Annotated in this window: 54 protein-coding genes, 1 tRNA gene and 1 pseudogene (1 of these 56 only partly in view); 37 read left to right on the top strand and 19 right to left on the bottom strand. The window is 71.3% G+C overall.

All coding sequences use genetic code 11. The features are described from left to right. The 4 genes from AB0A94_RS17215 to AB0A94_RS17200 all read right to left on the bottom strand — a co-directional run. Positions 1-1,407: the 5' portion of a penicillin-binding transpeptidase domain-containing protein gene (locus AB0A94_RS17215; protein WP_361745082.1), read on the bottom strand. 51 nt of this gene lie to the left of the window's left edge; the window shows 1,407 of its 1,458 coding nt (coding positions 1-1,407); the start codon lies at positions 1,405-1,407; its stop codon lies off the left edge, out of view. Further along, complete coding sequence (locus tag AB0A94_RS17210) at positions 1,404-2,765, bottom strand: FtsW/RodA/SpoVE family cell cycle protein (RefSeq protein WP_361745080.1); 1,362 nt, start codon at positions 2,763-2,765, stop codon at positions 1,404-1,406. The genes AB0A94_RS17215 and AB0A94_RS17210 overlap by 4 nt, the downstream gene beginning before the upstream one ends. Positions 2,766-2,808: 43 nt before the next feature. Next, the gene (locus AB0A94_RS17205) at positions 2,809-3,651 is read right to left on the bottom strand and encodes an SH3 domain-containing protein (protein ID WP_361745078.1); all 843 of its coding nucleotides are present in this window, start codon (positions 3,649-3,651) and stop codon (positions 2,809-2,811) included. Positions 3,652-3,767: 116 nt separating this feature from the next. Beyond that, on the bottom strand, positions 3,768-4,274 hold the full coding sequence (locus AB0A94_RS17200) for a protein phosphatase (protein ID WP_361745076.1): 507 nt from the start codon (positions 4,272-4,274) through the stop codon (positions 3,768-3,770). A 100-nt stretch (positions 4,275-4,374) separates the two neighbouring features. Between AB0A94_RS17200 and AB0A94_RS17195 the strand changes: the two genes are divergently transcribed. After that, positions 4,375-5,178: a nuclease-related domain-containing protein gene (locus AB0A94_RS17195; RefSeq protein ID WP_361745074.1), complete on the top strand. Its 804-nt coding sequence runs from the start codon at positions 4,375-4,377 to the stop codon at positions 5,176-5,178. 201 nt (positions 5,179-5,379) lie between these two features. Beyond that, positions 5,380-6,432 (top strand): Ku protein, encoded by a 1,053-nt coding sequence (locus AB0A94_RS17190; protein WP_361745072.1) that lies wholly within the window; start codon positions 5,380-5,382, stop codon positions 6,430-6,432. A 139-nt stretch (positions 6,433-6,571) separates the two neighbouring features. On the opposite strand, the gene AB0A94_RS17185 is transcribed toward AB0A94_RS17190, so the two are convergent. The 3 genes from AB0A94_RS17185 to AB0A94_RS17175 all read right to left on the bottom strand — a co-directional run bounded on the left by AB0A94_RS17185 (position 6,572) and on the right by AB0A94_RS17175 (position 11,324). Then, complete coding sequence (locus AB0A94_RS17185) at positions 6,572-8,341, bottom strand: beta-ketoacyl-[acyl-carrier-protein] synthase family protein (RefSeq protein ID WP_361745071.1); 1,770 nt, start codon at positions 8,339-8,341, stop codon at positions 6,572-6,574. A gap of 200 nt (positions 8,342-8,541) precedes the next feature. Then, positions 8,542-10,239: a transglycosylase domain-containing protein gene (locus AB0A94_RS17180; protein ID WP_361745069.1), complete on the bottom strand. Its 1,698-nt coding sequence runs from the start codon at positions 10,237-10,239 to the stop codon at positions 8,542-8,544. Next, positions 10,236-11,324 (bottom strand): sigma factor-like helix-turn-helix DNA-binding protein, encoded by a 1,089-nt coding sequence (locus AB0A94_RS17175; RefSeq protein WP_361745067.1) that lies wholly within the window; start codon positions 11,322-11,324, stop codon positions 10,236-10,238. Before AB0A94_RS17175 ends, AB0A94_RS17180 begins: the two co-directional genes overlap by 4 nt. Positions 11,325-11,470: 146 nt before the next feature. Here AB0A94_RS17175 and AB0A94_RS17170 point away from each other — a divergent pair, with 146 nt between their 5' ends. The 3 genes from AB0A94_RS17170 (at position 11,471) to AB0A94_RS17160 (ending at position 13,848) form a co-directional block, all read left to right on the top strand. After that, the gene (locus AB0A94_RS17170) at positions 11,471-11,986 is read left to right on the top strand and encodes a SigE family RNA polymerase sigma factor (RefSeq protein WP_361745065.1); all 516 of its coding nucleotides are present in this window, start codon (positions 11,471-11,473) and stop codon (positions 11,984-11,986) included. Beyond that, entirely contained in the window at positions 11,976-12,770 is a 795-nt protein-coding gene (locus AB0A94_RS17165) for a hypothetical protein (RefSeq protein ID WP_361745063.1), read from the top strand. Before AB0A94_RS17170 ends, AB0A94_RS17165 begins: the two co-directional genes overlap by 11 nt. A 226-nt stretch (positions 12,771-12,996) precedes the next feature. After that, entirely contained in the window at positions 12,997-13,848 is an 852-nt protein-coding gene (locus tag AB0A94_RS17160) for a class I SAM-dependent methyltransferase (RefSeq protein ID WP_361745061.1), read from the top strand. 150 nt (positions 13,849-13,998) lie between these two features. Here the strand turns inward: AB0A94_RS17160 and AB0A94_RS17155 are convergent, their stop codons facing one another. Next, the gene (locus tag AB0A94_RS17155) at positions 13,999-14,220 is read right to left on the bottom strand and encodes a hypothetical protein (RefSeq protein WP_361745059.1); all 222 of its coding nucleotides are present in this window, start codon (positions 14,218-14,220) and stop codon (positions 13,999-14,001) included. 232 nt (positions 14,221-14,452) lie between these two features. Between AB0A94_RS17155 and AB0A94_RS17150 the strand changes: the two genes are divergently transcribed. After that, positions 14,453-14,989 carry a DNA starvation/stationary phase protection protein gene (locus AB0A94_RS17150; protein ID WP_361745057.1) on the top strand — a complete coding sequence of 179 codons (537 nt, stop codon included), beginning with the start codon at positions 14,453-14,455 and terminating at the stop codon, positions 14,987-14,989. Positions 14,990-15,039: 50 nt separating this feature from the next. Here AB0A94_RS17150 and AB0A94_RS17145 read toward each other — a convergent pair whose 3' ends face one another. The 3 genes from AB0A94_RS17145 to AB0A94_RS17135 all read right to left on the bottom strand — a co-directional run bounded on the left by AB0A94_RS17145 (position 15,040) and on the right by AB0A94_RS17135 (position 17,008). Beyond that, positions 15,040-15,495, bottom strand: a complete 456-nt coding sequence (locus AB0A94_RS17145; protein ID WP_361745055.1) for a hypothetical protein — start codon at positions 15,493-15,495, stop codon at positions 15,040-15,042. 60 nt (positions 15,496-15,555) lie between these two features. Further along, positions 15,556-16,296, bottom strand: a complete 741-nt coding sequence (locus tag AB0A94_RS17140) for a DUF4397 domain-containing protein (RefSeq protein ID WP_361745054.1) — start codon at positions 16,294-16,296, stop codon at positions 15,556-15,558. Between the two features lie 103 nt (positions 16,297-16,399). Then, positions 16,400-17,008 (bottom strand): sigma-70 family RNA polymerase sigma factor, encoded by a 609-nt coding sequence (locus AB0A94_RS17135; protein WP_361745052.1) that lies wholly within the window; start codon positions 17,006-17,008, stop codon positions 16,400-16,402. 170 nt (positions 17,009-17,178) lie between these two features. Here AB0A94_RS17135 and AB0A94_RS17130 point away from each other — a divergent pair, with 170 nt between their 5' ends. After that, a complete protein-coding gene (locus AB0A94_RS17130) occupies positions 17,179-18,195 on the top strand; it encodes a MerR family transcriptional regulator (protein WP_361745286.1) in 1,017 nt (338 codons plus the stop codon). A 357-nt stretch (positions 18,196-18,552) separates the two neighbouring features. On the opposite strand, the gene AB0A94_RS17125 is transcribed toward AB0A94_RS17130, so the two are convergent. Further along, on the bottom strand, positions 18,553-20,154 hold the full coding sequence (locus AB0A94_RS17125) for an SDR family oxidoreductase (protein WP_361745050.1): 1,602 nt from the start codon (positions 20,152-20,154) through the stop codon (positions 18,553-18,555). A 245-nt stretch (positions 20,155-20,399) separates the two neighbouring features. Beyond that, on the bottom strand, positions 20,400-20,735 hold the full coding sequence (locus tag AB0A94_RS17120) for a YnfA family protein (protein ID WP_361745048.1): 336 nt from the start codon (positions 20,733-20,735) through the stop codon (positions 20,400-20,402). 115 nt (positions 20,736-20,850) lie between these two features. On the opposite strand from AB0A94_RS17120, the gene AB0A94_RS17115 reads away from it, so the two are divergent. Together AB0A94_RS17115 and AB0A94_RS17110 are read left to right on the top strand one after the other, a co-directional pair. Then, positions 20,851-21,825: a GNAT family N-acetyltransferase gene (locus tag AB0A94_RS17115; protein WP_361745047.1), complete on the top strand. Its 975-nt coding sequence runs from the start codon at positions 20,851-20,853 to the stop codon at positions 21,823-21,825. Positions 21,826-21,898: 73 nt separating this feature from the next. After that, a complete protein-coding gene (locus AB0A94_RS17110; protein ID WP_361745046.1) occupies positions 21,899-23,131 on the top strand; it encodes an HNH endonuclease in 1,233 nt (410 codons plus the stop codon). 36 nt (positions 23,132-23,167) lie between these two features. Here the strand turns inward: AB0A94_RS17110 and AB0A94_RS17105 are convergent, their stop codons facing one another. Further along, entirely contained in the window at positions 23,168-23,359 is a 192-nt protein-coding gene (locus tag AB0A94_RS17105; RefSeq protein ID WP_361745044.1) for a hypothetical protein, read from the bottom strand. Between the two features lie 11 nt (positions 23,360-23,370). Continuing rightward, positions 23,371-24,222, bottom strand: a complete 852-nt coding sequence (locus AB0A94_RS17100; RefSeq protein ID WP_361745042.1) for a helix-turn-helix transcriptional regulator — start codon at positions 24,220-24,222, stop codon at positions 23,371-23,373. 253 nt (positions 24,223-24,475) lie between these two features. Here AB0A94_RS17100 and AB0A94_RS17095 point away from each other — a divergent pair, with 253 nt between their 5' ends. Both AB0A94_RS17095 and AB0A94_RS17090 read left to right on the top strand, forming a co-directional pair. Further along, on the top strand, positions 24,476-24,889 hold the full coding sequence (locus tag AB0A94_RS17095; RefSeq protein WP_361745040.1) for an ATP-binding protein: 414 nt from the start codon (positions 24,476-24,478) through the stop codon (positions 24,887-24,889). Between the two features lie 912 nt (positions 24,890-25,801). Beyond that, a pseudogene (locus AB0A94_RS17090) lies at positions 25,802-26,014 on the top strand (site-specific integrase); the annotation flags it as partial. Positions 26,015-26,119: 105 nt separating this feature from the next. Here the strand turns inward: AB0A94_RS17090 and AB0A94_RS17085 are convergent. Together AB0A94_RS17085 and AB0A94_RS17080 are read right to left on the bottom strand one after the other, a co-directional pair. Beyond that, positions 26,120-26,521 carry a hypothetical protein gene (locus tag AB0A94_RS17085; RefSeq protein ID WP_361745038.1) on the bottom strand — a complete coding sequence of 134 codons (402 nt, stop codon included), beginning with the start codon at positions 26,519-26,521 and terminating at the stop codon, positions 26,120-26,122. A gap of 541 nt (positions 26,522-27,062) precedes the next feature. Continuing rightward, positions 27,063-27,134 (bottom strand) — tRNA-Arg (locus AB0A94_RS17080). A gap of 176 nt (positions 27,135-27,310) precedes the next feature. Between AB0A94_RS17080 and AB0A94_RS17075 the strand changes: the two genes are divergently transcribed. The 25 genes from AB0A94_RS17075 to AB0A94_RS16955 all read left to right on the top strand — a co-directional run bounded on the left by AB0A94_RS17075 (position 27,311) and on the right by AB0A94_RS16955 (position 53,241). Beyond that, positions 27,311-27,745 (top strand): response regulator, encoded by a 435-nt coding sequence (locus tag AB0A94_RS17075; RefSeq protein WP_361745036.1) that lies wholly within the window; start codon positions 27,311-27,313, stop codon positions 27,743-27,745. Positions 27,746-27,822: 77 nt separating this feature from the next. After that, positions 27,823-28,794, top strand: a complete 972-nt coding sequence (gene nrtL, locus AB0A94_RS17070) for an ArgS-related anticodon-binding protein NrtL (RefSeq protein ID WP_361745034.1) — start codon at positions 27,823-27,825, stop codon at positions 28,792-28,794. Between the two features lie 15 nt (positions 28,795-28,809). Further along, on the top strand, positions 28,810-30,201 hold the full coding sequence (gene lysA / locus AB0A94_RS17065; protein ID WP_361745032.1) for a diaminopimelate decarboxylase: 1,392 nt from the start codon (positions 28,810-28,812) through the stop codon (positions 30,199-30,201). 155 nt (positions 30,202-30,356) lie between these two features. Continuing rightward, on the top strand, positions 30,357-31,649 hold the full coding sequence (locus tag AB0A94_RS17060) for a homoserine dehydrogenase (protein ID WP_361745030.1): 1,293 nt from the start codon (positions 30,357-30,359) through the stop codon (positions 31,647-31,649). Between the two features lie 6 nt (positions 31,650-31,655). Continuing rightward, positions 31,656-32,714, top strand: coding sequence for a threonine synthase (gene thrC, locus AB0A94_RS17055; RefSeq protein WP_142193146.1), 1,059 nt, complete (start codon positions 31,656-31,658; stop codon positions 32,712-32,714). 352 nt (positions 32,715-33,066) lie between these two features. After that, entirely contained in the window at positions 33,067-33,984 is a 918-nt protein-coding gene (gene thrB, locus AB0A94_RS17050; protein WP_361745028.1) for a homoserine kinase, read from the top strand. Positions 33,985-34,386: 402 nt separating this feature from the next. Beyond that, complete coding sequence (rho, locus tag AB0A94_RS17045) at positions 34,387-36,456, top strand: transcription termination factor Rho (protein WP_361745026.1); 2,070 nt, start codon at positions 34,387-34,389, stop codon at positions 36,454-36,456. Between the two features lie 326 nt (positions 36,457-36,782). Further along, entirely contained in the window at positions 36,783-37,883 is a 1,101-nt protein-coding gene (locus tag AB0A94_RS17040) for an LCP family protein (protein ID WP_361745024.1), read from the top strand. Between the two features lie 139 nt (positions 37,884-38,022). Next, entirely contained in the window at positions 38,023-38,244 is a 222-nt protein-coding gene (rpmE, locus tag AB0A94_RS17035; protein WP_361745022.1) for a 50S ribosomal protein L31, read from the top strand. Positions 38,245-38,350: 106 nt separating this feature from the next. Next, complete coding sequence (gene prfA, locus AB0A94_RS17030) at positions 38,351-39,427, top strand: peptide chain release factor 1 (RefSeq protein WP_361745020.1); 1,077 nt, start codon at positions 38,351-38,353, stop codon at positions 39,425-39,427. 27 nt (positions 39,428-39,454) lie between these two features. Then, positions 39,455-40,300: a peptide chain release factor N(5)-glutamine methyltransferase gene (gene prmC / locus AB0A94_RS17025; RefSeq protein ID WP_361745018.1), complete on the top strand. Its 846-nt coding sequence runs from the start codon at positions 39,455-39,457 to the stop codon at positions 40,298-40,300. 53 nt (positions 40,301-40,353) lie between these two features. Beyond that, positions 40,354-41,001, top strand: a complete 648-nt coding sequence (locus AB0A94_RS17020) for an L-threonylcarbamoyladenylate synthase (protein WP_361745016.1) — start codon at positions 40,354-40,356, stop codon at positions 40,999-41,001. Beyond that, entirely contained in the window at positions 40,998-41,675 is a 678-nt protein-coding gene (locus tag AB0A94_RS17015) for a protein-tyrosine-phosphatase (protein WP_217131091.1), read from the top strand. The genes AB0A94_RS17020 and AB0A94_RS17015 overlap by 4 nt, the downstream gene beginning before the upstream one ends. Before the next feature lie 186 nt (positions 41,676-41,861). Further along, a complete protein-coding gene (gene glyA, locus AB0A94_RS17010; protein ID WP_361745013.1) occupies positions 41,862-43,100 on the top strand; it encodes a serine hydroxymethyltransferase in 1,239 nt (412 codons plus the stop codon). Positions 43,101-43,239: 139 nt separating this feature from the next. Next, positions 43,240-44,562 carry an MraY family glycosyltransferase gene (locus AB0A94_RS17005; protein WP_361745011.1) on the top strand — a complete coding sequence of 441 codons (1,323 nt, stop codon included), beginning with the start codon at positions 43,240-43,242 and terminating at the stop codon, positions 44,560-44,562. A 312-nt stretch (positions 44,563-44,874) separates the two neighbouring features. After that, positions 44,875-45,312, top strand: coding sequence for a hypothetical protein (locus tag AB0A94_RS17000; RefSeq protein WP_217131088.1), 438 nt, complete (start codon positions 44,875-44,877; stop codon positions 45,310-45,312). Positions 45,313-45,585: 273 nt separating this feature from the next. Beyond that, positions 45,586-46,356, top strand: coding sequence for a F0F1 ATP synthase subunit A (gene atpB / locus AB0A94_RS16995; RefSeq protein WP_361745284.1), 771 nt, complete (start codon positions 45,586-45,588; stop codon positions 46,354-46,356). Positions 46,357-46,431: 75 nt separating this feature from the next. Beyond that, on the top strand, positions 46,432-46,665 hold the full coding sequence (atpE, locus tag AB0A94_RS16990) for an ATP synthase F0 subunit C (RefSeq protein WP_031485821.1): 234 nt from the start codon (positions 46,432-46,434) through the stop codon (positions 46,663-46,665). 41 nt (positions 46,666-46,706) lie between these two features. After that, the gene (locus AB0A94_RS16985) at positions 46,707-47,255 is read left to right on the top strand and encodes a F0F1 ATP synthase subunit B (protein ID WP_361745009.1); all 549 of its coding nucleotides are present in this window, start codon (positions 46,707-46,709) and stop codon (positions 47,253-47,255) included. Beyond that, entirely contained in the window at positions 47,252-48,067 is an 816-nt protein-coding gene (locus AB0A94_RS16980; protein WP_361745008.1) for a F0F1 ATP synthase subunit delta, read from the top strand. The genes AB0A94_RS16985 and AB0A94_RS16980 overlap by 4 nt, the downstream gene beginning before the upstream one ends. A 126-nt stretch (positions 48,068-48,193) precedes the next feature. Next, complete coding sequence (atpA, locus tag AB0A94_RS16975) at positions 48,194-49,783, top strand: F0F1 ATP synthase subunit alpha (protein ID WP_361745006.1); 1,590 nt, start codon at positions 48,194-48,196, stop codon at positions 49,781-49,783. Between the two features lie 21 nt (positions 49,784-49,804). Then, entirely contained in the window at positions 49,805-50,722 is a 918-nt protein-coding gene (locus AB0A94_RS16970; protein WP_361745004.1) for a F0F1 ATP synthase subunit gamma, read from the top strand. After that, positions 50,722-52,158 carry a F0F1 ATP synthase subunit beta gene (atpD, locus tag AB0A94_RS16965; protein ID WP_361745002.1) on the top strand — a complete coding sequence of 479 codons (1,437 nt, stop codon included), beginning with the start codon at positions 50,722-50,724 and terminating at the stop codon, positions 52,156-52,158. Before AB0A94_RS16970 ends, atpD begins: the two co-directional genes overlap by 1 nt. A gap of 130 nt (positions 52,159-52,288) precedes the next feature. Beyond that, positions 52,289-52,666 (top strand): F0F1 ATP synthase subunit epsilon, encoded by a 378-nt coding sequence (locus AB0A94_RS16960; protein WP_217131081.1) that lies wholly within the window; start codon positions 52,289-52,291, stop codon positions 52,664-52,666. A 128-nt stretch (positions 52,667-52,794) separates the two neighbouring features. After that, positions 52,795-53,241, top strand: a complete 447-nt coding sequence (locus AB0A94_RS16955) for a DUF2550 domain-containing protein (protein WP_361745000.1) — start codon at positions 52,795-52,797, stop codon at positions 53,239-53,241. A 20-nt stretch (positions 53,242-53,261) separates the two neighbouring features. Here the strand turns inward: AB0A94_RS16955 and AB0A94_RS16950 are convergent, their stop codons facing one another. Next, positions 53,262-55,085: a glycoside hydrolase family 18 chitinase gene (locus AB0A94_RS16950; RefSeq protein WP_361744999.1), complete on the bottom strand. Its 1,824-nt coding sequence runs from the start codon at positions 55,083-55,085 to the stop codon at positions 53,262-53,264. Between the two features lie 137 nt (positions 55,086-55,222). Further along, positions 55,223-55,864 (bottom strand): response regulator transcription factor, encoded by a 642-nt coding sequence (locus AB0A94_RS16945; RefSeq protein WP_361744997.1) that lies wholly within the window; start codon positions 55,862-55,864, stop codon positions 55,223-55,225. Positions 55,865-56,046: 182 nt separating this feature from the next. Here AB0A94_RS16945 and AB0A94_RS16940 point away from each other — a divergent pair. Next, positions 56,047-56,271: helix-turn-helix domain-containing protein (locus AB0A94_RS16940; protein ID WP_361744995.1), on the top strand; the 225-nt coding region annotated here is incomplete at its 3' end.

Below are 56,271 nucleotides of genomic sequence, written 5' to 3'. Positions count from 1 at the left end.
CCCGCCGCCGCTGATCTCCCGCCGGTTCGCCGCCGCCTCCTCGACCACCACCGCGACCGCCACCTTCGCCTCCATGTCCGCCCCGCCCTGCGCCCAGGAGATGAACCAGGCGTACGGCGTACCGGAGTTGCCCAGTCCGTGCTGGGCGGTGCCGGTCTTGCCGCCCACGATCGCGCCGGGGATCGCCGCCTTCGTGCCGGTGCCGTCCTCCACCACCCCCCGCATCAGCTCCCGCATCCGCATCGCCGTCGCCGGATGCATGGCCCGCCGCACCGGACGGGAGCCGGCCGTCGACACCGTGCCGCCGCCCGCCCGCGTGGTGCGCTCCACCAGGTAGGGCTCCCGCACCTGCCCGCCGCCCGCGACGGCCGCCGCGACCATCGCCATCTGCAGGGGTGTCGCCCGGGTGTTGTACTGCCCGATCGACGACAGCGCGAGCTGCGCCCGGTCCACCGTGGTGTCGAAGGTGCTGCGCGCCACCCGGAACGGAACGCGTACGTCGGAGTCGTTGAAACCGAAGTTCTCGGCCGTCGTCCTCATCTCCGCCACGCCCGTGGTCACCCCCAGCTTGGCGAACACCGTGTTGCAGGACCAGACGAACGCCTTCCGCACCGAGGCGTTCTCGCAGCCCCCGGACCCGTTGGTCAGCCGGGTCCTCGTCCCCGGCAGGGTGTACGGGTCGGGGGAGCGGGTCGGCGCGTCCAGGTCCTCGACCACGCCCGCGTCCAGTGCCGCCGCCGCGGTGACCACCTTGAACGTCGAACCCGGCGGATACGTCCGCTGCACCGCCCGGTTCAGCATCGGCCGGTCCGGATCGGCGTTCAGCCGCGCCCAGGCGTCCCGCGCCGCCCTGCCGTTCCCGGACAGCAGCGCGGGGTCGTACGACGGGACCGACACCAGCGCCAGGATCCGCCCGGTCGACGGCTCCACCGCCGCCACCGCGCCCTTCCGCGAGCGCAGCCCCTCGTACGCCGCCCGCTGCGCCGCCGGATCGATCGTCGTCGCCACGTCGCCGCCCGCGTTGCGGGAGCGCGTGAACTCGTTCCACAGCGGCAGCGGCGCGAGGACCGGGGCGGCCCCGGACAGCAGCTCGTCCTCCGTGTGCTCCAGCAGGGTCGTCCCGTACTCCTGCGAGGCGAAGCCGGTCACCGGGGCGTACAACGGCCCGTCGCGGTACGTCCGTTCGTAGCGCAGGTGCTCCCCGGTGTCCCGGGAGCCGGTGACCGGCCGCCCGTCGACCAGGATGTCGCCGCGCGGCTGCTGGTAGCGGGCGATGGCGTCCCGGCGGTTGGCCGGGTTGTCGTCGTAGGCGTCGGCCCGCAGGACCTGGACGCGGGCGGCGTTCACCAGCAGCGCCACCAGCAGCAGGGCGCAGAACAGCGCGGCGTGCCGGATGTGCCGGGTCATCGGGGCGCACCCCCGCCGCCCTGCCGCCGCGCGGAGTCGCTCAGCCGGACCAGCAGCGCCACGATCGCCCAGTTGGTCACCACCGACGAGCCGCCCTGCGCCAGGAACGGCATCGCCATCCCGGTCAGCGGGATCAGCCCGGTCACCCCGCCCGCGATCACGAACACCTGGAGCGCCACGAGCGAGGCGAGCCCCACCGCGAGCAGCTGTCCGAAGGGGTCGCGCAGGGCCAGCCCCGCCCGGTAGCCGCGCTCCACCAGCAGTCCGTAGAGCAGGAAGATCGCGGACAGTCCGGCCAGGCCCAGCTCCTCACCGGCCGTCGCCAGGATGAAGTCGGACTTGACCGCGAAGCCGATGAGCACCGAGTGTCCGAGCCCGAGCCCGGTGCCGAGCGTCCCGCCCTCCGCGAAGGCGAACAGGGACTGGGCGATCTGGTTCGGGCCCTCACCCGCCTCGATGGAGCCGAACGGGTGCAGCCAGGTCTCGATCCTGTGGTGCACGTGCGGTTCCAGCCGGCCCACCGCCACCGCCCCCAGCGAGGCCAGCAGCAGCCCCACCCCGATCCATCCCGTGCGGCCGGTGGCGACGTACAGCAGGACCACGAACAGACCGAAGAACAGCAGTGAGGTGCCGAGGTCCCGCTCCAGCACCAGCACGCCCACGCTGACCAGCCAGACCGCGACGATCGGCCCGAGCACCCGCCCGGTGGGCAGTTGCAGGCGCCAGACCCGGCGGCCGGCGTAGGTGAGGGCGCCCCGGTTCGCGGCGAGGTACGCGGCGAAGAAGACCGCCAGCAGCACCTTCGCGAACTCGCCGGGCTGGATGGAGAACCCGGCGACCCTGATCCAGATCCGGGCCCCGTTCACCGCCGGGAAGAGGATCGGGACCGTCAGCAGGACCAGCGCGGTGGTGACGCAGACGTAGATGTAGTTCTGCAGCACCCGGTGGTCGCGCAGCACCAGGACGACCATGATGAACAGCGTCACACCCAGCGTCGACCAGACCAGCTGGGTCGGGGCCGCCGGATCGCCCGGCGTCTCCAGGTCGAGCCGGTAGATCAGCACCAGGCCGAGGCCGTTGAGCAGCACCCCGATGGGGAGCAGCACCGGATCGGCGCGCGGGGCGCGCCGGCGCACCGCCAGATGGGCGACCAGCGCGAGCGCGCCGAGCCCGGCGCCGTAACCGGCGGCGCCGGGCGGGACGGTGCCGTTCCTGGCGAGGCCGACGGCGCAGTAGCCGTACACCGACAGCAGGACGGCCAGGACGATCAGGGCGAGTTCGACGCCGCGGCGCCCGGTGAGGCGGACGGCGGGCACGGGCGGATCCGCCGTCGCCAGGGTGGTACCGGCCTTGCTCATGTCCGGAACTTAACCGAATGGGGCGCCTTGCGTGCTTCGCTCGTCAGCACCAGCGTGGCGCGGGGCCGATGTTGTCGATGTGGGCGGCCGGGCCCCACGCCCAGGTGCCGTCCGTGAGGAGGTACCAGAGCGGGTTGCCCTCCACCTTGTCGCCCGGGACCTTGCAGAAGATCGAGACGACGTCGCCCTTGTGGGCGTACCGGATGATCTGCGAACCCCGGTTCGGGGCGCTGCGCAGGGGCAGGGACCCCGCCGTGACGACACCCCTGTACTCGCCCTGGTTGCCGTGGTCGCGGCCGGCCAGGTTGTTGAAGTTGCCGTTGCCGCCCTGCTGGTTGCCGTTGCCACCCTGCTGGTGGTTGTTGCCGCCGGCCTGTTGGTTGAGGTTGCCGTTGCCGCCGGCCTGGTTGTTGAAGTTGCCGTTGCCGCCCTGCTGGTTCGCGTTGCCGGCTTGCTGGTAGCCGTTACCGCCTTGCGGGTAGCCGTTGCCACCTTGCTGGTTGCCGCCGGCCTGGTTGTTGCCGTTGCCGCCTTGCGGGTAGCCGTTGCCGCCGGCCTGGTTGTTGAAGTTGCCGTTGCCGCCCTGCTGGTTCGCGTTGCCGGCTTGCTGGTAGCCGTTACCGCCTTGCGGGTAGCCGTTGCCACCTTGCTGGTTGCCGCCGGCCTGGTTGTTGCCGTTGCCGCCTTGCGGGTAGCCGTTGCCGCCGGCCTGGTTGTTGAAGTTGCCGTTGCCGCCCTGCTGGTTCCAGTTCCCCTGGCCGCCGCCCTGGTTCGGGTCGTCGGCGGCGACGGCGGGGGCGACGGCGGTCGCGACCGCGAGGGCCCCGGCGGCGAGAGCTATGGGCAGACGGCGGGTGAGCGGGGGGCGCGGGGGGCGCAGGGACATGACAGTACCTCCACATGCGGTGAAACGGGTCGAAGGAGACTTATCGCCACACTAGGAGCGACCCTCCGCGCCCGCCCGCCCTGCTGCGCCATCGGAGACGGCGCCACCCGCCCCGCCTACTCCGTCAGCTCCTCCAGCAGCCGCGCCGTGGGCAGCCCGGCGCGGAGATAGTCGACGAACAGGTCGTTGTGCAGGGCCCAGGGCGAGCGGCGGGAACGGATCAGCCGGATCGCCGCCTCGGCGGTCCTGCCCTGCCGCACCAGCGCGTGCGCGGCCACCAGGCCCGACCGGTTGTACCCGTGGTAACAGCGCACGAGGACCGTACGGCCGCCGTCCAGTGCCTCGCACGCCGCCTCGGCCAGCCGGATCACGCCCGCGAGCTGTGTCCCGTCCAGCGGCCCGTCGGGGATCGGCCACACATGGTGTTCGACCCCGGGATCCGGGCCGTGTCCGGGCAGTCGCAACAGCGTCTGCACAAGATCGAACTGCCGGTTCACCACGGCGAACTCCAGCCGGCCGGAAAGGCCCCGGAACTCGTGCCCGCCCATCCACAGACCGGGCACGATCTCGTTCCACGGGCTGTCCGGAGCCGGTACGTCGGGTTGCCTCCTGCGGGTACGCAACGGCGCCTCCCCACCCTCACCGCCCAACTCCTCTCAAAGGTAACCGGCTTCTTGCCCCTGGAGCACCCCGCCTGTTCCCATGGACATGGGGTGATGGTGCATGGAGCGACTGCGCGTCATACCGACCTGGCGGTACGGCCGCGAAAGGCTGTACGTCTGCCTCCCGGACGGCAGGAACGTCGCCTGGTACGACCGTGAGACGGCCAGGGTGAACCTGCTCGGCGAGGACCACGAGGAGGACGTGCTCACCGCGCTGGGTCCCTTCCTCACCGGCCCGGTCTCGGTCGGCCCGCCCCCGGTCCCCACCCCCGCCGAGCTGGCACGTCTGTCCCTGCACCCCGACGACGACCTCGCGCCGAACCGCCCCGGTGAGGCCCTGCTGATCGATCTCGACCGCGACCCCGGCCCGGCCCACCGCCTCCGCCCCGACCCGCGCCGCAGGGCGCTCACGGCGGAGCGGACGGTGGGCGAGGCCCTGGACCGCATGGACGGCGCCGGCTGGCACGCCCTGCACTCGGTTCCGCTCCCCGGCGGTGACCGCATCCACCACCTGCTGATCGGTCCCGGCGGTCTGTACGCCGTCCACGCCCTGTACGCCCACCGGCAGCGGGTGACGGTCGCCGACCCCCGGGTCGGCCTGGGCCGCCACGAACCGCGCCCCCTGCTGCGCCGGGTCCGGGCCGACGCCGACCGTGCCTCCTACGCCCTGACGGCCGAGGTCCGTCCGGTGCTCGTCCTGGTCGGCGCGTCGGCCGTGACGGTCCCGGCCCCGCCCCGCGAGGTGCGCGTCCTGACGGACGCCGACGTGGGGGCCCTGACCCGCACGGGCGGAGTCCTGAAACCGGCCGACGTGGAGGCCCTGCACGCGATGGCCCGGGACCGGAACACCTGGGCCCGACTGTGACCGGCCGGGGCCGTGGGGGCGGCTTCTCGCGGTGTCACGGAGTGACCGGGGCCGCGGACTCCGGGCCGGCCGGTGCGGCACCTTCTCCGGATCGCCGGGCGTGAGCCGTCGCCCTCCGTCCCGGTGATGGGCATCATGGGAGGGAAATCTCGCGCAAAACGCGACAAATGCCCCGACTGTGATCGGCGGGCGACCGGAGAGGTGCCGCACATGAGGTCCATCTGGAACGGCGTGATCTCGTTCGGCCTGGTCAGAATCCCGATCAAGCTCGTGAACGCCACCGAGAGCCACGCGGTCCCCTTCCGCGAGATCCACACGGAGGACGGCGGCCGGATCCGGCACCGCAAGTTCTGCGAGCTGGAGGACCGCGAGGTCACCGCCCAGGAGATCAGCAGGGGCTACGAGGAGGCGGACGGCACGATCATCCCGATCACCGACGAGGACCTGGCCCACCTGCCGATCCCCACCGCCAGGACGATCGAGATCGTCACCTTCGTCCCCGAGGACCGGATCGATCCGCTCCAGCTGGGCGCCGCGTACTACCTGGCGGCGGGCAGGGCGCCGGCCGCCAGGCCGTACACGCTCCTGCGGGAGGCCCTGAAGCGCGGCAACAGGGTGGCCATCGCGAAGTTCGCGCTGCGGGGCAGGGAGCGCCTGGGCATGCTCCGCGTGGTCGGCGAGGCGATCGCCCTGCACGGCCTGCTCTGGCCGGACGAGGTCCGGGCCCCCGAAGGGATCGCCCCCGCCGCGGACGTCACCCTCCACGACAAGGAGCTGAACCTCGCGGACGCCCTGGTGGACGCCCTCAGCGAGGTCGGCCTGGAGGACCTGCGCGACGAGTACCGCGAGGCGGTGGAGGAGGTCGTCGCCGCCAAGATCTCGGGTGAGGCCCTGCCCGAGGTGCCCGAACCGGAGCGCGGCGTCGAGATCCTGGACCTGACGACGGCCCTGGAGCGGAGCGTCCGCGCGGTCCGCGGTGAGCCGGAGGAGGCCGGGGCCGGGCGGTCGCCGCGGCGCGGGACGTCCCGCTCGTCCCCCGAGGAGACCGGCGGCAGGAAGTCCACGTCGACGGCGGAGAAGAAGACGGCGTCCTCGGCACGGAAGTCGACGTCGAGGACGAGCCGGGCCGAACAGAGGACGACGGCGAGGAGCACGGCGAGGAACACGGCCAAGAGCACGGCCGGGAAGGCGCCCGCGGAGGAGACCCCGGCGAAGGCGAAGAAGACGGCTGCGTCCCGCAGGCGCTCGGCCTGACCCGCCGCAGGGACCATCCGCACGCCGCACGCCGCACGCCGCACGCCGCGCGTGGCGCCGGCGCGCGGGCCACCGTCCCCCCGCCTGCGCCACTCGCCGCCGTCCCCCCCGGCCTAGGCCACCCGCCACCGTTCCCCGCCTACGCCACCCGCCTCAGCGCCAGCACCGCGTTGTGCCCCCCGAACCCGAACGAGTTGCTCAGCACCAGGTCACCGGCGTCCGGCAGCATCCGCGGTTCCCCCCGCACCACGTCCAGGCCGATCGCGCCGTCGACCTCCCCGCAGCCCACCGTCGGCGGCACCACCCCGTGGTGCAGCGTGAGCACCGCGGCGACCGCCTCCACCCCGCCCGCGGCCCCCTGGAGGTGCCCCAGGTGCCCCTTCAGGGCCGTGACCGGCACCTCCCGCCGCCCGAGCACGCTCCGCAGCGCCCGGGCCTCCGCGAGATCGCCGTCGACCGTCGCGGTGGCGTGCGCGTTGACGTGGACCACGTCCGCCACCCGGCCCCCCGCGTCCCGCACGGCCCGCCGCAGCGCGAGCGCGATGCCGTCGCCGGACGGGTCCGGCGCCGCGACGTGGTGGGCGTCGGCGGACAGCCCCCATCCGGCGGCCTCGCAGTAGACACGGGCCCCGCGGGCACGCGCGTGCTCCTCGGCCTCCAGGACGAGCACCCCCGCCCCCTCCCCGTTGACGAACCCGTCACGGTCCTCGGCGAACGGGCGTGACGGCGAGCCCCCGGACGGGTCCCCCTCGGCCAGCGCCCGCATCGCGGCGAAGGACGCCATGATCGCCGGCGTCACGACCGCCTCGGCACCGCCCGCGAGGGCGACGTCGACCCGCCCGTACCGGATGCGGTCGACGGCCTGCCCGATCGCCTCGGTCCCGGAGGCGCACGCACTGGTCACGGTGCGCGCCTCACCGGTGATGTGCAGGTCGAGGGAGACCTGCGAGGCCGCCTGCGAGGGCACCGTCATGGGCGTGGTCAGCGGTGGGACACCGCGCGGCCCTTTCTCCCGCAGCCTGCGGTCCCCGCCGACCAGCACCGACGCGTCCCCGAGGATGGCGCCGAGGCTCACCCCAACCCGTTCCGGGTCGAGCCCGCTCTCGCGCGTGCCGCCCTGTGCGTACCCCGCGTCGGCCCACGCCTCCCGCGCCGCCAGCACGGCGAACTGCGCGGCCCGGTTCATCCGCCGCGCCGCCTGCCGGGGCAGCAGTCCGGCCGGGTCCACCGGCACGGTCCCGGCGATCCGCACCGGCAGCCCGTCGAACTCCTCGCCCGTCAACTCCCGTATGCCGTGCCGCCCGTCGAGCAGCCCCTGCCACAGCTCGCCCGCACCGACGCCCAGCGGGGTGACGGCACCGAGCCCGGTGACGACGACCCGCCGCGCTCCCGCCGCCTCCGCCGCCCGCACGGGGCGCGGTTCGTGCCGTACGAGGTGTCCCTCCCGGTCGGCCACGGCGGCCCACCGGCGCACCTCGGCGTCGGACACCGGCCCGGCCGGGCCCTCGCCGTCGGCGTGCCAGCCGCCCCAGCGGCGGACGTACGTCACCTCCTCGGCCCGCGGGTCGACGGCGCGCAGGGTGCGCACCCGGTCCCCGTCCCGGAACTCCACGCCGTCGAGGGCCGGCGAGCTCACCCGCGGGACCGCGGCCACGTCCATCCGCCGACCGGCGACGGTCACCCGCTGGTCGCGGCGGAGCACCTCCTCGTGGTCCACCCCGCCGAGTGGCGGCCGCAGCGTGACCCGGATCACCTCTGGGCCCTCGGGCAGTGTGTGCGTCACCACGTGCCACCGGTGCCGCAGCGCATCCTCGTGGGACAGGGCGAACAGGTCACCGGGAACCACCTCGGCGGCGGTGACCGCGTACGGGCGTATGGGCACTTCAGGCGTTTCGGGGGAGTGGGTCATGGCCGCGCATGCTCTCTTCGGTCCGAACTGTCGTACTGAGGGCGGTTACGAGTGTTCTGTACGACGTGCGAACGGGCCATGGCCGAACCCGGAGCATGTCCGATTTGCCATGTTCTACCAGGCGGGTGACGGGAGACACACCCGGCAATCCGCGCGCGGATCCGATGAGTTGCCCGGCCGTGGGCCGTGTGTGCAAAACGTCACGAACCGCCCGCCAGTCGCCATATCTCCCCCGTCAGTTCCTCCGCGTACCCCGTCGGGGACGGATCGTTCGGCAACCGCGCGGGCACGGTGGTGTTCTTCTTCGCACCCGGCCGGTCGGCGAACAGCGCCACGGCCAGGGTGAGCCGGGAGTCGTACCCGACGGACCAGACGGTGCGCCGGGCGATCCCACCCCCCGCCCCGGCGGTGAGGAACGTGCCGTTCTCCTCCTTCCCGCCGGCCCGGGCGGCGGGGAGGAGGGGAACGGTCTGCCCGCCGAAGCCCTGCCGCGCCCGGGCCGTCACCGCGAACGTGCCCTTCCCGTCCAGCACCCGCCGGGTCTCCGGGCGCGCGGTGTGCACGGTCCGCCCCTCACGGGTGATCCGGTCCACCGTGCGGGGCTTCGCGTACACGCCGTCCGCCGCCACGGCCGCGTACGCCGAGGCCAGCCGCAGCGGCGTCGGCGCCGTGGACCCGTGCAGCCCGCGCAGCGGGCCGCCGAGCCGTACGCCGCCGAACGGATCGAGCACCGAGCCCGCCTCCACCGCCCCGCTCACCGCGTCGTTGAACGGCTGCCGGGCGTAGTCCGCCCCGCCGTAGAGCACCCGCACCGCCCCGTCGCCCGGTTCGATCCCCACCACCGCCGTGTGCACCCGGACGCCGCCGCCGTCGTCGCCGGAGTCCTCCGCCCGGTCCTTCACCGATTCGGCGGTGGCGTCCTGCAGCGTCAGGTCGAAGGTGGTGTGCACGGTGTAACCGCCGCGCGCCAGTTGGTCCACGGTGATCCCGAGCCGGCCGGCGGCCTCCTGCGCGGCCACGTCGATCAGATACTGCCGCTGCCCCTCCGTCCCACCCGGCGGATAGAACCGGAACGCCGGGAAACGGGCGGCCGCCCGCTGCCCGCCCGTGATGTCGCCGGCGGCCTCCATCGCGTCGAGCACCCACTCCCACCGGTCCCGGAGCCGCGCCGTCACCTTCGGGTCGGAACCCGCCTTCTCGTAGTACGAGGGGATGTTGACGATCGCCGCCAGCGCCGCGCCCTGGGAGACGGTGAGGTCCTCCGGCGCCACGTCGAAGTAGTTCCGGGCGGCGGCCCGGACACCGGCGGCGCCCCGGCCGAAGTACACGGTGTTGAGATAGCCCTCCAGGATCTCGTCCTTGTCGCGCGTACGGTCGAGCTTGACGGCGATCAACGCCTCACGCGCCTTGCGCGTCAGCGACCGCTCCGGGGTGAGCAGCGCGTTCTTCACGTACTGCTGCGTGATCGTGGAACCGCCCTGCGGGGCGCCGCCGGACACTGTGGCCCACACCGCGCGGGCGACGGCGCGCGGCGACACCCCGGTGTCCGTGCGGAACGACCGGTTCTCGGCCGCGATCACCGCGTCCTGGACGTGCCGGGGCACCTGGGACAGCGGCACCTCCTGCCGGTCGACCGGACCGCGCCGGCCCAGATAGGAGCCGCCGGCGTCGACGAAGACCGTGCTCTGCACGACGGTCTCGGGATGCGGCTCGGGGATGACGGTCAGCTTGTACGCGACCACGGCCCCGCCGCAGACGAGGACGACGAGCGTGAGGCAGGTGACGAGCAGCCGCCGCAGCAGGCGTCCGCGGTTGCGGCGGAGGCGGGTGCGGAAGGGCACGCGGGGGCGGCCCGGGGCCCTGCGCGGGAGCCGGCCGGCGAGCGGGGGCAGCCTCATGAGCGCCACGCCCCGACGGGCACCGGCTGGGCCTCCGAGGGCCCGAGGTCCGACCGCATCAGGACGTCACCGGACGCGTCGTACACGGTGACGGTCCGGCCACCGCCGGCCGCGGTGTCCTCCGGCGGCGTCCTCGCGTACCACACCCCCCACCCCGGACCGCCCGCCAGCGTCAGGACGTTCGCGGTGACCGTCCTGCCGCCGACGCGGATCTCGACGCGGGCGGGATCGGCGTCCAGGCCGTGGTAGACGCCGGACCGGAAGTACGTCCCGTCGTCCAGCCTCTCGCCCTGGACGGAGACGTCCGCCACGGTGCGGTCGAGGTTTCCGTCGCTCACCGGGCGGAACCGGTTGCGCACCCCCGGGGACGACCAGTGCTGCCCGTCCGGGGTCAGCCAGACGTCCACACCGGGGGCGGCGGCCACCCGCTCACCGGGAGCGACGACCCGCACCGGCCCGGGTTCGAAGCGGTCGGGCACCTCCGAGGCCCCGCCGGCGTCGCCCTCCCCGAGGGGACCGGCGGCGAGGACGGCCGGCGGGGCGAGCAGCAGGGCGCACCCGGCGGCGACCACCCCCGCCCGCCGTCGGCGCCGCAGCGCGCCGTCCTGCCGGATGCCGTCGAGCGGCACGGCCGGCGGCACGAAACCGGCGAGCACCGCGGCGAACTCCGTCCGCCGGCCCTCGGCCGGGACACGCTTCCCCTCGCGCCGCAGCACCGCGCGCACGGCCCCCACCGAACACCCCAGCACCTGCGCGATCTCGGCCTCGCCCAGCCCCTCCCAGTACCGCAACACCAGCACCACCCGGCGCCGGCCGCCCGTACGGCGTGCCCGTCCGCGCAGATGCGCCCGGACCAGGGACCGCCGTACATGGAAGTCGACGTCGTTCCGCGGAATCCGCCGCCACCGCGCGCACACCCGCACCAGCGCGCGCCGCGCCAACTCCCCGGCGTCCCGCGCGTCTTCGGTGAGCAGCCGCGCGGTGACGACCAGCCGCGGCCAGCGGTCGTGCGCGTACCCGGCGAAGTCGCCGTCCCCGGGCCGCACTCGGGGCGGGCGCGCCGGGCGGAGAGGGGAGTACGCCACGTCCGTGACGGCGGGTCGATGGATCCCGGAACCCGTGTTCAACGTCTTCCTCCAGGGTTGTGCTTCGATGTGCGCGACCTGCGAAACCTGTACGCATGGCGGGGACGGCCGGGTTGCACGGGAAATCCGAGACACCGGTGGAGGGCATGACCGAGGAAGAGTTCGACGCTTTCTACGCGGCCGCGTTCCCCCGTCTCACCGGGCAGTTGTACGCCTTCACCGGGGACCTCGGCGAGGCCCAGGACGTGGTGCAGGAGGCGTTCGTACGGGCCTGGGACCGGCGTCAGAAGCTGCTCGCCGACGAGGCGCCCGAGGCGTGGATACGCACCGTCGCCATGCGCCTCGCGGTGAGCCGCTGGCGCCGCGCGAGACGCTGGCTGGAACTGGTGCGGCGCACCCCGCCGCAGGAGACGACCCCCGGCCCGGGCCCCGACCGCACCGCCCTGGTCACCGCGCTGCGCCAACTGCCGGAGCAGCAGCGCATGGCGATCGTCCTGCACCACCTGTGCGACCTCAGCGTCGAGCAGGTAGCCTCCGAGACCGGTGCGCCCGTGGGCACGGTCAAGGCCAGGCTGTCCCGCGGACGGGCGGCACTGGCCAGACACCTGGTGGTGGAGGAGGCCGAGGAGCCGGCCTGGAGGGAGGGCGGCCGTGTCGGATGAACTCGCCGACGCCTTGCGCGAGTTGGCCGCACAGCACGAGGTCCCGCCGAGCGTCGGCGCCGCGGAGGTCCGCGACCGTGCCCGGCGCCGCTCCCTCCGCCGCAGGGCGGGCGCCGCGCTGGGCACGGCGGCCGCGGCGGTCTGCGTGCTGACGGCCGTCGCGTTCACCCTGCACACCGGGGACCCCGGCCGGAACGGCCGGACCCCGGCCGCGGCACCGGAGGCGTCCACCCCGGCCCCGAGCGCGGCGAGCCCGGCTCCCGCCCCCGTCGGCGTCCTGGACCTGGGCCGGCACACCCTCACGGTCGGCAAGCGCGTCGTGCGCGTCGACCCGCACGCCTTTCCCCGGTTCCCGTCCGGCAGCCGCATGACGGTGGTCGCCAAGGACGCCACCAGGACGCTGCGGCTCGAGAGCGGCATCGAGTCCGGCGCCGAGATCAAGGTCCCGTACCTGGTGGAACTGCGCGCCCCCGGCCGGCAACCGGTCTACGCGGGCGCCCTCGCCTTCGACACCAAGGCGCTCGCCGTGCTCTCCGCCGGGACGGGCTGGCTGGGCATGAGCCACACGGACGCGGAGTGGTTCTACACCTGGGCACGGGAGGGCGACCGCATCGAGATCACGTCGACGGTCCCCTTGAGCCCTGCGGCGACGCCCACCGCACCGGCACGGGTGGAGACACCCACCGCGCCCACCGCGTCGACGCGGGCGGAGACGACGGCCGGTGCCCCGGTGGTCGCGGACCGCGCCGGGACGCCCGGTGCGGTGGGTGGCACGGACGACTGACCTCCGGCCGAACGACCGCTGCTGCACCAGGAAGGCGCCCACCGTCCGTACGGACGAGACGACCGGACTCCACGCGCGGACTCCATGTACGGACTCCACGCGCGGACTCTCCCGCACACCCGGACTGCGAGAGGGGAGTCGCACACATGGACGACGGCGGGTGGATCGGCCGCGCGAACGGGCCGACGGGGCCCGCAGGACGCTCCCGCGCGGCACCATGGGCCGTATGGCCGAGAACCGGATCGTGAACACCCACCAGTCCGAGGCGTGGAACGGCTACGAGGGCCGGCACTGGGCCGACCACCAGTCGCGCTACGACGACCTCAACGACCCCGTCAACGCCCCGCTCCTGTCCGCCGCCGGCATCCGGGAGACGGACGGCGTCCTGGACATCGGCTGCGGCAACGGACGCCTGACCCGGCTGGCCGCCCGCACCGCGGCCCGTGCCGTCGGGGTCGACCTGTCCGCGCCCATGCTGGAGCGCGCCCGCGCGAGCGCCGCCGCGGAACACCTCGCCAACGTCTCCCACATCCAGGCCGACGCCCAGGTGCACCCGTTCGAGGAGGCCGCCTTCGACGTCGCGCTGAGCCGCTTCGGGATCATGTTCTTCGCCGATCCGGTCGCCGCCTTCGCCAACATCGGACGCGCCCTGCGGCCGGGCGGACGCCTGGCCTTCGTCTGCCCGCAGTCCATCGGCAGGATGGACCAGTCGGTGATCTTCGCGGCCGTCGCCGAGCACGTGTCCCTGCCCGACCTGTCCCAGAAGGCGGAGACGGGCCCCGCCGCCTTCGCGGACCCGGAACGCACCACACGCGTCCTGGGCGACGCCGGCTTCGACGCGGTCACCGTCACCCCGCTCGAGGTGCCGCAGGCATGGGGCACGGACGCGGCGGACGCCGCCGGCTTCCTCTTCGGCTGGGGCCCGATGCGCCACTGGCTGCGCGACGCCGCCCCCGAGGACGTCGACCGCGCCCGCCTGGCCGCCGCCGACGCCTTCCGCGCGTACGAGACGGAGGACGGCGTACGCCTCACGGCCCGCCACTGGCTGGTGACGGCGACCTGGCCGGGACCCGCGTGACCCGCGAAGCCGCGGAACCGCCGAGCGCGGGCCCGACGTCCCTCCCCGAGGGTGACGAGCCGAGCGGGCGCCTCGGCAGGCCGTGGCCGCCTCCGATGAGGAGGAGGCCGCTGAGTGCGGCACGGCGTGCCGTCACCGGGTACAGCGGTTCTAGAGCTTGGTCATCTTGGCGTACGGGCTCGGGATGCGCTGTTGCGCCGAGCCGAAGTCCACGACCGCGGCGATTCCCTCCTCGATGCCGATGACCCGGCCGAGGCCGTACATGTCGTGTGTGACCTGGTCGCCCACGGCGAACTGCTTGGGAGGCAGCGTGGCCGGGGCCTTGAAGGGACTGGTGGGCAGATGGCGCTTCGGAGCGGCAGGCTTTGTCATTGCCCCCAGTATGCGCCTTCCGGGGAGGCCGCGGCCGGAGATGCGCCGGAATCCGTGCGGACCCGCGTCCTCGTGCCGGTCGTGCTGCTGCGAACCGGTGAGAAGGCGACGGCAGGGACGTGGCGTCCGGCGCGTTCGCGCGAAGCGGTGATTATCTGCATTTTCAGCATCCAATCGGACAAGGAGTGCCGTGGTGCCGTCAGATGCGGACATCTCATACACCATCCCGGGGATGAGCACCCAGGACAGCCGGAACATCATCGAGTTGCTGCAGATGCGTCTGCACTCCCTCAACGACCTCCACCTGACGCTCAAGCACGTCCACTGGAACGTCGTCGGGCCGCACTTCATCGCCGTGCACGAGATGATCGACCCGCAGGTCGACAAGGTGCGCGCCATGACCGACGACCTCGCCGAGCGGATCTCCACACTCGGCGGCGAGCCCAACGGAACCCCCGGGGCGCTGGTGGAGCGGCGCACCTGGGACGACTACTCGATCGGACGCGCCGAAGCCATCGAGCACCTCGGGGCGCTCGACCTCGTGTACACCTCGGTGATCGAGGACCACCGCGAGGCCATGCGGGCCACCGAGACCTCCGACCCGGTCACCCAGGACATCCTCATCGAGCAGCTGCGGGGACTGGAACTCTTCCAGTGGTTCGTCCGCGCGCACCTGGAGTCCAGCGGCGGCGGGCTCAGCACCCGTGGCGCCACCACGGAGACGGGTGCCGCCGGCCAGGCGGCCGACCAGGCACGCAACCAGCCGTGACGGCGACCGGCCGATCGCTCCGACCGGCCGTACGGCGTGCCCGGTGCACGTCACCCAGGACGGGCGGGCCGTCGGCAGTCGGACGCGGGACGCCGTCCTGAACGGTTCCGGCTCCACCACCTCCGGCCCCACCACACGACCGAGACGCCGGTGAGGAGGGCGAGGACGAGGGCGGGACGGGCGGTGCGGCAGCGGTCGGCCAGAGGCACGGCGGAGAGCGGCGCGGTCGCCGCGTCCACGCCCTCCTCCGCGTCCACGCCCGCTTCCACGTCCGCTTCGGCTTCGGTGAGCTCTTGTGCGATGCGCCGCCACACCCGCTCCGGGGGTGCGGCCGGGAGGTCCGACTCCCCGACCCCGCGAGCGGCGGTGACGACACGGGCCATCAGGCCCAGCTCCTCCCGGCACCGCCCGCACCCGGTGATGTGCCGCAGGGCATCGGCGTCGTCGTCCGAGACGCCGTTTCCCAGCGCCAGCTCCACCAGGTGCGCGGGGTCCACGTGCGCCACCGTCACCTCCTGTTCCTGTGCTCGGTCGCCGGTTCGGCCGGTCAGGGCCGCCCGGGCCGGTTACCGGCCGGAGGAGCCCGGGGCGACGGCGTTCGGCGCGGATTCCATGCCGCTGAGCGTCTGCGTCGCCAGGGCCAGGTTCTTGTCGTCCGCGCTGCCCCAGGCGTAGACGACGGTGCTCGTGCCTTCCTCGAGGTTCAGCTCGGCCGGGCCGATCGCCACGGTGTCGGTGCCGGCGAGCACCACGTCGGCCGAGACGGTACCCGCGTCGACCGTCGTGGTGTCCTCCTTGGGGTTCTCCAGTCCCTTGAAGACCGGCTGCCCGCCGGCCCGGACGTCCACGGCCGGCGCGGCGGCCACGTGGCGTACGGTCAGCCCGGCCTTGCCGGCGCCGACTTCGGAGGTGTCGTTGACGAAGGCGGTCAGCCGGGGTTCGCCGTCGGCGGAGAGGTGCGCGGCGATCGTCGCGTTCGCTCCTGCCGGCACCTTGATCTCCTTCTCGACGGCCGGGGTGCCCTCGGGACCCTCGCCGGCTTCGAAGACCTGGATGTCGTAGGTGCCGGCGTCGAGGGACTGCGGGTCGGTCACGGTTCCGGGCTCGAAGTCGCCGAGGAGCTCCTCGCCGTTGGCGTAGACGTCGGCGGTCAGTCCCGGGACGCCGTGGAAGACGGACACCATGGCCGTGTCGTCACCGTCCGCGGCGGGGGCGGCCGCGGCGGCGACGGCGGGCGCGGTGACGGCGAGCGCGAGCGCGCAGGCTCCGGCCGACGCGCGGAGGAGGAGGGGGATTCGGGAGTTCATGGGGGTCGTCCCTTCGTCGAGGTCGCGCCGGTTGCGCGGTCTCGTCAGTGGTTCGAGCGCGGGTGCCGCCGCGGATGCGGGTGTCAGGGCGTTTCTGCGGCGGCTACGCGGCGTCGACGCCGGCCCGGCCCCGCTCGATCCCCTCCCTCAGCCGGTGGAGGCCGCGCCGGGTGTGGCTCTTCACGGTGCCCAGGGGCATGCCGGTGCGCTCGGCGATCTGGACCTGGGTCAGGTCCTCGTAGAAGGCCAGGCACAGCACCTCGCGCTGGCTCCGCGGCAGCCGGGACAGCACGTCGACGAGGAGCACCCGGTCCAGGACCTCGTCCGGTTCCCCTGCGCCGTGCCGCCGCTCGTCGGGGTCGTGGGCCACGGTGTCGATCAGGGTGAGGCGCCTCGTCCTGGCCGCCAGCGCGTCGACGATCTTGCGTCGGGTGATGCCGACGAGCCAGCTGCCGAGCGGTCCCTTCTCCGGGCGGTAGCCCTCCCTTCCGCGCCAGGCGCCGAGGAACACCTGCTGGGTCACGTCCTCGGCCTCGTACGTGTCGCCGAGCGAGCGGGTGGCCAGCGTGTGGACGAGCGAGCCCCAGTGCCGGTAGACGGCCGCGAACGCGTTCTCGTCGGCGGCGAGCAGTCCACGGGCGAGCTCGTCCTCGTACCGGGCCTCCGGCGTGACCGGTGAGCGGACGTCCGTGTGTCGTGTGTTCGAGGTCATGACCTGTTCCTCCTGCCGTCCGCGCCGCGTGGGGGAAGGCCGCCCGCGGAGCGGGTCGTGACGGCGTCCGGGCCGCTGTCACCTTTTCGTCCTCGTCTTTTCGAGTGTCGTGAGAGAGGACGACGGACACAACATGCGTCGTTTGTGCGTCGTATGGTGGAGGGGTGGGCATGTGCAAGAACGGCGGCGACGGGGACGGCGACGACACCGACGACGACGTGGACGGGCGGCGCGGTGGCGGGCTGACCACCGGCGAGGTGGCGAGGCGTCTGGGCGTGGCCCCGACGACGGTCCGTTCCTGGGACCGCCGCTACGGACTCGGACCCGCCGCCCGTGCCGACGGCCGGCACCGGCGCTGGACCGCCCGTGACCTGGCCCGGCTGGAGCGGATGTGCGCCCTGACGGTGACCGGCCTGCCACCCGCCGAGGCCGCCCGGCTGGCCCTCGACGAACAGGCGACGGGCACACCGTCCCGGCAGGAGGGCGCCGCCGTGACCCCCCGGCCCCCGGCCCGCGGACGCGGCCGGGCCGGAACGGGCCTACGTCTCGGCGACGTGCGCCAGGAGTGCAAGGGGATCGCCCGTGCGGCCCTGCGCCTCGACGCCGCCGCCCTCGACGGCCTGCTGAAGGACGCGATCGGGGAACACGGCCTGGTCACGGCCTGGACGGAGGTGATCGTGCCGACGCTGCAGGCGGTCGGCCGCAAGTGGGAGAGATCGGGGGAGCGGTACGTCGAGGTCGAGCACTTCCTCTCCTGGCACGTCTCCGGTGCGCTGCGCCGCCACGCGCCGCCCGTGCCGGCCGATCGCCCGGGCGCCGCCACCGTGCTCGCCTGCGTGCCCGCGGAGAACCACACGCTGCCCTTGGAGGTACTGGCCGCCGCACTGGCGGAACGGAACCTTCCGGTGCGGATGTTCGGCGGCGCGCTGCCCCTCGAGTCCCTCGTGGCCGCCGTACGCAGGACCGGGCCGGCCGCGGTGGGACTGTGGGCCCAGTCGCGGACCACGGCCAGCCGGCCGCTGGCCCAGCACGTCGCGGGCATCGAGTGGGGGGTGCGCGGCGCACGCAGGAAGCCGGTCGTGCTGACGCTCGGCCCCGGCTGGGCGGGACAGGCCGCACCCGGGCTGCCGCATCCCCCCGGGCTGGCGGAGGCCGTCGCCGCGGTGGAGTCCGCCGTACGCGGCTGAGACGGTGCCGCCTGCCGGGCGGTTCCCGGGCGGCTGCTCTCCGACCCTCCTGCTCGACGCGTACGGCCCCGGGTCCCGGGCCCCGAGCACCGGGTCTCGGTCCCCGCGCCCGGGCCCAAGCCCGCGCCGTGCACGGCGCGTCCCGCTCAGTCGCGACCGCGGGCGTGCTTGAAGCGTGCCGGCCCGGCGGCGAGGTCGATCAGCGGCCCGGACAGCCGAGGCGGCACTGCGGGAACCGGGCCCGGCCGGTCGGTCAGTCGGTCAGTCAGTCGGTCGGCCGGCCGGCCGGACCGGGACACGGGGAGCCGACAACCGTCCGCCGACGCCGCGCCCGCGGCAGGATCCGGACGACGTCCTCTAGTGACGGAAGCCCCTGGCGGAGCCGGTGCGCCCGGTGGGGCCGGTCCGCGATGCCCGCCCGTGCACGTCCACGCCCATGTCCTTGGCGGCGGCCCGCGCGATGTTGCGGGCCATGCCGCCGAAGACGACGGCGTGGAACGGCGAGACCCCCCACCAGTAGGCGTGGCCCAGGAGACCGCGCGGATGGAACAGGGCGCGCTGGCGGTAGCGCGTGCGGCCGCCGGGGTCCGTCTCGGCGTACATCTCCAGCCAGGCGAGTCCGGGCAGCCGCATCTCGGCACGCAGCCGCAGCAGGTGCCCCGGCTCGATCTCCTCCACCCGCCAGAAGTCCAGGGAGTCACCGGCCCGCAGGCGCTCGGCGTCACGCCGCCCGCGGCGCAGGCCGACGCCGCCGACGAACCGGTCCAGCCAGCCCCGGGCCGCCCAGGCGAGGGGGAAGGAGTACCAGCCGTTGTCGCCCCCGATGCCCTCGATGACCTTCCACAGCAAGGCGCGGGACGCGTCGACCGGCATCTGCCGTTCGTCCCGGTAGAGGCTGCCGCCGGCCCAGCCCGGGTCGGTGGGCAGCGGATCGCTGGGGGCGCCGGGCACGGCGGCGGACGACCAGCGGGTGGCCACCTGGGCGTCCCGGACCTTGCGCAGCGCGAGGGCCAGCGCCTCGTCGAAGGGCAACGGCAGGCCGGGCGGGTCGGGCACGTACCGGGCGATGTCGTGCTCGTGGCAGACGACCTCGTGGCGCAGGGACTCGGTCAGCGGCCGGGCGATGGAGGCGGGCACCGGGGTGACGAGACCCACCCAGTGGCTCGACAGCCCCGGCGTGAGGACCGGCACCGGCAGGACGATCCGCCGCCGCAGCCCGGCGACGACGGCGTAACGGCTCATCATCTCCCGGTAGGTCAGGACGTCCGGCCCGCCGATGTCGAAGGCCCGGTCGACGTCGGACGGCATGGTGGCCGAGCCGACGAGGTAGCGCAGTACGTCGCGGACCCCGATCGGCTGGATCCGCGTGTGCACCCAGCTGGGGGTCACCATCACGGGCAGGCGCTCGGTCAGGTAGCGCAGCATCTCGAACGAGGCCGACCCCGACCCGATGACGACCGCCGCCCGCAGCACCGTCGCCGGCACCGGGGCGTCGAGGAAGATGCGCCCGACCTCGGCCCTGGAACGCAGATGGGGGGAGAGGGTCCCCTCGGGCACGCCCTTCGGGGTGAGTCCGCCGAGGTAGACGATCCGCCGCACTCCGGCGGCGTGCGCCTGCTCGGCGAAGACGCGGGCGGCGCGACGGTCCGTGTCCTCGAAACCGGAGCCGGTTCCGAGGGCGTGCACCAGGTAGTAGGCGACGTCGACCCCGCGCATCGCCCCGGCGACGGAGGCGGCCTCCGTGACATCGCCCCGGACGGTCTCGACGTCCCCGGCCCAGGGGTGGTCGCGGAGCTTCCCGGGGGAGCGGGCCAGGCACCGGACCCGGTGACCGGCCTCCAGCAGCTCCGGCACCAGCCGCCCACCGATGTAACCGGAGGCCCCGGTGACCAGACACCGCAGCCGCTCGCCCGCTCGCTGCCCGTCCTCGTCCACCACGAGTGCTCCTCTCCCGCGCATGTACGCGGTCCGACCCTCTCCTGTGTCCGATCATGAGCGCGGCGGCGCGACCGTGCCTGTCGTACCGCCCCGGCCGACGACCGCGACGAGGAGACGGAAACCGCCCGGCCACGACCGACGGGCGGCCTCCCACGACGACCGTCCACATCAGGCCCTTCACCCACCACCGGACCCACGGATGCACACCGCCCCGAGGAAACTCCCGAGGCGGAGCAGGCCAGGAGGGGCGGGCCAGTCGGAGCAGGTCAATGACCGCGCGGCGCGTACATGATCACAGCCATGCCCGCCAGGCACACCAGAGCGCCGATGACGTCGAAGCGGTCCGGCCGGTACCCGTCGGCGACCATGCCCCAGGCGATCGAGCCCGCGACGAAGATCCCGCCGTACGCGGCGAGGATGCGCCCGAAGTCGTCGTCGGACTGGAAGGTGGCCACCACCCCGTACAGACCGAGAGCGATGACGCCGGCGCCGATCCAGATCCACCCCTTGTGCTCGCGGATGCCCTGCCAGACCAGCCAGGCGCCGCCGATCTCGAACAGGGCGGCGACGGCGAACAGGGCGACGGAACGGGCGACAACCATGCCGGCGACCCTACCGTCGGCCCACGCCGACCTTGAGGCACCGCCCTACCTGCCGCTTCGCCCGCGGCGCACGTCCGTGGTCCGATGGAACCAGGGGGCGGAAAGGAGAGCGATCATGCCCGCAACGAAGCGAACGAGTGCCGCCGCCCCGGTGTCGGTCCGCCCGCTGGCCGAGCCGGACCTGGACCGGGCCGACGAGATCTTCAGGATCGCCTTCGGGACCTTCCTCGGCATCCCCGAGCCGCGGACGTTCTTCGGGACCGCCGACTACGTCCGCACCCGCTGGGCGACGGATCCCCACGCGGCCTTCGCCGCGACCCTCGAGGGCGAGGTCGTCGGATCGAACTTCGCCACCGACTGGGGCAGCGTCGGATACTTCGGCCCGCTGACCGTACGCCCGGACCTGTGGGACCAGGGCATCGGCAGGCGCCTCATGGAACCGGTCATGGCCTGCTTCGACACCTGGGAGAACCGCCACCTCGGCCTGTTCACCTTCTCGCACAGCCCCAAGCACCTCGAGCTCTACCGCCGGTACGGCTTCTGGCCCCGATTCCTCACCTCCATCATGAAGAAGCAGGTCACCGTCAGCGCCGCGGTCCCCGGCCGAGTGCTGTACGGCGAGCTGACCGCCGCCGAGCGGCCCGAGGCACTGAGCCTCAGCCGCGCACTGACGGGGGCCGTGTACGAGGGCCTGAGCCTGGAGCGCGAGATCACGGCCACCCAGACGCAGGGGCTCGGTGACACCATCCTCCTCGAGGGCACCGACTCCGACCTCGACGGTCTGGCCGTCTGCCACTGCGGAGCGGGGTCGGAGGCCGGTGAGGACGTGTGCTTCGTCAAGTTCGGCGCCGTACGCCCCGGCCCGGGCGCCGCGGACCGGTTCGAACGACTGCTGAAGGCGTGCGAGCAACTGGCCACCGAGAAGGGACTGGGCCAACTGGACGCCGGAACCAACCTGGCCCGCCAGGACGCCTACCGCCACATGGCCGACCACGGTTTCCGCACCTGGCTGCAAGGCGTGACCATGCACAAGCCCAACGAACCCGGCTACAGCCACCCGGACGCCTACGTGATCGACGACTGGCGCTGAGCCCACCGCGATTCCCGGCGGGGCGGTTCGCATGCCGCATGGATTGTCATACTGTCCGACTAGCCTTCGTCATATGGGGCTTGGCGACATCAGGTACGAAGACGTCATCGCGGCGGCCGAGGAGTTCCGCAGTCTGGGCCGGGACAACTTCCTTCAGACGTACGGCTTCAGGCGAGCCAGATCGTACGAGCTGGTCCTGGACGGTCTTCGCTACGACTCGAAGGCCATCGCCGGTGTCGCCCATGGGTATGCCACGGGTGACTTCCTGACCTGGAGGGATTTCAGCGGCGGCGCGGCCACAGTGGCGCGACGCCTGGGCGAACTCGGCTTCGTGGTGGAAACCGGGGAGACACCCCGCGACCCTGCCACCCTGCTGGAACGTCTCCGCAAACTCAAGGTCTCCCGCAGCCCCGGTAACCCGGCACCCAGCCGTCACCAGCCGTTGAGCCTCCTGTGGGCGATATCCCGCGCAGCCGACGAGCGGCCCCGTCTGACCCCGTGGCCACAGTTCCGGGACGAGGTCGGCCCGCTTCTGGTCGAGTTCGGCCTTCCCAACGCGAAGGCCACGCCGGAGTACCCGTTCTGGCATCTCCGGGGCAGCGGACTGTGGGAGGTCCAGGGCATACCGGCCGAGTCGGCCGAGAAGATGCCGAAGACGAGCATCCTCGATGCGCACCACCCGCAGGCCGGCTTCACGGAGGAGACCGCCGGTCTCCTCCAGGACCCGGTGACCCGCCTCGACGCCATCGCCACGATCTGCGAGACGTATCTCGAGGACGTCGACCGCCAGGCCCTTTTCGAGCGAACAGGCCTGGACGGATACACCACAGCCGGCAGCCTGCCGAGCCCGTCGGAGGACGAGAGCGGCGGTGCCGACACGGACGACGAGCACGGACGGGCGACCGGCCCCGCCCCGCGCCGTGCCGCGACCCGCTCCGTCATCGTCCGCGACGAAGCCCTGGCCAGGAAGGTCAAGGAGCTCGAGGGCGACCGATGCCAGATCTGCGACACGGCGCTCCGCTACCTGAACCGCCCGTACAGTCAGGCCGCGCACATAAGAGGCCTGGGCAGACCCCACCACGGCCCCGACGAACTGCAGAACCTCCTGTGCCTGTGCGCCAACTGCCACGTCCTCTTCGACGGCTTGGAGATCTACGTCGACTCCGACGGCCTGGTCAGAGGGACGAGGGACGGCAGAGAACCCCGCCCCCTCCGCCGCGACCCCGGACATCCGGTGGACGAGGCGCACCTCGGCTATCACCGCGATCTGTGCAACCTCAACGCCCGTAAGCCCGCCGCCGACTGACCCGACCCAGGGCCGTGAACCGTGCCACTGCGGGCCCTACAGCAGGTGGTCGGCCTTACCGGCCTTGATGTCGGTGATGAGGATGCGCAGGGCTTCGAGGGAGTCGGTGAGAGGGCTCTCCTCCTGACCGGCGACAGCTATGTACCCGTTGCCGTCGGCATCGGTACCGAGACGGAAGCAGGAGCTGCCTTCGCCGCAGAACGGGGCTTCCCAGGTGATGACAGCCATGTGGCCACTCCTCATAGTTGGTGAGCGACCTCGCGGATGAAGTCGCGGGACCGCTCCGGGGACAGTGCCAGACCTTCCAACAAGTCGAGTTGGGCGCGGTATTTCGCGAGTTGGCCGTCGCTGTGGAGGAAGTCCGGGCCATGGGAGTTGTCGATCTGCACGGTGTCGAGCTGCCGCACAGGCCCCTCGGCGTAGACGACCGTCTGTCCCGCTCCTGGGAAGGCGCCGTGGTCGAAGGGAAGCACAAGCACGGTGACGTTGTCCCACTCGGAGACTTCCAGCAGGTACTTCAACTGCCCCCGGGCGACGTCCCGTCCTCCGAACTGCATCCGAAGCGCCGCTTCGTGGATCACGGCCACATACGGAACCGGATCGTCGCGGGTGATCACACTCTGGCGCTCTGAACGGTGGGCCAGACGGAGAGCGACCTCATGCTCGGGAAGTTGCGGGACGACGGCGCGGAAGATGGCCATGGCGTGCTCCGACGTCTGGAGCAGCCCCGGCACGTGCACGGTGTTCGCGCCCCGCAGACGTACCGCATAGGCCTCGGTTTCGGAGATGTCCAGTAAACCCTGGGGCAAGCTGCCCCGGTAGCGCTCCCACCATCCTGCCTGGCTCGGCTCCGCCATCTCGGCGAGGGCATCGACGTACGTCTCGTCGGTGCAGTCACAGTTGCAGGCCAGCGTGCGCAGCCGTTCGGCGCTGATGCCGCGCAGCCCGGACTCCATGTTGGAAATCCGGCTCCGGTCGACGCCGAGAAGCCCTGCGGCGTACTCCGCGGACATGCCGGCTGTGTTGCGCATCCTGCGCAATTCACTACCCAGGCGCTTCTGACGTTGAGTGAGGATCGTCCTCGGGGGCATGACGTTCCTTCCGTACGGTGCGGTGTCCGGATCAGTCCTATAAGCACAAGTTCACCGCATCGAGGCCATTACTTCGGACCACATGGCAAATATGGCCCCTCCTGCTCTACTGTCAGTATCGCGCAAGTTACACAAAGCGATGCCGGAAGTGCACCGCGCGAGCATGCCCGCCTGCCCTGGGCCGGGTGTGCCCGCGACCAGGGCGGTAGGCCACCGGCGACCTCAAACCCCTGACCCATCAGTGGAGTTCGTCATGCCCGAAATCCCCCTGGTCCCCGTCCACTGGCACTTCCCCGCCCACCCCGCCTCCGTACGGAGGGCCCGCCACGCCGTCGCCGAATCGCTGCCGCACGCCCTCCGCCCGTACCTAGGCGACGACCTGGGCCTGCTGACCTCCGAGCTGGTCACCAACGCCATCCGCCACGGGGCCTGCCGGGAGGACGAGGACCTCATCGAACTCGTGCTGTGGCCGGCCGACGGCCACTACTGGCTCGCCGTCTCCGACCCCGGCACCGGCAAGCCCGCACTGGCCCACCCGGACCCGACCTCCGAAACCGGCCGGGGCCTGCTCCTCGTCGACCACCTCGCCACCGCCTGGACCGTCCGCCCCCGCCCCACACGCGGCACATCCGTGGTCGCGGGCCTCTCTCTCCGCCAAGACGGCTGACCCGGCGGAGCGGTCGGCAGGACCGGTCGGACAGCACGCCCCTGCCCGTGCTGCCCGACCGGACACCGCCTCGGCCCTACCTTCCGGGCGCTGCGGAACTGGGGGCGGAGACCTCGACACAAGACGGCGGAACTAAGAGCAGCCGTGCGGCAAGCCCTCTTCACTGACCGGCCGACCGGCCGTCTCACCTGCGGCAACGCTTCAAGATCCCATCCACATACCCCGACATGCAACCGCTCCGAGCGGCACACACCTGCACATACATGAAGACTCCGCACGAGGCCGTGCAGGGCGGTCACGCACCTTCACCCACAGGATGCTGAAAACTTTTCCAAAACCTATTGACTCGGCACATAACCTGCTTAACCTGATTAATAAGCCATAACACCGAAAGAGTCGCAAAGTCGATCAGGACGTCTAGTCGGCGGAGTGACTTGGACAGGATGTGGTCTAGGCCCCCGGCAAGCCGGCGCGATACCGGAGTGACAGTGACGACTGAAGCTCCAGGACACGTGCAGCACTACCGGGGACTGTTTTTGCCCTCACAGCCTTCGCACGGTGAGTCGCGGTGCGAAGGCTGCGCCATGATCGCGAAGCCGCCCGTCTGATTCCCCTGCTACGGGCGGCTCGTGCCGTAGACGGGCAGAGATCGAGGTCGGTGGCGGCACACTGCAGGCGTCCTGGGGTGCCGGGTGTGACCACCACGTCACCATGCGTGCGCCCTTTTCAGGGTGTCCCGAGTATCAGGCCATCAGCTGTCCAGAGACCTTCCTGTTTCCTGGGGCTCACCTGCGGCGATGCCTCAAAATCCCGTCCACGGACCCCGGCCCGGCGGCTGCTGAGACGGTGCGGCGTAAGCGGGCCGTCCTCTTCAGCGCCCTGGCGTACGCGGTCGAGCTCCTTGGGGCTGTGCCGTACGACCTACGGCACGCCGCGCTCTCCTCATGGCTCAACGCCGGCGTGGACCCCGCCGAGGTTGCGGAGCGCGCGGGCAACAGTGTCGAGGTGCTGCTGACCCGGTATGCGAAGTGCCTCGACGGTCGCCAGGACGTCGCCAACCGCAGGATCGCCGAACTCCTCGGCGATGACGACGGCCAGGAGGACGGACACCCGGACGAGACATGATCTCGACCTATCTGGGCTGCACTCACAGGCATGATGGCCCCCGGCCCCCGGTCCGGGGGTCTTCGGTTTCGTAGACGGCAGCTGTGGATGAGTTGCTCGCGCCCATCACCTGTGGGTGCGGCGCCTGTAGTAGTGCACGGTTACCGCGCCGAGCAGCGGCCCCCAGGCCGCCATGGGCAGATAGCAGGCGGTCAGGAGCCAGTTGCCCCACGGCGTGATGTCCATTTCGGCGTGCAGGGTCGTCCAGACGAGAAGCACGCCGTAGACGCTGCAGGCGACTGCGCCGAATGCGGCCGGCACAACCGCGGCGAGGACCGGGACCGGACGGCCTCCGAGGTACGGCAGCCAACGCGGCCACACCTCACCCCACGGACGTACCAGCCCGAGTGTCAGCCAGGCCAAGCCCTCCTGGGCCAGCGACAGCAGGGGCAGCACCAGCAGGCCCCAGCCGGGTATGAGCATCGCGTCGTACTCGGACTGTCCCAGGCCGAGCGGTATACCCAGCACTGCGGCGAGACGCCACAGCGCCGACGGCAGAGATACCCAAACAACTGCTGCGGCCGCGCGTCTCGCCCAGCCCGGGACGCCGGGGACCGTCCGGCCTAGAGCGCGGCCGGGTAAGTGACCCTTGTTCGCGGGGCCGTTGGCGGAGAGGGAAGCAACGGTGGGCATGCGGCACGCTCCTCGATCAGCGATGTAGTGCGGCGCCCTTGATGCTTCCGCGGTGCCCTACCGCTTTCGTCCGGCCAGGGGATGCACTGCCTCCGTCGCAGGACGTAACCGCAGCGTTGCCGTATCAGCCTCGAGGCGTATACGTGGGCGCCGTCGCCCACTGCCGCGCGGACCCGCGTTGCCCACTCCCACCTACGTAGCCGTACCTCGGCGCTCTCTCGGTTCGACCGGCGGTTTCCTGCTCCGTGGCCAGTCCACGCATAGTCCACAGCGCCCGACATACGGCCGCTCCGAGCGGCATACGGCTGCACATACGCGAAGACCCCGGCCTCAGCGTTTCCGCTGGTGACGGGGTCTTGGACACACTTACACAGTGTGCCCCCGGCAGGATTCGAACCTGCGCACACGGCTCCGGAGGCCGTTGCTCTATCCCCTGAGCTACGGGGGCGTGTCACTCGCGCGGTGATCGCGGCGACGAGTAGAACACTACCAGTTCCCCGGGGGTGGTCATGAACCCGTTTACGGGGTCGGCCGGGGTCGGTCCGGAGTGCGGGGTGTCGCTCGTGCGGGGTGGAAGTGGGGAAACGCCGGACGCGGTGGCCGGGGGCGACCTACTCTCGAGTTGTGCCAGGCGCCTCGGGCCGGGTTCTTGTTGTGGACGACAACAAGGTCATCCGGCAGCTGATCAGGGTCAACCTCGAGCTGGAGGGCATCGAGGTCGTGACCGCGGCCGATGGTGCCGAGTGTCTGGAAGTCGTCCATCAGGTGCGGCCCGACCTCGTCACCCTCGACGTCGTCATGCCGCGGCTCGACGGGCTCCGGACGGCCGCCCGGTTGCGTACGGATCCTCGGACCAGTCACCTTCCGCTCGTCATCGTCAGTGCCTGCACCCAGTACGAGATCGAGAGCGGGCTCGACGTCGGGGTGGACGCGTTCCTCGCCAAGCCCTTCGAGCCCGAGGAGCTGGTCCGGATCGTTCGGCGGCTGATCCTGGGGCCACTCGGGCGCGTCCGTGAGGCAGGGGACGCCGAGCCCGCCGCCGGGCACGCGGGAGGGTGAGCCGGGGCCGTCCACATCTCGGGACCGCGGCCCAATGCATTCGTCCACCCACCCCCCTCCTCCCCTACGCTTGTCCCGTGACCCCCGTCGAGCTCTCCCGCACCGTGCTGCACGCGGTGCGCCGTGCCGTCGACGAGGGGGAGCTGAGGGTGGTGGCTCTGCCTGAGCGGGTTCGGGTCGCGCCTCCAGGACCCGGGGGGTGCGGGGACTACGCGACCAACGTCGCCCTCCAGCTCGCGCGGCCGGCCGGGCAGCCGGCCCAGCGTGTCGCCGAGATCCTCCGGCCCCGTCTTCTGAAGGCCCCTGGCATCAGCGAGGTCGTCGTCACCGGGCCCGGGTTCCTCAACATCAGCCTCGCCGGCGCCGGGACCGTCGGGCTCGTCCGCGAGATCCTGCGGCGCGGTTCCCGGTACGGGCACGGTGACGCCCTGAGCGGTCACACCGTCCGGCTGCGGCCGGCCCGTGAGGTGCGTGCCGTCGTCCAGGCCGAGGCCCTCGCCCGTGTGCTCCGGTCGCAGGGTGCCGTGGTGCACATCGACGACCACGACGGCATCGTCGTCCGGCCCGTCCCCGCGCCCGTCGATCCCTTCGTCCTCGGCCCCGATGCCGCCCGCTGGGCCCTGCTGTACCCGGCCCCGCACGACCGGCCCCGGATCGACGGTGAGCATCTGGTGCAGCGGGAGGGCAATCCGCTGTTCCGGATTCGGTACGCCCATGCCCGTACGCGAGCGCTTCTCCGTAACGCCGCCGATCTCCAATACCGCCCCGAGCCCGGTCCCGTGGCGGAGGTCCCGGCGCTGTTCCAGGCCCTCGCCGACCACCCCCGTGTCCTCGCGGCCGCCGCCACCCACCGTGCGCCCGACCGGCTCGCCCGGCATCTGGTCACCGTCGCCGATGCCGCGTCGCCCCTGCTTCCGGCCGTGCTGCCCCTCGGCGACGAGAAACCCTCGGCCGCCCACCGTGCCCGGCTCGCGCTCGCCGAAGCCGCCGGGGCGGTGCTGGCCGGCGGCCTGGCCCTGCTCGGCATCGACGCACCCGACCACCTCTGAGAGAGCACGCGAAAAATGAGCCGTTCCGCACACCCCGCCGGGCCCCGTCACGCCGACGTCCTCCCCGAGGGGCACTACTCCGCACCGCCCACCGACCTCAACGCCCTCGAGTCCAAGGTGTGGGCCGAGACCGTCACGCGTGACACGGACGGTGTGCTCACCGTCGGCGGGATCGACGTCAAGCGGCTCGCCGAGGAGTTCGGCACCCCCGCCTACTTCCTCGACGAGCGGGACTTCCGGGCCCGGGCGCGGGCCTGGCGCACCGCCTTCGGCGGCGACGCCGATGTGTTCTACGCCGGCAAGGCGTTCCTCTCCCGGGCCGTCGTGCGGTGGCTGGACGAAGAGGGACTGAATCTCGACGTGTGTTCCGGGGGTGAACTCGCCACCGCGCTCTCCGCCGGGATGCCCGCCGAGCGGATCGCCTTCCACGGCAACAACAAGTCCGTGGCGGAGATCCGGCGGGCCGTCGAGGCCGGGGTCGGGCGGATCGTGCTGGACTCGTTCCAGGAGATCGTCCGGGTCGCGCACATCGCGCAGGAGCTCGGCAGGCGGCAGCGGGTGCAGATCCGCGTCACCGTCGGTGTCGAGGCGCACACGCACGAGTTCATCGCCACCGCCCACGAGGACCAGAAGTTCGGGATCCCGCTGGCCGGCGGGCAGGCGGCGGAGGCCGTGCGGCGGGCCCTGAAGCTCGACGGGATCGAGCTCATCGGGATCCACTCGCACATCGGGTCGCAGATCTTCGACATGTCCGGGTTCGAGGTGGCCGCGCACCGGGTGGTCGGGCTGCTCAAGGACATCCGTGACGAGCACGGGGTGGAGCTGCCGGAGATCGACCTCGGGGGCGGGCTCGGCATCGCGTACACCGGTGACGACGACCCGCGTGAGCCGCACGAGATCGCCAAGGCGCTGACCGAGATCGTCACCCGGGAGTGCGAGGCCGCCCGGCTCGCCACGCCGCGCATCTCCGTGGAGCCGGGGCGCGCCGTCGTCGGGCCCACCGCCTTCACGCTCTACGAGGTCGGCACCATCAAGCCGCTCGACGGGCTGCGGACGTACGTCTCCGTGGACGGCGGGATGTCGGACAACATCCGGACCGCGCTGTACGACGCCGAGTACAGCGTCGTCCTGGCCTCCCGGGTGTCCGACGCCGAGCCGATGCTGTGCCGGGTCGTCGGCAAGCACTGCGAGAGCGGGGACATCGTGGTGAAGGACGCCTTCCTGCCGGGGGACCTGGCACCCGGTGACCTCATTGCCGTACCGGCGACGGGGGCGTACTGCCGGTCCATGGCCAGCAACTACAACCACGTGCTGCGTCCGCCCGTCGTCGCCGTCAGGGACGGCGAGGCGCGGGTGATCGTGCGGCGGGAGACGGAGGAGGACCTCCTCCGTCTCGACGTCGGATGAGTGACGACGAAGACCCTGATCGAATGACGGAAGATCTTCTGTCTTTTCGGTCATGAAAATGAAATAGATGTCTCACGATCCGGACCAAGGGAAGAAAGCCCCGTCCGGTGAGTGAGACTGGTGCAACCGAGACGGTAATCAGGAATCGAGGTCGGATGATGCGTACGCGTCCGCTGAAGGTGGCGCTGCTGGGCTGTGGAGTGGTCGGCTCAGAGGTGGCGCGCATCATGACGACGCACGCCGACGACCTCGCCGCCCGCATCGGGGCCCCGGTGGAGCTCGCCGGGGTCGCCGTGCGGCGGCCCGACAGGGTGCGCGAGGGCATCGACCCGGCCCTGGTCACCACCGACGCCACCGCGCTCGTCAAACGCGGCGACATCGACATCGTCGTGGAGGTCATCGGCGGGATCGAGCCCGCCCGCACGCTGATCACCACCGCCTTCGAGCACGGCGCGTCCGTCGTCTCCGCGAACAAGGCGCTGCTCGCCCAGGACGGCGCCGCGCTGCACGCCGCCGCCGAGGAGCACGGCAGGGACCTCTACTACGAGGCCGCCGTCGCCGGCGCCATCCCGCTGATCCGGCCGCTGCGCGAGTCCCTCGCCGGTGACAAGGTCAACCGGGTGCTCGGCATCGTCAACGGCACGACCAACTTCATCCTCGACAAGATGGACACCACCGGCGCGGGATACCAGGAGGCCCTCGACGAGGCCACCGCGCTCGGGTACGCCGAGGCCGACCCCACCGCCGACGTCGAGGGGTTCGACGCCGCCGCCAAGGCCGCCATCCTCGCCGGGATCGCCTTCCACACGCGGGTGCGCCTCGACGACGTCCACCGCGAGGGCATGACCGAGGTCACCGCCGCCGACTTCGCCTCCGCGAAGGAGATGGGCTGCACCATCAAGCTGCTCGCCATCTGCGAGCGGGCCGAGGACGGCGCGTCGGTCACCGCGCGGGTGCATCCGGCGATGATCCCGCTCAGCCACCCGCTCGCCTCCGTGCGCGGCGCCTACAACGCCGTGTTCGTCGAGTCGGACGCCTCCGGGCAGCTGATGTTCTACGGGCCCGGCGCGGGCGGTGCGCCGACCGCCTCCGCCGTGCTCGGGGACCTGGTCGCCGTGGGGCGCAACCGGATCGGCGGGACGACCGGTCCCGGCGAGTCCGCGTACGCCGCGCTGCCCGTCTCCCCGATGGGCGAGGTCGTCACGCGCTACCACATCAGCCTCGACGTGGCCGACAAACCGGGCGTTCTCGCCCAGGTCGCGACCGTGTTCGCCGAGCACGGTGTCTCGATCGACACGGTGCGCCAGCAGGGCAAGGACGGTGAGGCCTCCCTCGTCGTCGTCACGCACCGTGCGTCCGACGCGGCCCTCGGCGGGACCGTCGAGGCGTTGCGCAAGCTCGACACCGTGCGCGGTGTCGCCAGCATCATGCGGGTTGAAGGAGAGTAACCAGCAATGACCCACCAGTGGCGCGGAATCATCGAGGAGTACCGGGACCGGCTGCCGGTATCCGACACCACGCCGGTCGTGACGCTCCGCGAGGGCGGCACGCCGCTCGTGCCCGCGCAGGTGCTCTCCGAGCGCACGGGCTGCGAGGTGCACCTCAAGGTCGAGGGTGCGAACCCGACCGGGTCCTTCAAGGACCGGGGCATGACCATGGCCATCTCCAAGGCGAAGGAGGAGGGGGCCAAGGCCGTCATCTGCGCCTCCACCGGCAACACCTCCGCCTCCGCCGCCGCGTACGGGGTGCGGGCCGGGATGGTGTCCGCCGTCCTCGTGCCGCAGGGCAAGATCGCGCTCGGCAAGATGGGCCAGGCGCTGGTCCACGGGGCGAAGATCCTCCAGGTCGACGGCAACTTCGACGACTGCCTCACGCTGGCCCGCGCGCTGAGCGACAACTACCCGGTGGCGCTGGTCAATTCGGTCAATCCGGTACGGATAGAAGGCCAGAAGACGGCCGCCTTCGAGATCGTGGACATGCTGGGTGACGCGCCCGACATCCACGTCCTGCCGGTGGGCAACGCGGGCAACATCACCGCGTACTGGAAGGGGTACAAGGAGTACGCCGCCGACGGCGTCAGCACGAGGACGCCGCGCATGTGGGGCTTCCAGGCCTCCGGCAGCGCGCCGATCGTGCGCGGCGAGGTCGTCAAGGACCCGTCGACCATCGCCACCGCCATCCGCATCGGCAACCCCGCCTCCTGGGACTTCGCGCTCGCCGCGCGGGACGAGTCGGGCGGCGCCATCGACGAGGTGACGGACCGTGAGATCCTGCGCGCCTACCGGCTGTTGGCCTCGCAGGAGGGCGTCTTCGTCGAGCCCGCGTCCGCCGCGTCGGTCGCCGGTCTGCTGAAGGCCGCCGAGCAGGGCAAGGTCGACCCGGGACAGAAGATCGTGTGCACCGTCACCGGCAACGGTCTGAAGGACCCGGACTGGGCCGTCGCCGGCGCCCCGCAGCCGGTCACCGTCCCGGTGGACGCCGCGACCGCCGCCGAGCGGCTCGGCCTGGTCTAGCAGGGGCAGCCGGACGCGACCGGGCCCGCACGGCGGGCGTAAGGGCGCGTCCACCTGGGGAAGTTCCCTACAGTGGGTGCACAGGGGGCTTACGACACGCATCGTGCGCCTCCTGTGCGCCCTATGTCGCCACTGAACCTTCCTTCGATAGGCTGTACCGAACCCGCCCGCCGCATATGCCGCGGTATCGCGGCGTCTCCGTGGTCCGGAAAGCGGCCCGGAGCGGCCCGGAAAGCGGCCGGCCACCCCGGTCGGCGGCGATCCCGGGGGGTTTCGTACGCCCTCCCCTGTCCCTCGTACGTCCATCGAATGTCATTCGACAGTCACGCAGCTCAAGGAGAGTCTTCGAGCGATGGCCGGTCCCGCGTTCCGCGCCGCCGCCGTCCGGGTGCGCGTCCCCGCCACCAGCGCCAACCTCGGCCCGGGCTTCGACGCCCTCGGCCTCGCGCTGGGGCTCTACGACGACGTGGTCGTCCGGGTGGCCGACTCCGGGCTGCACATCGACATCGCCGGTGAGGGCGGCGAGACCCTCCCGCGCGACGAGAGCCACCTGCTCGTACGCTCCCTGCGCACCGCCTTCGACCTGCTCGGCGGACAGCCGCGCGGCCTGGAGATCGTCTGCGCCAACCGCATTCCGCACGGCCGGGGCCTCGGCTCCTCCTCCGCCGCCATCTGCGCCGGCATCGTCGCCGCCCGCGCCGTGACCATAGGCGGCGAGGCCAGGCTCGACGACACCGCGCTCCTCGAACTCGCCACCGAGATCGAGGGCCACCCCGACAACGTCGCGGCCTGTCTGCTGGGCGGTTTCACCCTGTCCTGGATGGAGGGCGGCGCGGCCCGGGCGATCAGGATGGAGCCCGCCGATTCCATCGTTCCGGTGGTTTTCGTGCCCGGGAAGCCGGTCCTCACCGAGACCGCGCGCGGTCTGCTCCCGCGCACCGTGCCGCACGTCGACGCCGCCGCCAACGCGGGCCGTGCCGCCCTGCTCGTCGAGGCCCTGACCAGGCGCCCCGAGCTGCTGCTGCCCGCCACCGAGGACCGACTGCACCAGGAGTACCGCGCCCCGGCCATGCCCGAGAGCGCCGCCCTGGTGGAGCGGCTGCGGGGAGACGGGATCCCCGCGGTGATCTCCGGTGCCGGACCCACGGTCATGGCGCTGGCCGACGCGGACAGCGCCGACAAGGTCGAAGCACTGGCCGGCACCGACTGGGCCGCCAATCGGCTCGGTCTCGACGTGCAGGGCGCGAGCGTGCTCCCGCTCGCCACCTGACACACGGTTGCCGGATTTCGAGAGGGGGAATGTTTGTTGGATCCGGTAGTGTTAATCTCAAGTCTGCACCCGACCCCACCATGGCGAGGTGCCTCGTGTCCCCGTCCGGGACAGACATTCTTCCGGGAGCCCCCCAAGTCGCACTGTGTTCTCTGCTACGTACGCGGGCAGTACGTCGCACGCGGACACTGAGCGGCCCGCAGGGCAGGCTTCGGAACCGGTGCGACCACGCCACGTGACACTGGATGCCACGGCTCGGGGAAGCGCCATCACCAGATATCTCTTCCGCCGCTCAGGCGGACAACCGCCCCGGCACGGTTCACACAGCAAGGACCGATGCCGGACAGCACAACCGGTCGCCGAGCCAGACAGGCCGACGTCCGCTCCAGGGAAGGACCCTTCGTGAGCGACACCACCGATCTGATGGGCGCACGTGTCGAGGAGACCGCTGCCGCGCCCGCCACGGACGCTTCCGCGCCTGCCACCGGTGCCGGCTCCCGGCGGCGCCGCGGTACCGGCCTCGAGGGCATGGTGCTGGCCGAGCTGCAGCAGGTCGCGTCCGGCCTCGGGATCAGGGGCACCGCGCGCATGCGCAAGAGCCAGCTGATCGAGGTCATCAAGGAGGCGCAGGCCGCCGGAGGCGCCCCCGCCCCGGCCAAGGCCGAGTCCGCCGAGACCAAGCCCAAGCGCCGCGCCACCTCCCGGACCCGTACGGGCGAGGCCGCCGAGAAGAAGGCCGACGCCAAGGCCGAGCAGGCCCCCGCCGAGAAGGCCACGGCCCAGCAGCAGATCGAGATCCCGGGCCAGCCCTCCCCGAAGGCCTCGGCCGAGTCGGCCGAGGAGGCCGCCCCCGCCGAGCGCCGCCGCCGTCGCGCCACCGCCGAGGCGGGCGCCCCGGCCGCCGCCGCGACCGAGACGGTCACCGCCGAGGCGAAGGCCGAGGCCCCGGCCCAGCAGCAGGGTGACGCCAAGGCCGACCACGACGGCGGCGAGGGCCGCCGCCGCGACCGCCGTGAGCGCGGCCGCGACCGTGACCGCGGCGAGCGCGGTGACCGTGGCGAGCGCGGTGACCGTGGCGAGCGCGGTGACCGTGGCGAGCGCGGTGACCGCGGTGACCGCGGTGACCGCGGTGACCGTCGCCACAAGGGTGACGACCAGCAGCAGAACCAGGGTGGCCAGGGCCGCCAGCAGAACCAGCAGGGTGGCGGCGGCCGTCAGGACGACGGTTACGACGACGAGGGCGGCCGGCGTGGCCGTCGAGGCCGCTACCGCGACCGCCGTGGCCGCCGCGGCCGCGACGACATGGCCTCCGAGCCGCAGATCACCGACGACGACGTCCTGATCCCGGTCGCGGGCATCCTCGACATCCTCGACAACTACGCGTTCATCCGGACCTCCGGCTACCTGCCCGGCCCGAACGACGTGTACGTCTCCCTCGCCCAGGTCCGCAAGAACGGCCTGCGCAAGGGCGACCACCTCACCGGTGCCGTGCGCCAGCCCAAGGAGGGCGAGCGCCGCGAGAAGTTCAACGCGCTGGTGCGCCTGGACTCCGTCAACGGCATGGCGCCCGAACACGGGCGCGGCCGCCCGGAGTTCAACAAGCTCACCCCGCTGTACCCGCAGGACCGCCTCCGCCTGGAGACGGACCCCGGCGTCCTCACCACCCGCATCATCGACCTCGTCGCGCCCATCGGTAAGGGCCAGCGCGGTCTGATCGTGGCCCCGCCGAAGACCGGCAAGACCATGATCATGCAGGCGATCGCCAACGCGATCACCCACAACAACCCCGAGTGCCACCTGATGGTCGTCCTGGTCGACGAGCGTCCGGAAGAGGTCACCGACATGCAGCGGTCGGTCAAGGGCGAGGTCATCTCCTCGACCTTCGACCGCCCGGCCGAGGACCACACCACGGTCGCCGAGCTCGCCATCGAGCGCGCCAAGCGCCTGGTGGAGCTGGGTCACGACGTCGTCGTACTGCTCGACTCGATCACGCGTCTGGGCCGTGCGTACAACCTCGCCGCCCCGGCCTCCGGCCGCATCCTGTCCGGTGGTGTCGACTCGACCGCCCTGTACCCGCCGAAGCGCTTCTTCGGCGCGGCCCGCAACATCGAGGACGGCGGCTCGCTGACCATCCTCGCCACCGCCCTGGTGGACACCGGGTCCCGCATGGACGAGGTCATCTTCGAGGAGTTCAAGGGCACCGGCAACGCGGAGCTCAAGCTCGACCGGAAGCTCGCCGACAAGCGCATCTTCCCCGCGGTGGACGTCGACGCGTCCGGCACCCGCAAGGAGGAGATCCTGCTCGCCAGCGACGAGCTCGCCATCGTCTGGAAGCTGCGCCGGGTGCTGCACGCCCTCGACCAGCAGCAGGCGGTCGAACTGCTCCTCGACAAGATGAAGCAGACCAAGTCGAACGCCGAGTTCCTGATGCAGATCCAGAAGACGACGCCGACGCCGGGCAACGGCGACTGACGTCGCGCCTTCCGCCGAAAGGGCCGCTCCCGCCGGGGAGCGGCCCTTTCGCGTGCGGCGAGAGCTTCGCCACAGCGACGTCCGCCGGGCCCGGGAGCGAGCAGTACGCTCCCTCCGGCCGACGCGCAGGTCGGCGGGGCGTTCGCCGGTTCCGTGCGGAACCCCTTCCGCCCGGTCGCGCACAGGCCCGGCACAGCTCGCCGTGCCACCCTGTCCCGCGTTCCCCGTCCGCCCCGACGGCGGGACGACGGGTGTCGTACGGCTGTGAAGGCCGGGTCTGACACCGGGTGCAGGGGGTAACCGACCGAGGACGAGCCGAGGAGCACATGTCTGCCGAGAGCACACCGGGCCGCCGGGGCGAGGAGCGTCGGCGCACCACGCGTGACAAGCGACGCACGGGCCTGAAGGCCGCGGCCTGGATCGCCGCCGGCATCGTCGTCCTCGGCGGCACCGGCGCCGGATACCTGTACTTCGAGCTCAACGGCAACATCGAGAGCGTCGACATCGACCAGGCCCTCGGCACCGACCGGCCGGAGAAGGCCGACAACGGCTCCGAGAACATCCTCGTCCTCGGCTCCGACACCCGCTCCGGCGGCAACGAGAAGCTGGGCGGCGGCACCGACGACGGAACGGCCCGCTCCGACACGGCGATGATCGTGCACGTCCACGAGGGCCACAAGAAGGCGAGCGTGGTCTCCCTCCCGCGCGACACCGTCGTCGACCGCCCCGAGTGCACCGACGCCGACGGCGGCACCCACCCCGCGGCGAGCGGCGTGATGTTCAACTCCGCCTACGCCACCGGCGGGGCGGCCTGCGCGGTGAAGACCGTCGAGTCGATCACCGACCTGCGCATGGACCACTACCTGGAGGTCGACTTCACCGGCTTCCGGAAGCTGATCGACGAACTCGGCGGCGTCGAGGTCACCACCGGCGAGGACATCGACGACCCCGACAGCCATCTGGAACTCGAGGCAGGCACCCACCGGCTCGACGGCGAACAGGCCCTCGGCCTGGTACGCACCCGGCACGGCGTCGGCGACGGCTCCGACCTCGGCCGCATCCAGCTCCAGCAGGCCTTCGTCAAGGCCCTGGCGCGGCAGGTCGGGGAGGTCGGCGTCCTCACCGACCCCAAGAAGCTGTACGGCCTCGCCGACGCCGCCACCCGGGCCGTCACCACCGACTCCGGCCTGGGCTCGCTGAACTCCCTGATGTCGTTCGCCGACGGCCTGAAGGACATCGACCCCGCCGACCTGCACATGATCACCATGCCGGTGATCTACGACCCGGCGAACGGCAACCGGGTCCTGGTGCAGGAAACCAAGGCCCGGCAGGTCTGGGCCGCCCTGAAGAACGACAGGCCGATCCCCGGGAGCGCCACCGAGAACACGGCCACGGGTGAGGCGAGGGACGTCGTGAACGCCCCTTGAGGGGCGGCGGGGAACAAACAACGGCAGCCCCCGGTTTTGGGAGAGGACACCAGTCCTGGCAAACTGGTGAGTCGGCCCCGGTTCACGCTCCCGCACCCCGCGGAGGCGACCCGGCGCCCTCCCGAACCTAGGAGACACCTTGAAGCGCGACATCCACCCCGAGTACGTCGAGACGCAGGTCAGCTGCACCTGCGGCGCGTCGTTCACCACCCGTAGCACGATCGGCAGCGGTGCCATCCGCGCCGAGGTCTGCTCCGAGTGCCACCCGTTCTACACGGGCAAGCAGAAGATCCTCGACACCGGTGGCCGTGTGGCCCGCTTCGAGGCCCGCTTCGGCAAGGCCGCCGGCTCCAAGAAGTAGCGAGCTCCATTCCGCCGGTCCACGGCCGCGCCCCCGCCCGGGGGCAGGCCGGGACCGGCGTTTTTGGTCGCCCGCCCCTTCACCCACGTACCAGCAGGAGCCCAAGATGTTCGAGGCAGTCGAGGAACTCGTCGCCGAGCACGCCGACCTGGAGAAGAAGCTCGCCGACCCGTCGGTCCACGCCGACCAGGCCAACGCGCGCAAGCTGAACAAGCGCTACGCCGAGCTCACCCCGATCATCGCCACGTACCGCTCCTGGAAGCAGACGGGCGACGACATCGAGACCGCGCGCGAACTGGCCGCCGACGACCCCGACTTCGCCGCCGAGGTCAAGGACCTGGAGAAGCAGCGCGAGGAGCTCACCGAGAAGCTCCGCCTGCTCCTCGTCCCGCGCGACCCCAGCGACGACAAGGACGTCATCCTCGAGATCAAGGCGGGCGCGGGCGGCGACGAGTCCGCCCTGTTCGCCGGCGACCTGCTGCGCATGTACCTGCGCTACGCCGAGCGCGTCGGCTGGAAGACCGAGATCATCGACGCCACCGAGTCCGAGCTGGGCGGTTACAAGGACGTCCAGGTCGCCGTGAAGACCAAGGGCGGCCAGGGCGCCACCGAGCCCGGCCAGGGCGTGTGGGCGCGGCTGAAGTACGAGGGCGGCGTGCACCGCGTGCAGCGGGTGCCGGCCACCGAGTCGCAGGGCCGCATCCACACCTCCGCGGCGGGTGTCCTGGTGACCCCCGAGGCGGAGGAGGTCGACGTCGAGATCAACCCGAACGACCTGCGCATCGACGTCTACCGGTCCTCAGGCCCCGGCGGGCAGTCCGTCAACACCACCGACTCCGCCGTGCGCATCACGCACCTGCCGACCGGGGTCGTCGCCTCCTGCCAGAACGAGAAGAGCCAGCTGCAGAACAAGGAGCAGGCCCTGCGCATCCTGCGCTCCAGGCTCCTCGCGGCGGCGCAGGAGGAGGCGGAGCGGGAGGCCGCCGACGCACGCCGCAGCCAGGTCCGCACCGTCGACCGCTCCGAGAAGATCCGCACGTACAACTTCCCGGAGAACCGCATCTCGGACCACCGCGTCGGCTTCAAGGCGTACAACCTCGACCAGGTCCTGGACGGCGACCTCGCCGCGGTGATCCAGGCCTGCGTCGACGCCGACTCGGCCGCCAAGCTCGCCGCCGCGTAAATCCCGTAGACAGCCCGGAGGACCGTCGTGAACCTGCTGCTCGCCGAGGTGGCCCAGGCCACCCAGCGGCTCGCCGACGCCGGCGTGCCCTCGCCGCGCACCGACGCGGAGGAGCTCGCCGCGTTCGTGCACGGCGTCAAGCGCGGCGAGCTGCACCACGTGAAGGACTCCGACTTCGACGCCCGGTACTGGGAGGTCATCGCCCGCCGCGAGGCCCGCGAGCCGCTCCAGCACATCACCGGGCGCGCGTACTTCCGCTACCTGGAGCTCCAGGTCGGGCCGGGGGTGTTCGTGCCGCGCCCCGAGACCGAGTCGGTGGTCGGCTGGGCGATAGACGCCGTCCGCGCGATGGACGTCGTCGAACCGTGCATCGTCGACCTGTGCACCGGCTCCGGTGCCATCGCGCTGGCGCTGGCCCAGGAGGTGCCGCGCTCGCGCGTGTACGCCGTGGAGCTGTCCGAGGACGCCCTGACGTGGACCCGCAAGAACATGGAGGGGTCACGGGTCGAGCTGCGCCAGGGAGACGCGCTGACGGCCTTCCCCGACCTCGACGGCCAGGTCGACCTGGTCGTCTCCAATCCGCCGTACATCCCGCTCACCGAGTGGGAGTACGTCGCCCCGGAGGCCCGCGACTACGATCCCGACCTGGCCCTGTTCTCCGGTGAGGACGGGCTCGACCTGATCCGCGGCCTGGAGCGCACCGCGCACCGGCTGCTGCGGCCCGGCGGGGTGGTCGTCGTCGAGCACGCCGACACCCAGGGCGGACAGGTGCCGTGGATCTTCGCCGAGGACCGCGGCTGGACCGACGCGGCCGACCACCCCGACCTGAACAACCGCCCCCGGTTCGCCACCGCCCGCAAGGCGCTGCCGTGAGCGTCCCGCATACTTCATCCCCCCAGCAGCACCCGTACGAGGAGGCCCGCTAGATGGCTCGCCGATACGACACCAACGACGCGACCGACCGCGCGACCGGTCTGCGCGAGGCCGCCTCCGCCGTCCGCCGGGGCGAGCTCGTGGTGCTGCCCACGGACACCGTGTACGGGATCGGCGCCGACGCGTTCACCTCGGAGGCCGTCGCCGATCTGCTGGAGGCCAAGGGCCGGGGCCGCAACATGCCCACGCCCGTCCTCATCGGCTCCCCGAACACCCTGCACGGCCTGGTCACCGACTTCTCCGAGATGGCCTGGGAGCTGGTCGACGCGTTCTGGCCGGGCGCGCTGACGCTGGTCGCCCGGCACCAGCCGTCGCTCCAGTGGGACCTCGGGGACACCCGGGGCACGGTCGCCGTGCGGATGCCGCTGCACCCGGTCGCCATCGAGCTGCTCACCGAGGTCGGGCCCATGGCCGTGTCCTCGGCGAACCTGACCGGCCACCCGGCGCCGGAGAACTGCGACGCCGCGCAGGAGATGCTCGGCGACTCCGTCTCCGTGTACCTGGACGGCGGTCCGACGCCCGGCAACGTGCCCTCCTCGATCGTCGACGTCACCCGGCCCGTGCCGGTGCTGCTGCGCGAGGGCGCGCTCTCGCCGGAGGAGCTGCGCAAGGTGGTACCCGACCTCGAGGTGGCGAATTGACGGCCCCCGAGTCGGGGCGTGGCATAGGCAACGGGGAATCCAGCGCGGAGATCACGACCACCTTCGGGTTTCCGCGCGACACCTTCCGCATCCTCCACGTCAGTACCGGAAACGTGTGCCGCTCGCCCATCACCGAGCGGCTGACCCGGCATTTCGTGAGCCAGCGGCTGGGGATCCTGGGCGGCGGGCTGATCGTGGAGAGCGCGGGCACCTGGGGGCACGAGGGCGCGCCCATGGAGGCCAACGCGGAGGCCGTGCTGGCGGAGTTCGGGGCGGACGCGTCGGGGTTCGTGGGGCGTGAGCTGCTGGACGAGCACGTGATCCGGGCGGACCTGGTGCTGACGGCCACGCGGGACCACCGGGCGCAGGTCATCTCCATGGGGCACTCGGCGGGGCTGCGGACGTTCACGCTGAAGGAGTTCACGCGGCTGGTCGACGCCATCGACCCGGCGACGCTGCCGCCGCTGGACGAGGGGCTGGTCATGCGCGCCCGGGCGCTGGTGCGGGCTGCCGCGGCTCTACGCGGGTGGCTCCTGGCGCCGACGGCCGAGGCGGACGAGGTGTACGACCCGTACGGGGCGCCGCTGACGTTCTTCCGGTCCATCGGGGACGAGATATTCGAGGCGCTGGATCCGGTGGTGACGGCGTTGACCGGGGTTCCCGCGCGGGCGTAGGTGTCCTGCTGCGGGGGTGGGTTTCAGGGCCTCCGGCGTTGTTCCGCTGTGCCCACCCTCCCCCATTGCCCGAAGGGCACGGGAGGTACCCCCATCGCCCTGCGGAACGACTGCCCACAGCGAGGCGGGGTGGGATGGGTGTAGCAGCGGGGGCGTTTTCGGGGTGTGCGGCCTACATTGGGCGTTATGACGGTCGGGCATGCCCTTGAGGCCGATGTGGTGCGGCGGCAGGATCCCGAGCTCGCCGATGTGCTGCTCGCGGAACGCGAGCGGCAGTCGAGCACGCTCCAGCTGATCGCCGCCGAGAACTTCATGTCGCCGGCGGTGCTGACCGCCCTCGGCTCACCGCTGGCCAACAAGTACGCCGAGGGATACCCCGGCAACCGCCACCACGGCGGCTGCGAGGTCGTCGACGTCGCCGAGCGCCTCGCCGTGGAGCGGGCCACGGCGCTGTTCGGCGCCGAGCACGCCAACGTGCAGGCGCACTCCGGCTCGTCCGCCGTGCTCGCCGCGTACGCCGTCCTGCTGCGCCCCGGCGACACCGTCCTCGCCCTCGGCCTGCCCTACGGCGGACACCTCACCCACGGCTCGCCCGCCAACTTCTCCGGCCGCTGGTTCGACTTCGTCGGCTACGGCGTGGACGCGGAGAGCGGGCTCATCGACCACGACCAGGTCCGCGCCCTGGCCCGCGGCCACCGCCCCAAGGCGATCGTCTGCGGTTCCACCGCCTATCCGCGCCACGTCGACTACGCCTTCTTCCGCGAGGTCGCCGACGAGGTCGGCGCCTACCTCGTCGCGGACGCGGCGCACCCCATCGGCCTGGTCGCCGGGGGAGTGGCGCCCAGCCCGGTGCCGTACGCGGACATCGTGTGCGCGACGACCCACAAGGTGCTGCGGGGGCCGCGCGGCGGGATGATCCTGTGCGGCGGCGAGCTGGCCGAGCGCGTCGACCGTGCCGTCTTCCCCTTCACCCAGGGCGGCGCCCAGATGAACACCGTCGCGGCCAAGGCCGTCGCGTTCGGGGAGGCGGCGACGCCGGCGTTCGCCGCGTACGCGCACCAGGTGGTCGCCAACGCGCGGGCGCTGGCCGCCGCGCTGGCCGCCGAGGGGCTGGTGGTCACCACCGGCGGTACGGACACCCACCTGATCACCGCCGACCCTGAGCCGCTCGGCGTCGACGGACGCACCGCGCGCGGCCGGCTCGCGGCGGCCGGGCTCGTCCTGGACTGCTGTGCGCTTCCGCACGACGACGGCCGCGGGCTGCGCATGGGCACGGCGGCGGTGACCACGCAGGGCATGGGAGCGAGGGAGATGACGTTCGTCGCGGGGCTGCTGGCGAGTGTCCTGCGGGGCGGCACCGAGCCCGCGCGGGCCCGGGAGGACGTACGGGAACTGGCCGCGGCGTTCCCGCCGTACCCCCGCTGAACGGACCGGTTTCCGGGGTCGGCGTCACGGACGCACAGTCGCGCGTGCAACCATCGTCGCTACCCGGAAGTCCCCACTCATATGCGCGCCTCGCTAGGGTGTGGGGCTGTGATGGCCAGCGAGACCTGTGGGGAAGCCCGTGCGTGAATACCTGCTGACGCTCTGCATCACGGCCGCGGTGACGTACCTGCTGACAGGGCCGGTGCGGAAGTTCGCGATCGTGGCCGGGGCGATGCCGGAGATCCGGGCACGTGACGTGCACCGGGAACCCACTCCGCGGCTCGGCGGTATCGCCATGTTCTTCGGCCTGTGCGCGGGCCTGCTGGCCGCCGGCCACCTCACCAACCTCGGCCAGCTCTTCGAGAGGTCCAACGAGCCCCGGGCGCTGCTCTCCGGGGCGGCGCTGATCTGGCTGATCGGTGTGCTGGACGACAAGTTCGAGATCGACGCCCTGATCAAGCTGGGCGGCCAGATGATCGCCGCCGGTGTGATGGTCATGCAGGGTCTGACGATCCTGTGGCTGCCGGTCCCGGGCGTCGGCACGGTCGCGCTCACCCAGTGGCAGGGCACCCTGCTCACGGTGGCGCTGGTCGTCATCACCATCAACGCGGTCAACTTCGTGGACGGCCTCGACGGCCTCGCCGCCGGCATGGTGTGCATCGCGGCGGCCGCGTTCTTCATGTACGCCTACCGCATCTGGTACTCGTACGGCATCGAGGCCGCCGCCCCCGCGACGCTGTTCGCGGCCATCCTGATGGGCATGTGCCTGGGCTTCCTGCCGCACAACATGCACCCCGCGCGGATCTTCATGGGTGACTCGGGCTCGATGCTGATCGGTCTGGTCCTGGCGGCGGGCGCGATCTCCATCACGGGACAGGTCGACCCGGACAGCCTGTTCGGCGGGTCCGAGCGCAGCACGGTGCACCAGATGGTGCCGGTCTACATCCCGCTGGTGATGCCGCTGACGATCATCGCGATCCCGGCCGCCGACCTGATCCTGGCGATCGTGCGGCGCACCTGGCGCGGCCAGTCGCCGTTCGCGGCGGACCGGGGCCATCTGCACCACCGGCTGCTGGAGATCGGCCACTCGCACAGCCGGGCCGTGCTGATCATGTACTTCTGGTCGGCGCTGATCGCCTTCGGTGCGCTGGCCTACTCCGTGAACTCGGCGTCGATGTGGATCGTGCTGGGCGTCGTCGTCCTCTCCACGCTCGGCCTCGTCCTGCTCCTGCTGCCCCGCTTCACCCCGCGCGCCCCGCGCTGGGCGGAGGCCTTCGTGCCCCCGCGCTACCGCCGTCGCCGCCGGACCGCCCCGGCCACCGCCCCGGACGCGTCGACCCCGGCGGACCCGGAGTCCGCCGACGACCACCGCACCCCGGTCGCCGCGGGTGTCTCCGGTGTCAACGGCGCGACCGCCGTCGGCCCTCGCGCACACCTGGCCGACCGATCACGGTCAAGGTAAGAATCCGACTAGAGCATTGCCAAGTCGTGGGGCTCCTATGGGGCATCGTTGGGTGTGCGAACCGCCCCAATATCAGACAAAGGGGCAAGGTTCTCGCTCGGACGCGCAGATTCACTCTCATGTGTGACGGTGAGCACGCCAGACAGGTAAAGACTGCATCAAATAGTTTGTGATACCGTTCACGAGAACCCCGGAGAGAGCCAAGGAACCGTAGTGCGACGGTTCACCGGCGCGAGGAATTCTCACTCGGCCCGGGGGTCTACGCTCGTCCATGACGACACCCTGCCCCCTGCGAAAAGCGGAGTTGCCGCCATGCCGTCCAACGACGTCCGGATCCTGGCCCAGGCCGCCGTGCCCACGGCTGCCGTCGGTGCGGTAGCCGCCGTCGTCAGTGCGGTGGTCGCCGGCGGCAAAGGGGCGATCGGTGCGGTCGCCGCGACCGTGGTCGTGATCCTCTTCATGGGGATCGGCCTCTACGTCCTGCAGCGCACCGCCAGGTCGCTCCCGCATCTCTTCCAGATGATGGGCTTGATGCTGTACGCGGCACAGATCCTGCTGCTGTTCATCTTCCTGTCGGTGTTCAGGGACACCACGCTGTTCAACCCCAAGGCCTTCGCGATCACGCTGGTCGCCGGCACCCTGACATGGATCGCCGCGCAGACCCGTGCCCACATGAAGGCCAAGATCCTCTACGTCGAGCCCGAGTCGACGACGAGCGGGAAGTCCGACAAGTCGGGGCACTCGTCGTGAGGGATAGGGCCGGGATAAAGGCACGTGAGAGATCCTGCTATCGTCCGGTGCCAACTGCGGCATCGCGGGCGCGGGCATCCGAGCTGACGCCTGCTCATTCGCGAGGCTTGATGCCCCCCAGCCGCCCCCACATCCGTAACACCTGTCCGGTGCCGAACCGCGGCCCTGCGCCGCGCCGACACAACGAGGTTGCCGTACCTATGCGTCACGCCGAAGGAGCCCGCGGTGAGTGCTGACCAGACCCAGCTCGCCTTTGACTGGAGTTGTCGGATCATGTCCGACAACGGGTGTGGCTTTCCGGCTCCGGGCCTGCACTCGTTCCTTTTCAAGCCGATCGCCACGGTCGGAGGGTTCGAGTTCAACAAGGTGATGCTGCTCGCCATCATCACCACCCTCCTCGTCATCAGCTTCTTCTACGCGGCTTTCGGCAGGGCCAAGGTGGTGCCGGGGAAGCTGCAGATGGTCGGTGAAGCCGGTTACGACTTCGTCCGCCGCGGCATCGTCTACGAGACCCTCGGCAAGAAGGAGGGCGAGAAGTACGTCCCCTTCATGGTCTCGCTGTTCTTCTTCATCTGGATCATGAACATCTGGTCCGTGATCCCGCTGGCCCAGTTCCCGGTCTCGTCGATCATCGCGTACCCCATGGTGCTCGCCGCGATCGTCTGGCTGATCTGGGTGTCGCTGACCTTCAAGCGGCACGGCTTCGTCGGCTTCTTCAAGAACGTGACCGGCTACGACAAGTCGCTGGGTGCGGTGCTGCCGCTGGTCATGATCATCGAGTTCTTCTCGAACCTGCTGGTCCGACCGTTCACCCACGCCGTGCGACTCTTCGCCAACATGTTTGCCGGCCACCTGATGCTGGTGATGTTCACCGTCGCCTCCTGGTACCTGCTGAACAGCTGGATGATCCCGGCAGCCGGCGTCTCCTTCGTCATGACCATGGTCATGATCCTCTTCGAACTTTTCGTGCAGGCCGTCCAGGCGTACGTCTTCGTACTGCTGGCCTGCTCGTACATCCAGGGCGCGCTCGCCGAACACCACTGAGCGACCCAGCCCGCACCCCCATGAACGTCCGGTGGCCAACCCCCGCCGGTCCTTGAAAGAGAAGGAAGAATCAGCATGGCTGCCCTTGAGACCCTCGCCGCCGTCGAAGGCAACATCGGTTCCATCGGCTACGGCCTCGCCGCCATCGGCCCCGGCGTCGGCGTCGGCATCATCTTCGGTAACGGCACCCAGGCCCTCGCCCGTCAGCCCGAGGCGGCCGGCCTGATCCGCGCCAACCAGATCCTCGGCTTCGCCTTCTGTGAGGCGCTCGCCCTCATCGGCATCGTCATGCCGTTCGTCTACGGATGATCGGACCCTGACGAGCCAACCTTTCAACGAAAGGCACTGATGTGATCGCCAACCTGGTACAGCTGGCGGCCGAGGAAGAGCAGAACCCGCTCATTCCTCCGGGCCCCGAGCTGCTCGTCGGCACCATCGCCTTCGCCATCGTGTTCTTCTTCTTCTGGAAGAAGCTGCTCCCGAACATCAACAAGGTTCTGGAGGAGCGCCGCACGGCGATCGAAGGCGGTATCGAAGAGGCCGAGGCCATGAAGGTCGAGGCCCAGAGCGTCCTTGAGCAGTACAAGGCACAGCTCGCCGAGGCCCGGCACGAGGCCGCGCGTCTGCGCCAGGAGGCGCAGGAGCAGGGTGCCGCGCTCATCGCCGAGATGCGGGCCGAGGGCCAGCGTCAGCGCGAGGAGATCGTCGCCGCCGGCCACGCGCAGATCGAGGCCGACCGCAAGGCCGCCGCGTCCTCGCTGCGCCAGGACGTCGGCAAGCTCGCCACCGACCTGGCCGGCAAGCTCGTCGGCGAGTCCCTCGAGGACCACGCCCGGCAGAGCCGCGTGATCGACCGCTTCCTCGACGAGCTCGACCAGAAGGCCGAGGCCGCGCGATGAACGGAGCGAGCCGCGAGGCCCTGGCAGCCGCACGTGAGCGTCTCGACGCGCTGACGGACTCCACGTCCGTGAACGCGGGCTCGCTCGCCGACGAGCTGGCCGCCGTCACCGCGCTGCTCGACCGCGAGGTGTCGCTGCGTCGGGTCCTCACCGACCCGGCGCAGGCCGGTGAGGCCAAGGCCGACCTGGCCCGGCGCCTGCTCGGCTCGCAGGTCAGCGGCCCGGCCGCGGACCTGGTGTCCGGCATGGTGCGCTCCCGCTGGTCGCAGTCCCGCGACCTGGTGGACGCGCTGGAGGAGCTGGCCGGCACCGCCGACCTCACCGCCGCCCAGAAGACGGGCGCGCTCGACGACGTCGAGGACGAGCTGTTCCGGTTCGGCCGGATCGTCTCCTCCAACACCGAGCTGCGCGCCGCGCTGACCAACCGGAGCGCCACCGCCTCCGCCAAGGGCGAGCTGCTGCGCAGCCTGCTCGGGGGCAGGGCGAACGCGACCACCGAGCGTCTGGTCACGCGTCTCGTGACCGCGCCGCGGGGACGTAGCCTGGAGTCGGGACTGGAGTCCCTGTCCAAGCTCGCCGCCGAGCGCCGCGACCGCATGGTGGCCGTCGTCACCTCCGCGGTGCCGCTGAGCGACCGGCAGAAGCAGCGCCTGGGCGACGCCCTCGCGAAGCTCTACGGCCGCCGGATGCACCTCAACCTCGACGTCGACCCCGCGGTCGTCGGCGGGATCCGGGTGCAGGTCGGTGACGAGGTCATCAACGGCTCCCTGGCGGACCGGCTCGAGGACGCGAGCCGTCGGCTGGCCGGCTGAGCAGAACATTCTGAATAGGCAGTACGTACTTACGGCCCTGGTTGGGCCGTGCAGAGGATTCCTGGGGGTCGCCCCCAGACCCCCCAAGTGAAACTTCGGGCCCAACAAGGAGAGCAGGGAACTCAGATGGCGGAGCTCACGATCCGGCCGGAGGAGATCCGGGACGCGCTGGAGAACTTTGTCCAGTCGTACAAGCCGGACGCGGCCTCGCGCGAGGAGGTCGGTACGGTCACCCTTGCCGGCGACGGCATCGCGAAGGTCGAGGGTCTTCCCTCGGCCATGGCCAACGAGCTGCTGAAGTTCGAGGACGGCACCCTCGGCCTCGCCCTCAACCTCGAGGAGCGCGAGATCGGTGCCATCGTCCTCGGTGAGTTCAGCGGCATCGAGGAGGGCCAGCCGGTCACCCGCACCGGCGAGGTGCTGTCCGTCGCCGTCGGCGAGGGCTACCTCGGCCGCGTGGTCGACCCGCTCGGCAACCCGATCGACGGCCTCGGCGAGATCGAGACCGAGGGCCGCCGCGCCCTCGAACTGCAGGCCCCCACGGTCATGCAGCGCAAGTCGGTGCACGAGCCGATGGAGACGGGCTACAAGGCCGTCGACGCCATGACCCCGATCGGCCGTGGTCAGCGCCAGCTGATCATCGGCGACCGCCAGACCGGCAAGACCGCCCTGGCCGTCGACACGATCATCAACCAGCGCGACAACTGGCGCTCCGGCGACCCGAAGAAGCAGGTCCGCTGCATCTACGTCGCCATCGGCCAGAAGGGCTCCACCATCGCGTCGGTCCGCCGCGCGCTGGAGGAGAACGGCGCGCTGGAGTACACGACCATCGTCGCCGCCCCGGCGTCCGACCCGGCCGGCTTCAAGTACCTGGCGCCGTACACCGGTTCGGCCATCGGCCAGCAGTGGATGTACGAGGGCAAGCACGTCCTGATCATCTTCGACGACCTGTCGAAGCAGGCCGACGCCTACCGCGCCGTGTCCCTGCTGCTGCGCCGCCCGCCGGGCCGTGAGGCCTACCCGGGTGACGTCTTCTACCTGCACTCCCGCCTGCTGGAGCGCTGCGCCAAGCTCTCCGACGACATGGGCGCCGGCTCGATGACCGGTCTGCCGATCGTCGAGACCAAGGCCAACGACGTGTCGGCGTTCATCCCGACCAACGTCATCTCCATCACCGACGGCCAGTGCTTCCTGGAGTCGGACCTGTTCAACGCCGGTCAGCGCCCCGCGCTGAACGTCGGTATCTCCGTCTCCCGCGTCGGTGGTTCCGCCCAGCACAAGGCGATGAAGCAGGTCTCCGGCCGTCTGCGCGTGGACCTCGCCCAGTTCCGTGAGCTGGAGGCGTTCGCCGCCTTCGGTTCCGACCTGGACGCCGCGTCCAAGGCGCAGCTGGAGCGCGGTCAGCGCATGGTCGAGCTGCTGAAGCAGGACCAGTACCAGCCGATGTCCACCGAGGACCAGGTCGTCTCCGTCTGGGCCGGCACCACCGGCAAGATGGACGAGGTGCCGGTCGCCGACATCCGCCGCTTCGAGAAGGAGCTCCTCGAGTACCTGCACCGCCAGGAGCAGGGCCTCATGACCTCCATCCGCGAGGGCGGCAAGATGTCCGACGACACCCTGCAGGCCGTGGCCGAGGCGATCGCGGCCTTCAAGAAGCAGTTCGAGACGAGCGACGGCAAGCTGCTCGGCGAGGACGCCCCGTCCGCCGCCAAGTGACGTAAGGAAGGGACCTGACTCATGGGAGCCCAGCTCCGGGTCTACAAGCGTCGCATCCGATCCGTCACCGCGACCAAGAAGATCACCAAGGCGATGGAGATGATCGCCGCCTCGCGCGTCGTCAAGGCGCAGCGCAAGGTGGCGGCCTCCACGCCGTACGCGCAGGAGCTCACCCGCGCGGTCACGGCGGTCGGAACCGGGTCGAACACCAAGCATCCGCTCACCACGGAGGCGGAGAACCCGACCCGTGCCGCGGTCCTGCTCCTCACGAGCGACCGCGGCCTGGCCGGCGCCTTCAACTCCAACGCCATCAAGGCGGCGGAGCAGCTGACCGAGCGCCTGGAGCGCGAGGGCAGGCAGGTCGTCACGTACATCGTCGGCCGGCGCGGTGTCGCCCACTACAACTTCCGTGAGCGCAAGATCGCGGAGTCGTTCACCGGCTTCACCGACGAGCCCTCGTACGCGGACGCCAAGAAGGTCGCGGCCCCGCTGATCGAGGCGCTCCAGACGGAGACGGCGGACGGCGGCGTGGACGAGCTCCACATCGTCTACACCGAGTTCGTCTCGATGATGACGCAGACGGCGGTCGACTCCCGGATGCTTCCGCTGCGCCTCGAAGAGGTCGCGGCGGAGACGTCCACCAAGGGCGAGATCCTGCCGCTGTTCGACTTCGAGCCCTCGGCGGAGGACGTCCTCGACGCCCTGCTGCCGCGCTACGTGGAGAGCCGGATCTACAACGCGCTGCTCCAGTCGGCCGCTTCCAAGCACGCCGCCACGCGGCGCGCGATGAAGTCGGCCACCGACAACGCGGGCGAGCTGATCAACACGCTCTCCCGTCTTGCCAACGCGGCCCGCCAGGCCGAAATCACCCAGGAAATCAGCGAGATCGTCGGTGGCGCCAGTGCCCTGGCCGACGCGAACGCGGGGAGTGACAGCTAATGACCACCACTGTTGAGACCGCGACGGCCACGGGCCGCGTCGCCCGGGTCATCGGCCCGGTCGTCGACGTGGAGTTCCCCGTCGACGCGATGCCGGAGATCTACAACGCCCTCCACGTCGAGGTCGCCGACCCGGCCCAGGAGGGTGCGCTCAAGACGCTGACCCTCGAGGTCGCGCAGCACCTCGGTGACGGCCTGGTCCGCACCATCTCCATGCAGCCCACCGACGGTCTGGTCCGCCAGGCCCCGGTGACCGACACGGGTTCCTCCATCTCCGTGCCGGTCGGCGACTTCACCACGGGCAAGGTGTTCAACACCCTCGGTGAGGTGCTGAACAGCGACGAGCAGTACACGGGCGAGCGCTGGCCGATCCACCGCAAGGCGCCCAACTTCGACGAGCTCGAGTCGAAGACCGAGATGTTCGAGACCGGCGTCAAGGTCATCGACCTTCTCACCCCGTACGTCAAGGGTGGAAAGATCGGTCTGTTCGGCGGTGCCGGCGTCGGCAAGACGGTGCTCATCCAGGAGATGATCTACCGCGTCGCCAACAACCACGACGGTGTGTCGGTGTTCGCCGGTGTCGGTGAGCGCACCCGTGAGGGCAACGACCTCATCGACGAGATGAGCGAGTCGGGCGTCATCGACAAGACCGCCCTGGTCTTCGGTCAGATGGACGAGCCCCCGGGCACCCGTCTGCGCGTGGCCCTCGCCGGTCTGACCATGGCGGAGTACTTCCGCGATGTGCAGAAGCAGGACGTGCTGTTCTTCATCGACAACATCTTCCGCTTCACCCAGGCCGGCTCCGAGGTGTCGACCCTGCTCGGCCGCATGCCCTCCGCGGTGGGCTACCAGCCGAACCTGGCCGACGAGATGGGTCTCCTCCAGGAGCGCATCACCTCGACCCGTGGTCACTCGATCACCTCGATGCAGGCGATCTACGTCCCCGCGGACGACCTGACCGACCCGGCCCCGGCCACCACCTTCGCCCACCTCGACGCGACGACGGTGCTCTCCCGTCCGATCTCGGAGAAGGGCATCTACCCGGCCGTGGACCCGCTGGACTCGACGTCCCGCATCCTCGACCCGCGGTACATCGCGGCGGACCACTACAACGCCGCGATGCGCGTGAAGAACATCCTGCAGAAGTACAAGGACCTGCAGGACATCATCGCGATCCTCGGTATCGACGAGCTCGGCGAGGAGGACAAGCTCGTCGTCCACCGTGCCCGTCGCGTGGAGCGCTTCCTGTCCCAGAACACCCACGTCGCCAAGCAGTTCACCGGCGTGGACGGTTCGGACGTGCCGCTGGACGAGTCGATCGCCGCGTTCAACGCGATCTGCGACGGCGAGTACGACCACTTCCCGGAGCAGGCGTTCTTCATGTGCGGTGGCATCGAGGACCTGAAGAACAACGCCAAGGAGCTGGGCGTCTCCTGAGCCCTGAGCTCGCTGTGAGCCATCCGGCTCACCCTTGAGGGGGCGGGCGCGTCCCGCCCCCTCATCCACGCCCCTTAGACTTGTAACCAACACCCGGCACAACCGCCGGGTGGTGACCCGAGGAGCCACCTTGGCTGCTGAGCTGCACGTCGCGCTGGTCGCGGCCGACCGAGAGGTCTGGTCCGGCGAGGCCACCCTGGTCGTCGCGCGCACCACGTCCGGCGACATCGGCGTCATGCCCGGTCACCAGCCGCTGCTCGGTGTGCTGGAGTCGGGCCCGGTGACCATCCGTACGCGTGAGGGCGGGACGGTCGTCGCCGCGGTGCACGGCGGTTTCATCTCGTTCGCGGACGACAAGCTGTCGCTGCTGGCCGAGATCGCCGAGCTGTCGGACGAGATCGACGTCCAGAGCGCGGAGCAGGAGCTCGCCCGTGCGAAGGCGGAGGACGACACCGAGGCCGAGCGCCGCGCGGATGTCCGTCTGCGGGCGGCGTCGGCGGGGCGCTGATCCCAGCGCGGTGAGATGACGTCACTCAGCCGCGGCCGGCACCGGAGCGATCCGGAGCCGACCGCGGCTGAGGCAGATCTGGATGATTTTTCCGTTCCGTTACCTAGGAGACGAGGAGGTCGGTGCCGATGATCCTCGCTCTGACTGTGTGCGGAATCGTGGTGGCCCTCGTGGTGGTGGGGCTCTTCGTCTTCGGCCTGCGCCGCCGCCTCATCCAGCGTTCCGGCGGAACGTTCGACTGCAGTCTGCGCTGGGACGCGCCCGAGTCGGGCGACTCCGGCGGCAAGGGCTGGGCGTACGGGGTGGCCCGCTACAACGGTGACCGGGTCGAGTGGTTCCGGGTGTTCTCCTACGCGCCCCGCCCGCGCCGCGTCCTGGAGCGTTCCGCGATCGAGGTGGCCGGCCGCCGCCTGCCCGAGGGCGAGGAGGAGCTGGCGCTGCTGTCGGACTCGGTGATCCTCGCCTGTCTGCACCGGGGCACGCGTCTGGAGCTCGCGATGAGCGAAGACGCGCTGACCGGTTTCCTCGCGTGGCTCGAGGCAGCCCCGCCCGGTCAGCGCGTTAATGTCGCTTAGTGCTTAGTGGTGCCTGAGAGTTACTTCAGACCGCCGTCGATGGCGCTGACCAGCTCGCCGTTGGCGGTGTCGCCGCTGAACTCCCAGAAGAAGGCGCCGCCCAGGCCCTGGTTCTTGGCCCAGGCCATCTTCGTGTTGATGGTGGCCGGGGTGTCGTAGGACCACCAGTTGGTGCCGCAGTGGGCGTACGCCGTGCCGGCGATGGTGCCGGTGGCCGGGCAGGAGTTCTTGAGGACCTTGTAGTCCTCGATGCCGGCCTCGTAGGTGCCGGCCGCCGGGCCGGTGGCGGTGCCGCCGGGAGCGGACTGGGTGACGCCGGTCCAGCCGCGGCCGTAGAAGCCGATGCCGAGCAGCAGCTTGCTCGCCGGGACGCCCTTCGCCTTCAGCTTCGCGATGGCGGCGGCCGAGTTGAAGCCCTCCTGGGGGATGCCGGCGTACGACGTCAGCGGCGAGTGGGGGGCCGTGGGACCGTCCTTGTCGAAGGCGCCGAAGTAGTCGTACGTCATCACGTTGTACCAGTCGAGGTACTGCGCGGCGCCGCCGTAGTCGGCAGCGTCGATCTTGCCGCCGTCCGAGCCGTCGGCGGTGATGGCGGCGGTGACCAGGTAGTCCTTGCCGAACTCGGCGCGCAGGGCCTGCGAGAGGTTCTTGAAGGCCGCCGGGCCGCTGGTGTCACAGGTCAGACCGCAGGCGTTCGGGTACTCCCAGTCGATGTCGATGCCGTCGAAGACATCGGCCCAGCGCGGGTCCTCCACGACCTGCTTGCAGGACTTGGCGAACGCGGCCGCGTTCTGCGCGGCCTGGCCGAAGCCGCCGGAGTAGGTCCAGCCGCCGAAGGAGTACAGCACCTTGATGTGCGGGTACTTCGCCTTCAGCTGGCGCAGCTGGTTGAAGTTGCCGCGCAGCGGCTGGTCCCAGGTGTCGGCGGCGCCGCTGACGGACTGGTCGGCGGTGTAGGCCTTCTCGTACGCGGCGAAGGTGTCGTCGACGGTGCACTGACCGTTCTTGACGTTGCCGAACGAGTAGTTGATGTGGGTGATCTTGGCGGCGGAGCCGGACGTCACCAGGTTCTTGACGTGGTAGTTGCGGCCGTAGACGCCCCACTCGGTGAAGTAGCCGAGCTTGACCTTGTCGCCGGTGGGCGGCTCCTCGGTGTCACCGGTGGTGCGGACCTTCACCGCGCCGCTGACCGGGCCGGTCTGGTCCGCGGTGTCACGGGCCTGCACGGTGTACGAGTAGTCCGTGCCCTTGCTGAGGCCGGTGTTCGTGTACGAGGTGCCGGTCACGGTGGCGACCTTGGCGCCGTCGCGCAGCACGTCGTAGTTCTTGACGCCCTTGTCGTCGGTCGCCGCCGCCCAGGACAGCTTCACCGAGGTGTCGGTGATGTCCGAGGCGGTGGGGGTGCCGGGAGCGGAGGGGGCCGCGTCGCCGGGGACCTCCGGGCCGCCGTCGCAGCTGCCGCCGTTGAGCTTGCAGCCGGTCGGGGCGCCGGAGCCGCTGCCGTTGAAGCCGAAGGAGACCGACGCCCCGGGGGCGAGGGTGCCGTTCCAGCCGAGGTTCTTGGCGGTCCAGTGGTCACCGGAGTTGGTGACGGTGGCGTCCCAGGCGGAGGTGACCTTGGTGCCGGAGGGGAAGTCCCACTCGACGGTCCAGGAGCTGAGGGTCGTGGTGCCGGTGTTCTTCACCGTCCACTTGCCCTCGAAGCCGGAGCCCCAGTCCTGGGTCTTGGCGTAGGTGGCGGTCGCCGAGGTGGCGGCCTGGGCGGGGCTCGCGAGGGCGACGAGGCCGGAGAGGGGGAGCAGCAGGGTCGCGAACCCTGCGGCGGCTTTATGTCTGAAGCGCATGCTGCGCCTCCTTATGGGGAGAAGCCGTCGAGGGCGTGACTGAGCCATCACGCCCGCAGTGCCGCGAGAATAGAAAGGTCTGGACCACAGGTCAATAGGTCTGGACCACTTGCCCTCGCCGTCCCCCTGTGCTTCCGCTAGATCCCCAACTCTTGCGCCAGCACCGCCGCTTGCACCCGGCTGCGCAGCTCCAGCTTGCCCAGCAGACGGCTGACGTGCGTCTTCACCGTCGCCTCCGCCATGTCGAGGCGCGCCGCGATGTCGGCGTTGGACAACCCCTCGCCCAGACAGGACAGCACCTCGCGCTCGCGCCGGGTGAGGGCGTCCAGCACCGCCGGATCGACGGTCGCCCGGCGGGCGGGCTTCGCGGCGAACTCCGCGATCAGCCGCCGGGTGACGGCCGGGGCGACGACGCCCTCCCCCCGTGCCACCGTGCGCACCGCTGTGATGAGGTCCTTCGCGTCCGTGTTCTTCAGCAGGAACCCGGCGGCCCCGGCCCGCAGCGCCCCGAACACGTACTCGTCGAGGTCGAAGGTGGTCAGCACCAGCACGTCGGCGAGCCCCTCCCCGACCACCCGCCGGGTCGCCGACACCCCGTCCAGGCGCGGCATCTGCACGTCCATCAGCACCAGGTCGGGACGGAGTTCACGGGCGAGCGCCACCGCCCGCTCACCGTCCCCGGCCTCGCCGACCACCTCGATGTCGGGCGCGCTGCGCAGGATCAGCACCAGTCCGGCGCGGACGGCGGACTGGTCCTCGGCGACCAGGACCCGGATCATCGGTGCTCTCCTTCGTGGATGCCCCCGGCTTCAGCCGGGGGTGGGGGTACCTCCCGCTCGCGGGGGAGAAACGAAGCTCCCGCGGAGCAGGGTAGGGAAAGCCGGTTCGCCGTCAGGGCGGACCGGCGTCTGTCCCCAACTGTCGGCAGCCTGTCACAAACTGATGGGCTGGTATGTGAACCGTGCGGACCACCCCTGTGAAGCGGGCGTTCAAGTACCGCTTCCATCCGACCGATGCGCAGGCAGCCGAGCTGTCGCGCACGTTCGGTTGCGTGCGGAAGGTCTACAACCTGGCTCTTGCGGCGCGCACCGAGGCGTGGACGCGGCAGGAGCGGGTGAACTACAACCAGACGTCGGCGATGCTGACGGCCTGGAAGAAGACCGAGGAACTCGCGTACCTCAACGAC

This window comes from Streptomyces sp. NPDC044984 (assembly GCF_040646935.1).
Taxonomy (GTDB): domain Bacteria; phylum Actinomycetota; class Actinomycetes; order Streptomycetales; family Streptomycetaceae; genus Streptomyces.
This window is presented reverse-complemented; position numbering and strand designations above follow the sequence as displayed.

Excerpts from the sequence above, each read along its gene's own strand:
- AB0A94_RS17135 (WP_361745052.1), bottom strand. The coding sequence starts at position 17,008 with ATGACCTCGAACACACGACACACGGACGTCCGCTCACCGGTCACGCCG.
- AB0A94_RS17195 (WP_361745074.1), top strand. The coding sequence starts at position 4,375 with ATGGAGCGACTGCGCGTCATACCGACCTGGCGGTACGGCCGCGAAAGG.
- AB0A94_RS17180 (WP_361745069.1), bottom strand. The coding sequence starts at position 10,239 with ATGAGGCTGCCCCCGCTCGCCGGCCGGCTCCCGCGCAGGGCCCCGGGC.
- AB0A94_RS17150 (WP_361745057.1), top strand. The coding sequence starts at position 14,453 with ATGAGCACCCAGGACAGCCGGAACATCATCGAGTTGCTGCAGATGCGT.
- AB0A94_RS17040 (WP_361745024.1), top strand. The coding sequence starts at position 36,783 with ATGTCTGCCGAGAGCACACCGGGCCGCCGGGGCGAGGAGCGTCGGCGC.
- AB0A94_RS17210 (WP_361745080.1), bottom strand. The coding sequence starts at position 2,765 with ATGAGCAAGGCCGGTACCACCCTGGCGACGGCGGATCCGCCCGTGCCC.
- glyA (WP_361745013.1), top strand. The coding sequence starts at position 41,862 with ATGACGGTCGGGCATGCCCTTGAGGCCGATGTGGTGCGGCGGCAGGAT.
- AB0A94_RS17205 (WP_361745078.1), bottom strand. The coding sequence starts at position 3,651 with ATGTCCCTGCGCCCCCCGCGCCCCCCGCTCACCCGCCGTCTGCCCATA.
- prfA (WP_361745020.1), top strand. The coding sequence starts at position 38,351 with ATGTTCGAGGCAGTCGAGGAACTCGTCGCCGAGCACGCCGACCTGGAG.
- AB0A94_RS17000 (WP_217131088.1), top strand. The coding sequence starts at position 44,875 with ATGCCGTCCAACGACGTCCGGATCCTGGCCCAGGCCGCCGTGCCCACG.
- atpA (WP_361745006.1), top strand. The coding sequence starts at position 48,194 with ATGGCGGAGCTCACGATCCGGCCGGAGGAGATCCGGGACGCGCTGGAG.
- AB0A94_RS17140 (WP_361745054.1), bottom strand. The coding sequence starts at position 16,296 with ATGAACTCCCGAATCCCCCTCCTCCTCCGCGCGTCGGCCGGAGCCTGC.
- AB0A94_RS17130 (WP_361745286.1), top strand. The coding sequence starts at position 17,179 with ATGTGCAAGAACGGCGGCGACGGGGACGGCGACGACACCGACGACGAC.
- lysA (WP_361745032.1), top strand. The coding sequence starts at position 28,810 with ATGAGCCGTTCCGCACACCCCGCCGGGCCCCGTCACGCCGACGTCCTC.
- AB0A94_RS17185 (WP_361745071.1), bottom strand. The coding sequence starts at position 8,341 with ATGACCCACTCCCCCGAAACGCCTGAAGTGCCCATACGCCCGTACGCG.
- AB0A94_RS17115 (WP_361745047.1), top strand. The coding sequence starts at position 20,851 with ATGCCCGCAACGAAGCGAACGAGTGCCGCCGCCCCGGTGTCGGTCCGC.
- atpD (WP_361745002.1), top strand. The coding sequence starts at position 50,722 with ATGACCACCACTGTTGAGACCGCGACGGCCACGGGCCGCGTCGCCCGG.
- AB0A94_RS17110 (WP_361745046.1), top strand. The coding sequence starts at position 21,899 with ATGGGGCTTGGCGACATCAGGTACGAAGACGTCATCGCGGCGGCCGAG.
- AB0A94_RS16980 (WP_361745008.1), top strand. The coding sequence starts at position 47,252 with ATGAACGGAGCGAGCCGCGAGGCCCTGGCAGCCGCACGTGAGCGTCTC.
- AB0A94_RS17120 (WP_361745048.1), bottom strand. The coding sequence starts at position 20,735 with ATGGTTGTCGCCCGTTCCGTCGCCCTGTTCGCCGTCGCCGCCCTGTTC.
- AB0A94_RS16945 (WP_361744997.1), bottom strand. The coding sequence starts at position 55,864 with ATGATCCGGGTCCTGGTCGCCGAGGACCAGTCCGCCGTCCGCGCCGGA.
- AB0A94_RS16950 (WP_361744999.1), bottom strand. The coding sequence starts at position 55,085 with ATGCGCTTCAGACATAAAGCCGCCGCAGGGTTCGCGACCCTGCTGCTC.
- AB0A94_RS17160 (WP_361745061.1), top strand. The coding sequence starts at position 12,997 with ATGGCCGAGAACCGGATCGTGAACACCCACCAGTCCGAGGCGTGGAAC.
- thrB (WP_361745028.1), top strand. The coding sequence starts at position 33,067 with ATGGCCGGTCCCGCGTTCCGCGCCGCCGCCGTCCGGGTGCGCGTCCCC.
- AB0A94_RS17125 (WP_361745050.1), bottom strand. The coding sequence starts at position 20,154 with ATGCGCGGGAGAGGAGCACTCGTGGTGGACGAGGACGGGCAGCGAGCG.
- AB0A94_RS17170 (WP_361745065.1), top strand. The coding sequence starts at position 11,471 with ATGACCGAGGAAGAGTTCGACGCTTTCTACGCGGCCGCGTTCCCCCGT.
- AB0A94_RS17020 (WP_361745016.1), top strand. The coding sequence starts at position 40,354 with ATGGCTCGCCGATACGACACCAACGACGCGACCGACCGCGCGACCGGT.
- AB0A94_RS17100 (WP_361745042.1), bottom strand. The coding sequence starts at position 24,222 with ATGCCCCCGAGGACGATCCTCACTCAACGTCAGAAGCGCCTGGGTAGT.
- AB0A94_RS16970 (WP_361745004.1), top strand. The coding sequence starts at position 49,805 with ATGGGAGCCCAGCTCCGGGTCTACAAGCGTCGCATCCGATCCGTCACC.
- AB0A94_RS16955 (WP_361745000.1), top strand. The coding sequence starts at position 52,795 with ATGATCCTCGCTCTGACTGTGTGCGGAATCGTGGTGGCCCTCGTGGTG.
- AB0A94_RS17095 (WP_361745040.1), top strand. The coding sequence starts at position 24,476 with ATGCCCGAAATCCCCCTGGTCCCCGTCCACTGGCACTTCCCCGCCCAC.
- AB0A94_RS17155 (WP_361745059.1), bottom strand. The coding sequence starts at position 14,220 with ATGACAAAGCCTGCCGCTCCGAAGCGCCATCTGCCCACCAGTCCCTTC.
- atpE (WP_031485821.1), top strand. The coding sequence starts at position 46,432 with ATGGCTGCCCTTGAGACCCTCGCCGCCGTCGAAGGCAACATCGGTTCC.
- AB0A94_RS17060 (WP_361745030.1), top strand. The coding sequence starts at position 30,357 with ATGATGCGTACGCGTCCGCTGAAGGTGGCGCTGCTGGGCTGTGGAGTG.
- atpB (WP_361745284.1), top strand. The coding sequence starts at position 45,586 with ATGTCCGACAACGGGTGTGGCTTTCCGGCTCCGGGCCTGCACTCGTTC.
- thrC (WP_142193146.1), top strand. The coding sequence starts at position 31,656 with ATGACCCACCAGTGGCGCGGAATCATCGAGGAGTACCGGGACCGGCTG.
- AB0A94_RS17105 (WP_361745044.1), bottom strand. The coding sequence starts at position 23,359 with ATGGCTGTCATCACCTGGGAAGCCCCGTTCTGCGGCGAAGGCAGCTCC.